The 55,923-nt window shown below is 74.2% G+C and carries 50 protein-coding genes and 3 tRNA genes (1 of these 53 only partly in view); 31 read left to right on the forward strand and 22 right to left on the reverse strand.

What is annotated here, in order from left to right:
• Positions 1 to 438: 438 nt before the first annotated feature.
• Entirely contained in the window at positions 439 to 1,722 is a 1,284-nt protein-coding gene (locus ACFZAU_RS09275; RefSeq protein WP_500551664.1) for a ferritin-like domain-containing protein, read from the reverse strand.
• A gap of 280 nt (positions 1,723 to 2,002) precedes the next feature.
• On the opposite strand from ACFZAU_RS09275, the gene ACFZAU_RS09280 reads away from it, so the two are divergent.
• Positions 2,003 to 2,557, forward strand: coding sequence for a cysteine hydrolase family protein (locus ACFZAU_RS09280; RefSeq protein WP_500551665.1), 555 nt, complete (start codon positions 2,003 to 2,005; stop codon positions 2,555 to 2,557).
• A 281-nt stretch (positions 2,558 to 2,838) separates the two neighbouring features.
• On the opposite strand, the gene ACFZAU_RS09285 is transcribed toward ACFZAU_RS09280, so the two are convergent.
• Positions 2,839 to 3,792 (reverse strand): SigB/SigF/SigG family RNA polymerase sigma factor, encoded by a 954-nt coding sequence (locus ACFZAU_RS09285; RefSeq protein ID WP_500551666.1) that lies wholly within the window; start codon positions 3,790 to 3,792, stop codon positions 2,839 to 2,841.
• 478 nt (positions 3,793 to 4,270) lie between these two features.
• On the opposite strand from ACFZAU_RS09285, the gene ACFZAU_RS09290 reads away from it, so the two are divergent.
• A complete protein-coding gene (locus ACFZAU_RS09290; protein WP_499604864.1) occupies positions 4,271 to 5,245 on the forward strand; it encodes a lysylphosphatidylglycerol synthase transmembrane domain-containing protein in 975 nt (324 codons plus the stop codon).
• Positions 5,246 to 5,415: 170 nt separating this feature from the next.
• Positions 5,416 to 6,747: an amidase gene (locus tag ACFZAU_RS09295; RefSeq protein WP_500551667.1), complete on the forward strand. Its 1,332-nt coding sequence runs from the start codon at positions 5,416 to 5,418 to the stop codon at positions 6,745 to 6,747.
• Positions 6,748 to 6,777: 30 nt separating this feature from the next.
• Here the strand turns inward: ACFZAU_RS09295 and ACFZAU_RS09300 are convergent, their stop codons facing one another.
• The gene (locus ACFZAU_RS09300) at positions 6,778 to 8,154 is read right to left on the reverse strand and encodes a serine hydrolase domain-containing protein (RefSeq protein ID WP_500551668.1); all 1,377 of its coding nucleotides are present in this window, start codon (positions 8,152 to 8,154) and stop codon (positions 6,778 to 6,780) included.
• A 196-nt stretch (positions 8,155 to 8,350) separates the two neighbouring features.
• Here ACFZAU_RS09300 and ACFZAU_RS09305 point away from each other — a divergent pair, with 196 nt between their 5' ends.
• The 3 genes from ACFZAU_RS09305 to ACFZAU_RS09315 are packed head-to-tail and all read left to right on the forward strand — an operon-like array spanning position 8,351 to position 12,311.
• Complete coding sequence (locus ACFZAU_RS09305; RefSeq protein ID WP_500551669.1) at positions 8,351 to 9,043, forward strand: FadR/GntR family transcriptional regulator; 693 nt, start codon at positions 8,351 to 8,353, stop codon at positions 9,041 to 9,043.
• The gene (locus ACFZAU_RS09310; RefSeq protein WP_500551670.1) at positions 9,040 to 10,452 is read left to right on the forward strand and encodes a tocopherol cyclase family protein; all 1,413 of its coding nucleotides are present in this window, start codon (positions 9,040 to 9,042) and stop codon (positions 10,450 to 10,452) included. The genes ACFZAU_RS09305 and ACFZAU_RS09310 overlap by 4 nt, the downstream gene beginning before the upstream one ends.
• A complete protein-coding gene (locus ACFZAU_RS09315; protein ID WP_500551671.1) occupies positions 10,449 to 12,311 on the forward strand; it encodes a GMC family oxidoreductase in 1,863 nt (620 codons plus the stop codon). The genes ACFZAU_RS09310 and ACFZAU_RS09315 overlap by 4 nt, the downstream gene beginning before the upstream one ends.
• 18 nt (positions 12,312 to 12,329) lie before the next feature.
• Here the strand turns inward: ACFZAU_RS09315 and ctaD are convergent, their stop codons facing one another.
• Positions 12,330 to 13,997, reverse strand: a complete 1,668-nt coding sequence (gene ctaD, locus ACFZAU_RS09320) for an aa3-type cytochrome oxidase subunit I (protein ID WP_500551672.1) — start codon at positions 13,995 to 13,997, stop codon at positions 12,330 to 12,332.
• Positions 13,998 to 14,092: 95 nt separating this feature from the next.
• Here ctaD and ACFZAU_RS09325 point away from each other — a divergent pair, with 95 nt between their 5' ends.
• Positions 14,093 to 14,635 carry a sigma-70 family RNA polymerase sigma factor gene (locus ACFZAU_RS09325; protein ID WP_500460676.1) on the forward strand — a complete coding sequence of 181 codons (543 nt, stop codon included), beginning with the start codon at positions 14,093 to 14,095 and terminating at the stop codon, positions 14,633 to 14,635.
• Positions 14,632 to 15,660 (forward strand): CU044_5270 family protein, encoded by a 1,029-nt coding sequence (locus tag ACFZAU_RS09330; protein ID WP_500551673.1) that lies wholly within the window; start codon positions 14,632 to 14,634, stop codon positions 15,658 to 15,660. Before ACFZAU_RS09325 ends, ACFZAU_RS09330 begins: the two co-directional genes overlap by 4 nt.
• Positions 15,661 to 15,736: 76 nt before the next feature.
• Here the strand turns inward: ACFZAU_RS09330 and ACFZAU_RS09335 are convergent, their stop codons facing one another.
• Positions 15,737 to 17,959: a family 2 encapsulin nanocompartment cargo protein terpene cyclase gene (locus ACFZAU_RS09335; RefSeq protein ID WP_500551674.1), complete on the reverse strand. Its 2,223-nt coding sequence runs from the start codon at positions 17,957 to 17,959 to the stop codon at positions 15,737 to 15,739.
• A 132-nt stretch (positions 17,960 to 18,091) separates the two neighbouring features.
• Entirely contained in the window at positions 18,092 to 18,535 is a 444-nt protein-coding gene (locus tag ACFZAU_RS09340) for a DUF7144 family membrane protein (protein ID WP_499604844.1), read from the reverse strand.
• A 150-nt stretch (positions 18,536 to 18,685) separates the two neighbouring features.
• On the opposite strand from ACFZAU_RS09340, the gene ACFZAU_RS09345 reads away from it, so the two are divergent.
• Positions 18,686 to 19,282, forward strand: a complete 597-nt coding sequence (locus tag ACFZAU_RS09345) for an HhH-GPD-type base excision DNA repair protein (RefSeq protein ID WP_500551675.1) — start codon at positions 18,686 to 18,688, stop codon at positions 19,280 to 19,282.
• A gap of 288 nt (positions 19,283 to 19,570) precedes the next feature.
• Here the strand turns inward: ACFZAU_RS09345 and ACFZAU_RS09350 are convergent, their stop codons facing one another.
• Positions 19,571 to 21,127: a helicase HerA-like domain-containing protein gene (locus ACFZAU_RS09350; RefSeq protein WP_500551676.1), complete on the reverse strand. Its 1,557-nt coding sequence runs from the start codon at positions 21,125 to 21,127 to the stop codon at positions 19,571 to 19,573.
• Between the two features lie 97 nt (positions 21,128 to 21,224).
• On the opposite strand from ACFZAU_RS09350, the gene ACFZAU_RS09355 reads away from it, so the two are divergent.
• Together ACFZAU_RS09355 and ACFZAU_RS09360 are read left to right on the forward strand one after the other, a co-directional pair.
• Entirely contained in the window at positions 21,225 to 21,521 is a 297-nt protein-coding gene (locus tag ACFZAU_RS09355) for a type II toxin-antitoxin system VapB family antitoxin (protein WP_499513003.1), read from the forward strand.
• Positions 21,522 to 21,653: 132 nt separating this feature from the next.
• On the forward strand, positions 21,654 to 22,331 hold the full coding sequence (locus ACFZAU_RS09360; protein ID WP_500460685.1) for a LytR C-terminal domain-containing protein: 678 nt from the start codon (positions 21,654 to 21,656) through the stop codon (positions 22,329 to 22,331).
• 93 nt (positions 22,332 to 22,424) lie between these two features.
• Here the strand turns inward: ACFZAU_RS09360 and upp are convergent, their stop codons facing one another.
• The gene (gene upp / locus ACFZAU_RS09365; RefSeq protein ID WP_499604837.1) at positions 22,425 to 23,060 is read right to left on the reverse strand and encodes a uracil phosphoribosyltransferase; all 636 of its coding nucleotides are present in this window, start codon (positions 23,058 to 23,060) and stop codon (positions 22,425 to 22,427) included.
• 144 nt (positions 23,061 to 23,204) lie between these two features.
• On the opposite strand from upp, the gene ACFZAU_RS09370 reads away from it, so the two are divergent.
• The 9 genes from ACFZAU_RS09370 (at position 23,205) to ACFZAU_RS09410 (ending at position 28,489) form a co-directional block, all read left to right on the forward strand.
• On the forward strand, positions 23,205 to 23,414 hold the full coding sequence (locus ACFZAU_RS09370; protein ID WP_500460686.1) for a hypothetical protein: 210 nt from the start codon (positions 23,205 to 23,207) through the stop codon (positions 23,412 to 23,414).
• Positions 23,415 to 23,635: 221 nt separating this feature from the next.
• Positions 23,636 to 24,178 (forward strand): tRNA adenosine deaminase-associated protein, encoded by a 543-nt coding sequence (locus tag ACFZAU_RS09375; RefSeq protein WP_500551677.1) that lies wholly within the window; start codon positions 23,636 to 23,638, stop codon positions 24,176 to 24,178.
• A gap of 38 nt (positions 24,179 to 24,216) precedes the next feature.
• Positions 24,217 to 24,672: a tRNA adenosine(34) deaminase TadA gene (tadA, locus tag ACFZAU_RS09380; RefSeq protein WP_500551678.1), complete on the forward strand. Its 456-nt coding sequence runs from the start codon at positions 24,217 to 24,219 to the stop codon at positions 24,670 to 24,672.
• 10 nt (positions 24,673 to 24,682) lie between these two features.
• Positions 24,683 to 24,769 (forward strand) — tRNA-Ser (locus ACFZAU_RS09385).
• Between the two features lie 178 nt (positions 24,770 to 24,947).
• Entirely contained in the window at positions 24,948 to 25,112 is a 165-nt protein-coding gene (locus ACFZAU_RS09390; RefSeq protein ID WP_018558266.1) for a hypothetical protein, read from the forward strand.
• 31 nt (positions 25,113 to 25,143) lie between these two features.
• Positions 25,144 to 25,440, forward strand: a complete 297-nt coding sequence (locus tag ACFZAU_RS09395; protein WP_500551679.1) for a Dabb family protein — start codon at positions 25,144 to 25,146, stop codon at positions 25,438 to 25,440.
• 161 nt (positions 25,441 to 25,601) lie between these two features.
• Positions 25,602 to 26,588, forward strand: a complete 987-nt coding sequence (locus ACFZAU_RS09400) for an RNA polymerase sigma factor SigF (protein ID WP_500551680.1) — start codon at positions 25,602 to 25,604, stop codon at positions 26,586 to 26,588.
• A gap of 169 nt (positions 26,589 to 26,757) precedes the next feature.
• The gene (locus ACFZAU_RS09405; protein ID WP_026250826.1) at positions 26,758 to 27,663 is read left to right on the forward strand and encodes an RNA polymerase sigma factor SigF; all 906 of its coding nucleotides are present in this window, start codon (positions 26,758 to 26,760) and stop codon (positions 27,661 to 27,663) included.
• Positions 27,664 to 27,730: 67 nt separating this feature from the next.
• Complete coding sequence (locus ACFZAU_RS09410; protein WP_500551681.1) at positions 27,731 to 28,489, forward strand: hypothetical protein; 759 nt, start codon at positions 27,731 to 27,733, stop codon at positions 28,487 to 28,489.
• Positions 28,490 to 28,574: 85 nt separating this feature from the next.
• On the opposite strand, the gene ACFZAU_RS09415 is transcribed toward ACFZAU_RS09410, so the two are convergent.
• Positions 28,575 to 29,249 carry an esterase/lipase family protein gene (locus ACFZAU_RS09415; RefSeq protein ID WP_500551682.1) on the reverse strand — a complete coding sequence of 225 codons (675 nt, stop codon included), beginning with the start codon at positions 29,247 to 29,249 and terminating at the stop codon, positions 28,575 to 28,577.
• A 146-nt stretch (positions 29,250 to 29,395) separates the two neighbouring features.
• Here ACFZAU_RS09415 and ACFZAU_RS09420 point away from each other — a divergent pair, with 146 nt between their 5' ends.
• Complete coding sequence (locus ACFZAU_RS09420; protein WP_500551683.1) at positions 29,396 to 32,164, forward strand: helix-turn-helix transcriptional regulator; 2,769 nt, start codon at positions 29,396 to 29,398, stop codon at positions 32,162 to 32,164.
• Positions 32,165 to 32,259: 95 nt separating this feature from the next.
• Here ACFZAU_RS09420 and ACFZAU_RS09425 read toward each other — a convergent pair whose 3' ends face one another.
• Positions 32,260 to 32,439 (reverse strand): hypothetical protein, encoded by a 180-nt coding sequence (locus ACFZAU_RS09425; RefSeq protein ID WP_499604821.1) that lies wholly within the window; start codon positions 32,437 to 32,439, stop codon positions 32,260 to 32,262.
• Positions 32,440 to 32,545: 106 nt separating this feature from the next.
• Between ACFZAU_RS09425 and ACFZAU_RS09430 the strand changes: the two genes are divergently transcribed.
• The 5 genes from ACFZAU_RS09430 to ACFZAU_RS09450 all read left to right on the forward strand — a co-directional run bounded on the left by ACFZAU_RS09430 (position 32,546) and on the right by ACFZAU_RS09450 (position 38,043).
• On the forward strand, positions 32,546 to 33,490 hold the full coding sequence (locus ACFZAU_RS09430) for an aldo/keto reductase (protein WP_500551684.1): 945 nt from the start codon (positions 32,546 to 32,548) through the stop codon (positions 33,488 to 33,490).
• Between the two features lie 146 nt (positions 33,491 to 33,636).
• On the forward strand, positions 33,637 to 34,092 hold the full coding sequence (locus tag ACFZAU_RS09435) for a MarR family winged helix-turn-helix transcriptional regulator (RefSeq protein WP_500460695.1): 456 nt from the start codon (positions 33,637 to 33,639) through the stop codon (positions 34,090 to 34,092).
• Between the two features lie 77 nt (positions 34,093 to 34,169).
• Positions 34,170 to 36,575: an MFS transporter gene (locus ACFZAU_RS09440; RefSeq protein WP_500551685.1), complete on the forward strand. Its 2,406-nt coding sequence runs from the start codon at positions 34,170 to 34,172 to the stop codon at positions 36,573 to 36,575.
• Between the two features lie 144 nt (positions 36,576 to 36,719).
• Positions 36,720 to 37,553: a YceI family protein gene (locus ACFZAU_RS09445; protein ID WP_500551686.1), complete on the forward strand. Its 834-nt coding sequence runs from the start codon at positions 36,720 to 36,722 to the stop codon at positions 37,551 to 37,553.
• 25 nt (positions 37,554 to 37,578) lie between these two features.
• The gene (locus tag ACFZAU_RS09450; protein ID WP_499604814.1) at positions 37,579 to 38,043 is read left to right on the forward strand and encodes a PPOX class F420-dependent oxidoreductase; all 465 of its coding nucleotides are present in this window, start codon (positions 37,579 to 37,581) and stop codon (positions 38,041 to 38,043) included.
• A gap of 759 nt (positions 38,044 to 38,802) precedes the next feature.
• Here the strand turns inward: ACFZAU_RS09450 and ACFZAU_RS09455 are convergent.
• Positions 38,803 to 39,543, reverse strand: coding sequence for a response regulator transcription factor (locus ACFZAU_RS09455; RefSeq protein ID WP_500551687.1), 741 nt, complete (start codon positions 39,541 to 39,543; stop codon positions 38,803 to 38,805).
• A gap of 205 nt (positions 39,544 to 39,748) precedes the next feature.
• Here ACFZAU_RS09455 and ACFZAU_RS09460 point away from each other — a divergent pair, with 205 nt between their 5' ends.
• Positions 39,749 to 40,630: an LLM class F420-dependent oxidoreductase gene (locus ACFZAU_RS09460; RefSeq protein ID WP_500551688.1), complete on the forward strand. Its 882-nt coding sequence runs from the start codon at positions 39,749 to 39,751 to the stop codon at positions 40,628 to 40,630.
• Between the two features lie 109 nt (positions 40,631 to 40,739).
• Positions 40,740 to 41,585 (forward strand): MEDS domain-containing protein, encoded by an 846-nt coding sequence (locus ACFZAU_RS09465; protein ID WP_500551689.1) that lies wholly within the window; start codon positions 40,740 to 40,742, stop codon positions 41,583 to 41,585.
• Between the two features lie 15 nt (positions 41,586 to 41,600).
• Here ACFZAU_RS09465 and ACFZAU_RS09470 read toward each other — a convergent pair whose 3' ends face one another.
• From ACFZAU_RS09470 to ACFZAU_RS09480, 3 genes are all read right to left on the reverse strand, one after another.
• Positions 41,601 to 41,813, reverse strand: a complete 213-nt coding sequence (locus tag ACFZAU_RS09470; protein WP_499604807.1) for an EF-hand domain-containing protein — start codon at positions 41,811 to 41,813, stop codon at positions 41,601 to 41,603.
• A 145-nt stretch (positions 41,814 to 41,958) separates the two neighbouring features.
• Positions 41,959 to 42,031, reverse strand: a tRNA-Arg gene (locus tag ACFZAU_RS09475).
• A 181-nt stretch (positions 42,032 to 42,212) separates the two neighbouring features.
• Positions 42,213 to 42,303 (reverse strand) — tRNA-Ser (locus ACFZAU_RS09480).
• 186 nt (positions 42,304 to 42,489) lie between these two features.
• Between ACFZAU_RS09480 and ACFZAU_RS09485 the strand changes: the two genes are divergently transcribed.
• Both ACFZAU_RS09485 and ACFZAU_RS09490 read left to right on the forward strand, forming a co-directional pair.
• Positions 42,490 to 42,945, forward strand: a complete 456-nt coding sequence (locus ACFZAU_RS09485; protein ID WP_500551690.1) for an SSI family serine proteinase inhibitor — start codon at positions 42,490 to 42,492, stop codon at positions 42,943 to 42,945.
• Positions 42,946 to 43,165: 220 nt separating this feature from the next.
• Entirely contained in the window at positions 43,166 to 46,531 is a 3,366-nt protein-coding gene (locus ACFZAU_RS09490) for a hybrid sensor histidine kinase/response regulator (RefSeq protein ID WP_500551691.1), read from the forward strand.
• 92 nt (positions 46,532 to 46,623) lie between these two features.
• On the opposite strand, the gene ACFZAU_RS09495 is transcribed toward ACFZAU_RS09490, so the two are convergent.
• From ACFZAU_RS09495 to ACFZAU_RS09525, 7 genes are all read right to left on the reverse strand, one after another.
• Positions 46,624 to 48,273 (reverse strand): long-chain fatty acid--CoA ligase, encoded by a 1,650-nt coding sequence (locus tag ACFZAU_RS09495; RefSeq protein ID WP_500551692.1) that lies wholly within the window; start codon positions 48,271 to 48,273, stop codon positions 46,624 to 46,626.
• A 78-nt stretch (positions 48,274 to 48,351) separates the two neighbouring features.
• Positions 48,352 to 48,876: a SigE family RNA polymerase sigma factor gene (locus ACFZAU_RS09500; RefSeq protein ID WP_499604777.1), complete on the reverse strand. Its 525-nt coding sequence runs from the start codon at positions 48,874 to 48,876 to the stop codon at positions 48,352 to 48,354.
• A 172-nt stretch (positions 48,877 to 49,048) separates the two neighbouring features.
• Positions 49,049 to 50,062: a DUF1906 domain-containing protein gene (locus tag ACFZAU_RS09505; protein WP_500551693.1), complete on the reverse strand. Its 1,014-nt coding sequence runs from the start codon at positions 50,060 to 50,062 to the stop codon at positions 49,049 to 49,051.
• Between the two features lie 129 nt (positions 50,063 to 50,191).
• Positions 50,192 to 51,382, reverse strand: a complete 1,191-nt coding sequence (locus ACFZAU_RS09510) for a lipid-transfer protein (RefSeq protein WP_500551694.1) — start codon at positions 51,380 to 51,382, stop codon at positions 50,192 to 50,194.
• Entirely contained in the window at positions 51,379 to 51,765 is a 387-nt protein-coding gene (locus ACFZAU_RS09515; RefSeq protein WP_499605035.1) for a MaoC/PaaZ C-terminal domain-containing protein, read from the reverse strand. Before ACFZAU_RS09515 ends, ACFZAU_RS09510 begins: the two co-directional genes overlap by 4 nt.
• Before the next feature lie 19 nt (positions 51,766 to 51,784).
• Complete coding sequence (locus ACFZAU_RS09520; protein WP_500551695.1) at positions 51,785 to 52,696, reverse strand: bifunctional MaoC family dehydratase N-terminal/OB-fold nucleic acid binding domain-containing protein; 912 nt, start codon at positions 52,694 to 52,696, stop codon at positions 51,785 to 51,787.
• A gap of 197 nt (positions 52,697 to 52,893) precedes the next feature.
• Entirely contained in the window at positions 52,894 to 53,199 is a 306-nt protein-coding gene (locus tag ACFZAU_RS09525) for a hypothetical protein (RefSeq protein ID WP_499604769.1), read from the reverse strand.
• A 495-nt stretch (positions 53,200 to 53,694) separates the two neighbouring features.
• On the opposite strand from ACFZAU_RS09525, the gene ACFZAU_RS09530 reads away from it, so the two are divergent.
• Positions 53,695 to 55,182 (forward strand): multicopper oxidase family protein, encoded by a 1,488-nt coding sequence (locus ACFZAU_RS09530; protein ID WP_500551696.1) that lies wholly within the window; start codon positions 53,695 to 53,697, stop codon positions 55,180 to 55,182.
• Between the two features lie 36 nt (positions 55,183 to 55,218).
• Here ACFZAU_RS09530 and pip read toward each other — a convergent pair whose 3' ends face one another.
• Positions 55,219 to 55,923, reverse strand: partial view of a prolyl aminopeptidase gene (gene pip / locus ACFZAU_RS09535; RefSeq protein ID WP_500552071.1) — the 3' portion only. 252 nt of this gene lie beyond the right edge of the window; 705 of the gene's 957 nt are visible here — the last part of the coding sequence; its start codon lies off the right edge, out of view; its stop codon occupies positions 55,219 to 55,221.

A 55,923-nucleotide genomic window follows, 5' to 3' on the forward strand; every position in this document is an offset into this window, starting at 1 on the left:
TGCCGCACCGCCGCCCACGGCGGTATGCCCGTCGCGGGAGCCGGCGACCCCGACTCCCGGCGACGGTGCGACGCGCTCCCCACGTCCGGCACCCGCGTCGCCCCTCCCGGCACACGGACGGCGGACACGGCCCATGCAACGCGATGCGATCAGGCACCGGGCCGGGGCGTCGCGGTGGGCGAACCCGACCAGGCCCGGGTCCGCATCGGCGAGGGCCCGCACGAGGGTGGTCGGCCGCGCCCACGCGGCCGAGGCGTCGATGCCGCACCGCCGCCCACGGCGGTATGCCCGTCGCGGGAGCCGGCGACCCCGACTCCCGGCGACGGTGCGACGCGCTCCCCACGTCCGGCACCCGCGGACGCGCGGCGGGCACTGCGATGCGGTCGGCTGCCGGGGCGTCGAGGTGGGTGCGGAACCGGCCGCATCGGCGAGGGTCCGCTACGCGCGGCCGCCGGGGGAGCCGGTCGTCGCGGGGGCGGGCGGGTGGTCGGCTCCCGGGGCGGGCGGGCGGAACTGGGGGCCGTACGTGTGGCGTCCGTCGCCGAGCGGGATCTCCATGAGGGCGAGGGCGGGCTCCTCCAGTTCCTCCATCGTCCGGATCGCGCGGTTGAGCGCGCCGTGGTCGGCCGACTGCCAGGCGGACTCCAGGCCGCGCAGCAGGTCCCCGTACGCGGTGTCGAAGCGGCGCAGCAGGGTCGCGGCCTCGCGGGGCGGGTGGGGCCAGCCGCCCCGGGGGACCACGCCCATGGGGTGGACGTCCGGGAACGGGATGGGCGGGCCGCTGAACTCCCACAGGCCGTCGGTCTCCTGCAGGGCCCGGCCGTGGTAGATCTCCGCGAAGGCGAAGTAGTGGGCCAGGTCGCGGTGGCCCCCGACGGCCTCGCCGGTCGGTGCCTCCGGGGAGTCCGAGCTGCCCTCGCCCTGCTCCTTGATGATCTCCACGGCGGCGACGACGTCGTCCAGGGTCCGCATCGGCCGCAGTTCGTCGGGGCCGATGCGCTGGCCGATCTGGCCGCGGACGCTGAGCTCGGGACGGTGGTCGAGGAAGGCGGTGACGACGCCGTTGTAGAAGTCGCCGATGGTCGGCGGCCCGGCGGACGGCTCGGGGAACGTGGACTCCGGGGTCTCGATGGCCATGAGGACGTCCCGTACGTACGCGCGGGTCAGCCCGGAGAGGGAGACCGTCAGCTCGCTGCGCACGCCGCCGGGCAGGCGGCAGGGGTAGTCCGGGGTGACGCCGGCGATCCGCGGCCGGCCGCCGACGGCGACCAGCATGTTGCAGGCCAGGCCCATGTGGAACATCTCGTCGGTGACGATGCCGCGGATCAGGCGGGCGACGGTGTCGGAGCGGTCCCGTACCGACCACCACGCGCACAGGTAGGGCGGGATGGTGGCGAGTTCCAGCTCCACGGCCACCTGCAGCGCCTGGTGCAGCCAGTCGGTACGGCGGGAGGCCGCGGGGACGGCGAGCAGCCGGGCGACCATGCCGTGAGCGGCGGCCGCGGCGACCGCGGGGGCGACCGCCGGTACCGCCGCCGCGGCGGTCTGGACCGCCACCGGCAACGTCGCCGCGAGCGGGGCCGCGTGGGCGGCGGTGCCGAGGACGGCGGGGCTGACGGCGGCCGCCGCGGCCGACTTGACGAAGCCCCGGCGGTCGAGGGCGGCCGGCGGGACCTCGTCGCCCCCGCGCCCGTTGTCCTGGTCGTCCACCGGTTCCGTCACCCACGTCTCCGTCCCCGAGAAGAATGGCGCGCGGGACACGGCACTGGGCGGACCCGCGAGGCTGGCGAAGCTACCAGCCGGGCCCCGGCCCCCCGGGCCGCGACGCCGCGCGCGCCGTGCCGTGCCGCCCGTGCGGCCCAACGGGCCCCGGACGCCGTCCGCGGGCGGCCCCCGCCGCCCGCCTGACCTCGGCTCCGCGCCCGGCGCGGGCTCCACGGTGCGACCCGGGCGCGGGCGTACGCTGCCCGGCGGCCCCTCCCCCACCTGAGGACGTCCCGACATGCCCGACACCGGCGGCGCCACCGCGCTCGTGGTCATCGACATGATCAACACCTACGAGCACGAGGACGCGGAGCTGCTGCTCCCCTCGGTGCGCGAGGCGCTGCCCGGGGTGCGCCGGCTGATCTCCCGGGCCCGGGAGGAGGACGTCGACGTCATCTACGTCAACGACAACTTCGGCCGCTGGCGCTCCCACCACGACGAGATCCTCGGCATCGCGCTCGACGGCCCGCACGCCGGCCTGGTGGAGCCGGTGCGTCCCGACGCGGACTCGCTGTTCGTCGTGAAGGCCCGGCACTCGGTCTTCTTCCAGACGCCGCTGGAGTACCTGCTGGGGGAGTTGGGGGTGGACCGCCTGGTGCTGTGCGGGCAGGTCACCGAGCAGTGCGTGCTCTACTCGGCGCTGGACGCGCACATCCGTCACGTGACCACCGTCGTCGCGCCGGACGCGGTGGCGCACATCCACCGGGACCTGGCGGACGCCGCGCTGCGGATGATGGAGCGCAACATGGGCACCCTCGTCGCGCCCTCCGCCCGGATCGCGCTGCGCGGCTGAACCCGGCCCGGCGACCCGTCACCTCCCACACCCGTATGGGAACGGGCATTCGGGGCATCCGAAACGTCAGGAGGTGCTGACGATGGTTCCCCTGCCGGCCGGCCCCGAGGACGACGCGGCGAGCGAGGTGGGACGGCTGCGCGCGGAGAACGAGCAGTTGCGCCGCGCGCTGGGCAGCCGGTCGGTCATCGACCAGGCCGTCGGCATGGTGATGGCGGCGACGCCCTGCCCCGGTGACGTGGCCTGGGCGGTCCTCGTGCGGGCCTCCCAGTACGGCAACGTCAAGCTCCGTGAGGTCGCGGCCGCGCTCGTGGCGAGCGCGGGCGGCCGGCCCCTGCCGGCGGACGTCCACCGCGCGCTCCTGCGGGCCCGGCGTCCCCGGCCCGTCCGGCAGCCTCGGCCACCTCGGCCACCTCGGCCACCTCGGACGCCTCGACCTCCTCGCGGAGGCGCCGGCAGGTGCGGCTGATCAGCCGGGAGACGTGCATCTGGGACAGGCCGAGCTGGTCGGCTATCTGGGTCTGCGTCATGTCGCGGAAGAACCGCAGGTAGAGGATCTGCCGCTCGCGCGAGGGGAGTTCGCGCAGCCGCGGTGCGACGGCCACGCGGTCCACGACGAAGTCGAGGCAGGGGTCCTCGGACCCCAGGGTGTCGAGGAAGGTGCGCCCCTCCGCGCCGGGGGTGGCGGAGTCGAGGGAGGCGGGGGCGAAGCTGTCGAGGGCCTCCATGGCGGTGGCCACGTCCTCCTCGCTCATCCGGGCGTGCGCGGCGATCTCGGCGACGGTGGGGGCGCCGCCCTTCGTCCCGGCGAGTTCGTGGCGGACGGCGCGGACCCGGCTGCGCAGTTCCTGGACCCTGCGGGGGACGTGGACGCCCCACAGGTGGTCGCGGAAGTGGCGTTTCACCTCGCCGACGATGGTGGGGACGGCGAAGCTCTCGAAGGCGCTGCCGCGGGCGGGGTCGTAGCGCAGCACGGCATTCACCAGGCCCAGCGCGGCGACCTGTGCGAGGTCCTCGGTGGACTCGCCGCGGTGCCGGAAGCGGCGCGCGAGCCGTTCCGACATGGGGATCCAGGCGACGACGACCTGCTCGCGCAGGGCGTCCTTCTCCGCGCCGTCGGGGAGGGCGGCGATCCGCCGCAGGACCTCGGCGGTGTCCGGGGCGTCGTCGTGCGGACGCGGACGGGCACCCGGGGACGGATGCGGATTCCTGGTACGGGGCTCTCGGGCGGCCATGGCGGACCTGTGCCTTCCTGCCGGGGACGGGAGCCGCGCCGCGCAGGGGCGTGCCGTGCGGAAGGGCACGCCCGCGCTCCGGGCGCCCTGCCGGGACGCCCCGCGCGTGCGTGCCTCCGTTCCGAAGCACGGGGATCGCCTGCCCCGGCGCGCAGCGCCCAAACCCCCCTCCGGACATCGACACTGAGTGCCCGTCAGAAGCCCGCGACCCGGTGGCCGGCCCCCTCAGGCGGGCACCGCCGTCCGTCCGTGCCTGCGGTCCGGCGCCCCTACGCGGCCCGCCGGCGGGGCGGGGCGCGAACGGCGGCCGGGGCGCGTACGGTGCCCCGCCCGGGGCGGCCCGCACCGGACCGACGCCGTTCCGCCATCCGGGGACGTGCCGGACGTCAGCCGCAGGACACCCGCAGGTCGCGCGGACAGGGCATGAAGGGGCGACAACACCTGCGGACAGGCGCACGACGCGCGGGGGCGACCGACCATGGGCATCACCACCACGACGACTCCACGTCTCCTGAGCGGCGCCACGCTGCGCCGGATCGCGTGCCTGGCCCCGATCGTGCTCGTCGGGTGGTGGGTGGCCCGGCACTGGCACCTGATCGCCGACGGGGGCCGCGGGTTGCTCGACGCCAACCGGGGCTGGCTGCTGGCCGCCGTGGCGGCGACCGGGCTGGCCTGGGTCGCCGTGTCCTTCATGCGGCAGGGCACGGTCCTGGAACGGCTCCCGGCGGGACGGCTGCTGGCCACGCAGTTCGCCGCGGGCGCCGCGAACCACCTGCTGCCCGCGGGCATCGGGGCGAGCGCGGTCAACCTGCGCTTCATGCGGGCGTGCGGGCTGCCGCCCGCCCGGTCGGCGGCGGCCATCGCGCTGTACTTCCTGGCCGAGTGCGTGGGCCGCGGGACCCTGCTGGTGGTGCTGCTCGCCGTGTTCCCGCACGCGCTGCGGCTCGACGGGCTGCTGCCCGACGGCATCTCCGTACCGGTCGGCCCCACGGCGGGGGTGGCGGCCGGGGTGTGCGTGGTCGTGACGGTCGTGCTGGTCGCGATGCCCCGGCTGCGGCAGGTGGTCCGTACGTTCCTGGCCACGGCGTTCACCGACGCGCGCACGCTGCACGCCCGGCCGTCGCGGGCCCTCGCGCTGTGGGGCGGCTCGCTCGCCTTCCCCGCGCTGCAGGCCGCCGGCCTCGTGGCCGTCACCATGGCCCTGGGTGTCCCGGTGCCGTTCACCCACGTCGCCGTCGCCTACCTGGTGGCCAGTGTCGCGGCGGCGGCGCTGCCGACCCCCGGCGGTGTCGGCTCGGTCGACGCGGCGCTCGTGGTGGCCCTCGTCGCCACCGGCGCCTCCCTCGCGGCGGCCACCTCGGCGGTCCTCGGCTACCGCATCGTGACGGTCTGGCTGCCCCTCGTCCCCGGCGCCCTGGTGCTGGGCGCGCTGGTGCGCCGCAAGGTCGTCTGACCCGCGCCCTCGCCGGCGAAAACCCCGTGGTGGCGGCCCGGCGGCGCGTGCCACGCTGACCGCGGGACAGGGCGCGGGAGGGCGGAACGCTGGAACTGCACGAGTACGCGGAGCGGGACGCGACCGGGCTGCGGGAGCTGATCCGCGCCGGCGAGGTGACGGCGGGCGAGGTGGAGGCCGTCGCGCGTACGGCCCTGGAGACGGCGGGTGCGGAGCTCAACGCGCTGACGCTGCCGCTGTTCGACCCCGCGCCCGCCCACCGGGCGGACGGGCCGCTGGGCGGGGTGCCCTTCGTCGTCAAGGACGGCGGGCCGTTCGTGCGGGGTGTGCCCTTCACCCTGGGCAGCCGCGCCCTGCGGGGCGCCGTGGCGGACGCCGACCACGATCTGATGGCCCGGTTCCGGGAGGCCGGGCTGGTGGCGCTCGGCCAGAGCACCGCGCCGGAGTTCGGCCTGAACTTCGCCACGGAGCCGGTGCGGTACGGGCCGACGCGCAACCCCTGGGACCCGGCGCGCGGGGTGGGCGGGTCGAGCGGCGGCTCGGCCGCGCTGGTCGCGGCGGGCGCGGTGCCCGTGGCGCACGCCAACGACGCGGGCGGTTCGATCCGCATCCCGGCGTCCTGCTGCGGGCTGGTCGGGCTCAAGCCGGGCCGGGGGCGCACCCCGTGCGGGCCGCTCACGGGCGAGGCGGCGTTCGGGCTGCAGGTGGAGTTCGCCGTGACCAGGACGGTACGGGACGCGGCGGCGCTGCTCGACGCCGTGTCCGGGCCCGGTGACGGCGCCAAGTACCCGCTCCCGGCGCCCCCGGCGCCGTACGCGCGGGCGGTGCGCTCCGACCCGGGGCGGCTGCGGGTCGCCGTGACCACCGCCGCGTGGACGGGGACGCCGGTGGACCCGCAGGTCGCCGCGGTCGCCGTCGACGCGGCCAAGGTGCTGGAGTGGATCGGGCACCGCGTCGGCGAGGACGCGCCGCGCCTCGACGGGGACGACCTCGTGGAGGCCGCCGCGCTGGGCGCGTTCGCCAGTGGCGGCGCGCTGCTGCGGGCGGCCCCGCGCATCGACCGCTCCCTGCTGGAGGCGGTGTCGCGGGCGGTGCTCGCCGAGACCGAGGCGTGCACGGCGCTGGAACTGATGGCGTCGATGGAGGCGCAGCACCGCGTGACCCGCGCGGTGGACCGCTTCTTCGCCGGTCACGACCTGCTCGTCACGCCGACGCTGGGCGCGCTCCCCGCGCCGCACGGCACCCTCGACCACGACGACCCCCGGCACACCGTGCGCTCCTGGCTGCGCGAGCTGTTCGCGTACGGGCCGTTCACGGCGGCCTTCAACGTCTCGGGGCACCCGGCGGTCAGCCTGCCGCTCGGCCAGAGCCGCGAGGGGCTGCCGGTCGGGGTGCAACTGGTCGCCGCCCACGGCCGGGAGGACCTGCTGCTCGCGGTCGCCGCGCAGTTGGAGCAGGCCGTCCCGTGGCGGGACCGCAGGCCGCCCTTCGCGGTGGGCTGAGCCCCTCCACGCCTCCGGGGCGGCCCGCGCTCAGCTGCTGCTCGGGCTGGTGCCGGTGCCGTTGGTGGGCGGGAACGCGTAGACGTGCTGCGGGGTGACGATCTTGGTGATGGCCTCGGCGAAGAGGCTGCTGGGCTCGTTGCCGCCCACGGGGGTGTCGGTGTTGAGCAGCACGACCAGGGTGGCCCCGGCCCCGGGCAGGTGGACGGCCGTGCTCTGGTAGCCGGGCAGGGAGCCGTTGTGGCCGATCCAGCCGTGGTTGTCGAAGAGGCCGAGGCCGTAGCCGATGCCCGGGTAGGGGGTGGGGAGGAAGGTCGTGCGCTGCGTCTGCGTCGCCCTGGCCAGCAGGGTGCCCTCGGCCACGATGCGGGCCCAGGCCCGCAGGTCCTGCTGGTCGGAGATCATCGCGCCGGCCGCCCAGGCCCAGGAGGGGTTCCAGTCGGTGGCGTCGGCCTCCTTGCCGTCCTTGGTCTGCCGGGTGTAGCCGCGGGCGTGCGGGCTCGGGAAGGCGCGCCCCGCCGGGAGGACGGTGTGCTTCAGCTTGGCCGGGGCCAGCACGTTGCGCTGCAGGTAGTCGCCGAACGACTGGCCGCTCGCCTTCTCGATCACCAGGCCCAGCAGGACGGTGTTGGTGTTGCAGTACTGGAAGCGGGCGCCGGGACCGGACGGCGAGGGGTGCTGGAAGGCGTAGGCGAGCAGTTCGGCGGGGACGAACTCCCGGTGCGGGTCGGCCTTGAGGGTCTTCTGGAAGGCCGGGTCGTCCGTGTAGTTGTAGAGCCCGCTGCGCATCTCGGCGAGGTGCCGCAGCGTGATGCGGTCGCCGCCGGGCACGCCGTCCACGTAGCGGGCGACGGGGTCGTCGAGCGCGACCTTCCCCTGGTCGACCAGCTTCAGCAGCGCCGTCACGGTGAAGGTCTTGGTCTCGCTGCCGATCCGCACGTAGAGGTCGGGCGACATGCGCGCCTTCGACCTCTTGTCGGCCACGCCGAGGGCGCGGACCCAGGAGCCCTTGCCCGCGGCCCACAACCCGACGCTCACGCCGGGCACCGCGGTCCTCTTCAGTGTGGCCTTCAGCGCGTCGTCGAGCTTCTTGACGACCTCGCCGGTGAGCGCCGGGAAGTCGTCGCCCGCTCCCGGCGAACCGCTCGGCGAACTGGTCGGCGAACCGCCGGGGGAGGCCTGCGCGGGGGAGGCGGAGGCCGGGGCCGCCGTCCGGTCCTCCTCGGCCCGCGCGAGCGGCGAGGCCGGCGCGGACGTCGCCGTCCTGGTGCCCCCGGGGGAGCGGGTGCTCTCCGCGGGCCCGCCGCACGCCAGGGCCGTGGGGAGCGCGGCGGCGGCGAGGGCCGTCGCGACGGCCCTCCGCACGGTCCTGCGGAGCCCGGACGGACGGGCGCACGGCTGCGTCATGTCGGTGCCTTTCGGCCGTGGGGACGGGCGGGGCGAGGGCATGCCATCGCGAACGTAAGCCGACCGTCGCGGTGCGGCGACCGGACGGCGGGTGACGCGCCGCCGGTCGGGTGAGCGACGGCCGCCGCGGGGGCAGGTCTTGACGGTGTGTCGGCTCATTGGTTGAGTGGCTCATCCACTGAACCATGGAGGTGTGATGGAAGCGCTGCCGCGCACGTCGATCGTGGACGTCCTGGAGGACCGCATCCGCGAGGAGATCCTCACCGGCCGCCACCCCGCGGGGAGTCTGCTGCCGCCCGAACGCACGCTGGCCGAGGGGTACGGCGTCACCCGGACCACCCTCAAGCACGCCTTCGGCCGGCTGGTGCAGGCCGGATTGCTGGAGACGCGGCACGGTGTCGGCACCCGGGTCCGGGACTACGAACGCCTGGGCGGCGCCGACCTGCTGCCCATGCTCGTCCAGCACGACGCCCGCTGGCTCGGCGAGATCTTCGAGGCACGGCGCGGGGTGGGCGCCCTGATCGCCGGGGCGGCCGCGGCCCGCGCGAGCGGCGCCGCGCGGACCCGGCTGCGGGAGCTGGTGGAGGCCGTGCGCACGGCCGGCGACCCGGACGCGGTGCAGCTGGCGGACGCCGAGGTGCACCGGGCACTGGCCCGCGCCACCGGCAACCGCGTCTACGTGCTCCTCACCAACACCCTCTTCAACGCCTACCTGCCGATGCGCCGGCACCTCGCGGGCCCCTTCCAGGACCCCCAGGAGGCGTACGCGCGGCTGGCGCCCGTGGTCGCCGCCGTGGAGGAGGGCGACGGCGCGGCCGCCCGCGCGGCGGCGGAGGCCTATCTGACGGCGACCGAGGAGATCATGCGCGAGGGGCTGAAGTCCCGGTGAGCGCGGCACGGGGGACGGTCTTCGCCGAGCGCATGTCGGGCACCGTACGGCTGCGCGGCGAGGACCGGGAACGGCCGGTGCGGCTGGAACTGACGGCGCGCAGCGACGGCCTGCTGCTGCCGCACCGCACGACCGCGGCCCGCGTCGGCGGACGGCTGCGCGTCGCGGGCCGCGCCGACACCGCCGTCACCGGCACGCTGGAGGTCTCGCCGCTGGCCCGGCGGCGCGTCCACTACCGGCTGGAGTACGAACTCGACGGCGAGCGCTGCCTCCTGGAGGGCTGGAAGTCCGTCACCCCGCGGCGGCCGCTGGCCTCGATGACCACGCTGCCCTTCACCCTCACCGCCGGGGACGACCCGGAACCGGCCGGCACCGGCACCCTGCGCTTCCGTACGGCGACCTCGCTCGTGCCGTTCCTGGCGAGCTTCCGCTTCCCGCGCCGGGACGACCCCCGGGCGCAGTGGGCACCGCGCTGGCACGGCGCCGCGGGCCGCACCGAGGTCTGGTACACCACGGCCACCGACCCGGCGACCGGCACCGGACTGTGGCTCCACCACGAACTCGTCGCCCCCGCCGACGGCTCCCCCATCTTCGCCCACGGCTGGGCCGCCGTCTTCCCCCCGGACGGCGGGGGCCCCGTGGAGCACGCCCGGTTCGGGCCGCTGCCCTGGGAGCCCGCGACGGGCGCCGAGGGCTTCACGGCGGACGGCGTCGAGGCGGTGCCCGGCCGGCTGCGCGGCACGGCGGGCGAGCTGACCTGGGACCTCACCGAGGACCCCGGCACCGAGCCGCCGCTGTACACCTTCCCGCGCTGGTCGTGGCGGCACCCTCTGCTGCCCGCCGCGCAGATCGTCCCGTCGCCCCGCGCCCGGTACACGGGCACCGTCCGCCACGGGACGTCCGAACTCGCCCTGCGCGGCGCCCCCGGGGCCTCGGCCCGCATCTACGGCCACGGCAACGCCCGCCGCTGGGCCTGGCTGCACGCCGACCTCGGCGACGGGGACGTGCTGGAGGTCGTCGCGGCGGTCTCCACCCGCCCGGGTCTGGACCGGCTGCCGCCGCTGGTCTTCCTGCGGCTGCGCAAGGACGGCCGCGACTGGCCGCGCGGCGGCCTGCGTCCGGCACTCGGGCGGGCCGGCCTCGGCCGCTTCACCGCCGACCTCGGCCTGCCGCGGTGGACGGTCACCGGGCGCGCGGGCGGGCGGCGGATCACCGTACGGGTCGAGCAGCCGCCGGAGCGCACCCTCGCCCTCGACTACGCCGACCCCGACGGCTCCCCCGCCGTGTGCCGCAACAGCGAGACCGCCGACGCCCACGTCGTGCTGGAGCGCCGGGGCCGCGGCGGCTGGCGCACCGAGGCGCGGTGGACACTCGCCGGCACCGCCCATGCCGAAGTGGGCGGCCGGTGAGCGCCGCCGTCCGCGGCCTGGTCGCCGCGCTGCTCGCCGACGCGGGCGACGGCGGCTGGCCCGCGGGCGTACCGCGCCGGCTGGACGGCCTGCTGGCGGCGATGCCCGCGCGGACCCGGCACGGCTTCCGTGCCGCGGCGGCCGCGGTCGACGCCTACGCGGCGGCGCGCACCGGGCGGCGGCTGGAGCGGCTGGGCCCGGCGGAGCGGGAACGGGTGCTGGCGGGGCTCGCCGCGCGGCCCGCGCTGCTGCCCCTGCTCGACGTGGTCAAGGTGCCGGTGCTGCTGGCGGCGGGCACCGAACGGCTGCTGGCGGGAGCGCCCCGCGGCGCGGTGCCCGCGGCCCCGCAGGACCCGCCGCTGGACTGCGTGCCCGCCGGCGAGTGGCCGGACCGCTCGCGCGCGGACGCCGTCGTCGTCGGCTCGGGCGCCGGCGGGGCGATGGCGGCGCGCACCCTGGCCCGGGCCGGCCTGCGGGTGGTCGTCCTGGAGGAGGGCCGGCGGCACACCACGGCGGAGTTCGGACGGCGGGCCCCGCTCGACCGGTTCGCCGAGCTGTACCGGGACGGCGGCGCCACCGTGGCCCTCGGGAACCCCCCGCTGATCGTGCCGACCGGGCGCGCCGTCGGCGGTACGACGGTCGTCAACTCCGGCACCTGCTACCGCACTCCGGACCGTGTGCTGGCCCGGTGGCGGGAGGAGCACGGGCTCGGGGACCTCGCGGACCCGGTGGCCTTCGGCGCGTACTTGGACGAGGTGGAGCGCACCCTGCGGGTGGCGCCCCAGCCGCACGACGTACTGGGCCGCAACGGCGACCTTGCGCTGCTCGGCGCGGGCGCGCTCGGCTGGCGGGCCGCGCCCCTGCGGCGCAACGCGTCCGGCTGCCGGGGCTCGTGCCAGTGCGTGGTGGGCTGCCCGTCCGGGGCGAAGCAGAGCGTCCAGCTGTCGGTGCTGCCGCAGGCATGCGCCGCCGGGGCCCGGATCGTCACCGGGGCCGAGGTGCGGCGGGTGCTGACCGAGCCCGACCGTCCCGGCGGCCCGCGCGCCTGCGGTGTGGCGGTACGGCGGCCCGACGGCAGCGAACTGGAGATCCTCAGCCCCCTGGTCGTGGTGGCCGCGGGCGCGCTGCGCACTCCCCCGCTGCTGCGCCGCTCCGGCCTCGGCGGGCACCCGCGGACCGGCCGCAACCTGGCCGTGCACCCCGCCACCAGCGTCGCCGGGCGGTTCGCCGAGCCGGTCGCGGACGGCGGACCGGCGGTGCTGCAGAGCGTCGGCGTGGAGGAGCTGCACGGGGACGGCATCCTCGTCGAGGCCACCGCCCCGCCGCCCGGCATGAGCTCGTTCGTGCTGCCGGGCGTCGGCCGCGAACTGCGCGCGGAACTGGAGGACTCCGGACGGCTGGCCACCTTCGGCGCGATGATCGCGGACCGGCCCGGCGGACGCGTCCTCGGCCGCGAGGGCGCCCTGCTCCGCTACGACCTCGACCCCCGCGACGGCCGCCGTCTGCTGCGCGCCGTCCGTGCGATGGGCGGCCTGCTCTTCGCCGCCGGGGCGGAGGAGGTGCTCACCGGTGTCCCCACCGCCCCGCGGGCGCGTACGCCGCGGGAGTTCTCGGCGGCCCTGGAGGGCGTGACGGCGCGGCGGTTGCACCTGTCGGCCTTCCACCCCACGGGGACGGTGGCGCTGGGCGCGGACCCGCGGGTGGCGCCCGCCGACCCCACGGGACGGCTGCGCGGCGTCCACGGGGTGCTGATCGCCGACGCCTCGGCGCTGCCCAGCTGCCCCGAGGTGAACCCCCAGCTCAGCATCATGGCGCTGGCCCTGGCCGTCGCCGAGGGCGCGGTACGGGCGGCCGGCTGAGGGGTCGGCGTGCCCGCGTCAGGCGTCGGAACGGGCCGCCGGGAGCGGCGTGTCCGGCCGGGTGGGCACCCCTCCCGGCACCATGGCTGCGGCGTGGCGCAGGTCGAAGGCGGGCGACTCGGAACGGATGCGCGGCAGGGAGCGGAAGTTGTGGCGCGGCGGCGGGCAGCTCGTCGCCCACTCCAGGGAACGGCCCCAGCCCCAGGGGTCGTCGGTGCCGACCGGCTCGCCGTACTTGGCCGTCCGCCACACGTTGTAGAGGAACGGCAGGATCGACAGCCCCAGCAGGAAGGAGCTGACCGTCGAGACGGTGTTCAGCGTGGTGAAGCCGTCCGCCGCCAGGTAGTCCGGGACGCGCCGCAGCATGCCCTGCGTGCCCAGCCAGTGCTGGACGAGGAAGGTGCCGTGGAAGCCGGCGAAGAGCGTCCAGAAGGTGATCTTGCCGAGGCGTTCGTCGAGCATCTTGCCGGTGAACTTCGGCCACCAGAAGTGCAGCCCGGAGAACATGGCGAAGACGACGGTGCCGAAGACGACGTAGTGGAAGTGCGCCACGACGAAGTAGGAGTCGGAGACCGCGAAGTCCAGCGGCGCCGACGCCAGGATCACGCCGGTGAGCCCGCCGAAGACGAAGGTCACGAGGAAACCGGTCGCCCAGAGCATCGGCGTCTCGAAGCTCATTGAGCCCTTCCACATCGTGCCGATCCAGTTGAAGACCTTCACCCCGGTCGGCACGGCGATGAGCAGCGTCATGAAGGAGAAGAAGGGCAGCAGCACCCCGCCGGTGACGTACATGTGGTGCGCCCAGACCGTCGCCGACAGCCCGGCGATGGAGATCGTCGCCGCGATGAGGCCGGTGTACCCGAACATCGGCTTGCGCGAGAAGACCGGTATGACCTCGCTCACGATCCCGAAGAAGGGCAGCGCGATGATGTAGACCTCGGGGTGGCCGAAGAACCAGAACAGGTGCTGCCACAGCAGCGCCCCGCCGTTCGCCGGGTCGAAGACGTGCGCCCCGAACTTCCGGTCCGCCTCCAGCGCGAGCAGGGCCGCGGCCAGCACCGGGAAGGCCATCACCACCAGCACACCGGTGAGCAGCACGTTCCAGGTGAAGATCGGCATCCGGAACATCGTCATGCCGGGGGCGCGCATGCAGATGATCGTGGTGATCAGGTTGACCGCGCCCAGGATGGTCCCGAAGCCGGACAGCGCCAGCCCCGTGATCCACAGGTCGCCGCCCACCCCGGGCGAGTGCACCGCGCTCGACAGCGGCGCGTAGGCGAACCAGCCGAAGTCCGCCGCGCCCTGCGGGGTGAGGAAGCCGCCCACCGCGATCAGCGAGCCGAAGAGGTAGAGCCAGTACGCGAGCATGTTGAGCCGGGGGAACGCGACGTCCGGGGCGCCGATCTGCAGCGGCATGATCCAGTTCGCGAAGCCGGAGAACAACGGGGTCGCGAACATCAGCAGCATCACGGTGCCGTGCATCGTGAACAGCTGGTTGAACTGCTCGTTCGACATGACCTGCAGCCCGGGCCGGGCGAGTTCGGCACGCATCAGCAGGGCCATCACCCCGCCCCCGCAGAAGAAGGCGAACGCCGTGCCGAGGTAGAGCGTGCCGATGGCCTTGTGGTCGGTCGTGGTCAGCCAGGCCACGGCGGACGCCGCGCGTCGCGGGAACGTGAGACTCATGCCCGGTAGGTGTCCGGGCCGGACCCCGGCGTCACGCGGAGAACGTCACAGCGGCGGGGTGTGATGATCGGACCCATGGCGGACACCAAGCGGTCATGAGCACGGACGAGACGCATTCCCAGGCGTTCGCCGCTGCCTACCGCGAGCACTACTGGGCGGTCAGCCGCTACGTCGCCCGGCGGACGGCCGGGCGGCAGGCGTACGACGAGGTGGAGGAAGTGGTGGCGGAGGTGTTCGCCGTCGCCTGGCGGCGCCGCGCCGAGCACCCCTCGTACTCGCTGCCCTGGCTGTACGGCGTCGCCCGCAACTGCATGGCGAACAGCGTGCGCGGGCAGGGGCGGCGGCGCAGGCTGCTGGACCGGATCGGGAACCACGAGACGGCGCACGGCGCGCACCTCGTGCCGAGCCCCGGCACCGAGGCACCCGGCTCCTGGGTGCACGAGGCGCTGGGCCGGCTGGCGGCGCCCGACCAGGAGGTGCTGCGGCTGACCGCCTGGGAGGAGCTGGACGTCGGGGAACTGGCGGTGGCGCTCGGCTGCGGGCGTTCCGCCGCCGCCATGCGCCTGCACCGGGCGCGCCGCAGGCTGCGCGAGCAGATCGACCGCATGGGGATGACCGTGACCCAGGAGGGGCCATGACCGACGAGCCGGAACTGGAGCTGCTGCGCCGGGCCGACCCCGTGCCGGCCGGGGATCCGCGCTGGCGCGACCGCCCGCTGGACGCGCGGGCCGAGCACACGCTGCTGCGGCTGCTGGCCGCCGGAGCGGCGTCCGGAGGGGCCGCCGCGTCCGCGCCCCGCCGGACCGGCCGCCGGGTGGGCGGCCTCGCCACGGGCCTGGCCGCGGTGGCGGCGGCCGTGGTGGCCGCCCTGGTCGTCGTGCTCTCCGGGGCCGGCGTCACCCCGGCGGTCGCCGCCCCCGTCGCGCTGCGTCCGCTGGCCGGCTCACGGGAGGTCCCGCTGGCCGACGTGGCCGGCGCGGCCCGCGAGGCGGCGGCACGGGGCGGCGGCACGGGCACCCGGCGGGGGAGCCACGTGATGACGTGGAGCATGGCCATGGAGTCGGGCCCGGGCGCCCGGCCGCCCGTCACCCTGCCCGAGGAGCACCTCACCCGCTGGAACGCCGACGGCAGCGGCACCGAACTGGTCGTCGCCACCGACCCCCGGCACCCCGGCGAACCGGTGATCAGCGACTCCGGCGGCGCCCCGCACACCGTCGCCGACGGCGAGGTCCTGCACCGCGCCGCGTTCCCCCCGGGCACCCTGCCCCCGTACGGCCGGTCCGGGACCGAGCCCCCGGACTCGGCCGAGGAACTGCGGGGCTACCTGTCGCAGGTGTACGGCTGCGCCTGCGCCGATACCCCGGAACTGGTGGACGCGCTGGCCTCGCTGCTGCAGGACTGGACGCCGGGGCCCGCCGGCACCGCCGCCGTCGACGAGCTCCTCGCCGCCGCCCCGGGCCTCCGCCCGGCCGGCGCCGTCACCGACCGCCTGGGCAGGCGCGGCCAGGCCTACGTCCACGACACCGCCGGCCTGCGCCGCATGCTCGTCCTCGACCCGGCCGACGGGCGCGTCCTCGGCGTCGAGGAGACCTTCACCAAGGACCAGCCCGAGTACCGGGTGAAGGCCGGCGACGTCATGTCCTACCAGGCCTGGATGGACTGACCGGCGGCCCGCCGCCCGCCCCCGAACCACCCCGCGGTGGGGGGCGGGCGCGGCGCCCCCGCCCCCACCGCGCGGGTCAGCGTGCGGCCAGGACGACCAGGCGGGCCGCGGACGTGCCGAGGCCGGTCGGGCCGGTGGGGGGCCGGAACCCGCCGACCGGGCGGCGCAGTTCGGCCTCGTCGTAGCGGTGGCAGCCGCGGTGCCAGGCGAGGATGCCCGAGAGCCAGTCCTGCAGCTCGCGCACATAGCCGTCCAGCACTGCCCGGGCCTCCTGGTCGAGGGCGAAGTCGTCGTACAGGATCGGGAGTTCGTGCTCGGCCACGTGCTGGAACTGCCGCATCCGCCCGGTCATCAGGTCGTGGACGACGGCGAGCGAGGCCTTTTCGTCGCAGTCGAAGAAGTTCCGCACGACCAGCAGCGCGTTGTGGATCTCGCCCTCGAACTCGATCTCCTTCTGGTACGAGAAGACGTCGTTCATCAGGCAGGCGTAGTCGGCGGCGGCGTTCTCCAGCGAGCGCATCGGACCGCTGCGGTAGACCTCCTCGGGCACCCGCCGGCCGTGCCCCAGCCGGCACAGGCTCATCGTCAGGTCGGAGCCGAAGGTGTGACGGCGCATCTCCAGGTAGTCGACGGGGTCGGGGACGCGGTTCTGCGCCTGGTTGGCCAGTTCCCACAGCCAGCTGTCCGTCATGTTCTCGACGGCCGTGCGGAAGCGGCGTAGCGCCTGCGGTTCCATGGTCGCGGCCGTCCGCGTCCACAGGTCGGCCAGGCTCCGTTCCAGGGCGGTGGCCGGGGCCGGGGCGGCGGAGCCGTCCACCGGCATGAGGGCCGACAGGCGCTCGTTGGCCGCGCGGGCGCCGGCCAGGTCGCGGGTGCGGCCGTAGACGGCGGGGAAGTAGTCGTCGGCGTAGGTGCCCCAGGTGAGCCAGCCCGAGGTGAGGTCCAGCGCCTCGGGTGACGCGTCGGGGTGGATGCCGGCGGCGCACAGCGGGAAGTCGAAGGCGGCCAGCTTGTGCTCGTCCCAGACGTGGGAGTGCGGGACGCCGGGCTGCGGCAGCAGCAGTCCCGTCCGGTGCGCCCAGTCGACGACGTGGCGCCGCGCGGCGTCCAGGTGCGGGCTGAGCCGGGCCGGGAACGGCATGAGGAAGTCGGGCAGCGGGGTCGGCCCGGTGTGCCGCGGCCCATGGGTGAACGACCGGACGCGGGCCGTCTCGGCGCGGCCGGTGGTCCGTACGGTGCCCGCCGACACCCCGAGCCCGCCGGGCAGTGCGAACGCCGACCACCGGGGGCCCGCGGCGGCGCCCGCCCCGCCGCCGTTCATGTAGCGGCTGGAGCGCATGTGCCACTCGTGGCCGCCGGACTGCCAGTCCTGCAGGCCCTTGACGTACGCCAGCACCCGCGCGCACTGCTCCGGGTCGAGAGCGTGCTCGGCGAAGAGCGGGGGCAGTTCGGTGAGCGCGGTGTTCTCGAACTGGTGCAGCCGGGAGGTCAGCAGGTCGTTGACCGACTCAGCGGCCTCTTGCGTCGAGCAGCCGAGGAAGGTCTCCAGGACCAGCACCCCGTTGCTGAACTCGCCCTCCTCCTCCGTCTCGCGCTGGTACGAGAAGAGGTCGTTGCGCAGGTGCACCGCGTCGGAGAAGGCGTCCCGCAGCACGAGCAGCGGCCGCGCCCCGGCGACGGCGGCCGGCACCTCGGCCGCGGCGGCGTACTCCACCAGCCCCGCCGACCAGGGCGCGCCGCCGACCTTGCGCCGCATCTCGATGTACTCCACCGGGTTGGGCACCCGGCCCGCGTTGATGTTGGACAGCTCCCACAGGGACTCGTTGAGCAGGTGCTCGGTGCTCTCGGCGAAGCGCCCGCGCCAGTCCATGGACATCGCCGGCACCGTGCGCGCCCACAGGTCGGCGAGGCCCGCCTCCACCGGGTTCCGCGGCTCGGGCGTGCCCTGCGCGAGGTCCATCGGCATGAAGGCGGGCAGCCGGTCCAGGTACGCCTTGCCGCCCTCGCGGTCCTGCGTGCGCTTGAACGCCTCCAGGAAGTGGTCGTCGAAGAAGAAGACCCACACGTACCAGTCCGTCACCAGGGACAGGGCCGGCCCGGAGCAGTCCGGGTGCGTGTACGCGCACAGCAGCGCGTAGTCGTGCGCGTCGAGGTCGTCGGTGTCCCAGATGCCCGAGCCCTCGAGCATCCCCATCTCCCGCGCCCAGCCACGGGAGTGCTCCCTGGCCTCCTCCACGTGGGGGTTGAGCCGCGCGGGGTACGGGAGGTAGAAGTCGGGCAGTTCAAATGGCTGCGTCACTCGTTCAGCGCTACCCGGGGCCACGTCCCCTATCCGGCATCACGGGCAAGCCATACGAACGGGTGAAAACACCGCGGGAACGCCCGGGGCCGGCCCGTGCTCCGGACCGGCCCCGGGCGTCGGCGACGACGGTCAGACCCGCTTCGGGTGCGCCCGGTGCTCCCGGTGCTCCCCCCAGCTCCTGCACAGCGCCCAGATGACGAAGACGTCCACGGCGATGACGATGATCGCCCACACCGGCGTGTACGGCATCCACGCGAAGTTCACGACGATGTTGAACGCCGCCAGGGCGACACCGGCGACCCGGGCCCAGTCGGGGGCGTTCTGCAGCAGGGCGGCGCCCACCACGATGACCAGCACGCCGAGCACGAGGTGGATCCAGCCCCACGCCGTCAGGTTGAACTTGAAGACGTAGTCGCCGAGCCGGACCCAGATGTCGTCCTGGGCGATGGCCGAGATGCCCTCGAGGATCATCACGACACCGGAGACGATGAGCAGCACCCCGGCGAAGGTGGTACCGCCCGTCGCCCACCCCGAGTGCGTGCGCTCCGTGACCGGCTGTGTCTGCTGGCTCATGTGACGGCTCCCGTCCACTCGCTGCCCGGGCTCGCTGCCCGGACACTCCACACGGTCCGCCCGGCCGGTGGGTACGGCCATCCGCGCTGCGCCGTCCGGGTGACCCGCGGGCGGCGTGCCTCTGATCCCGGGTCGCGGGATCATCGGTGCATGGCAACCACACTCCGCCTCGCCCAGCAGCCCGAGGCCGACGCCCTGCTCTCCCGCAGTCCGCTGGCGGCCCTGGTCGGCATGCTGCTCGACCAGCAGATCCCGATGGAATGGGCGTTCTCCGGCCCGTGGACCATCGCGCAGCGCATGGGCCGCGAGGACCTCGACGCCGGTGAGATCGCGGCCTGCGACCCGGAGGCCTTCTCCGAGCTGCTCTCGCAGAAGCCCGCCGTCCACCGCTACCCGGGGTCGATGGCCAAGCGGGTCCAGCAACTGTGCCAGTACCTGGTGGAGCACTACGACGGCGACGCCGGAGCCGTCTGGCGCGACGTCCCCACCGGCCGCGAACTGCTGACCCGGCTCAACGAGCTGCCCGGCTTCGGGAAGCAGAAGGCGCAGATCTTCCTGGCGCTGCTCGGCAAGCAGCTCGGCGTGGCACCCGAGGGCTGGCGCGAGGCGGCGGGCGCGTACGGGGACCGGGGCTCCCACCGGTCGGTCGCCGACATCACCGGCCCGGAGTCCCTGGACAAGGTGCGGGCCTTCAAGCAGGAGCAGAAGCGGGCCGCGAAGGAAGCAAAGGCCGCGAAGGAGTCCTGAGGGCCCTGCCCCTAGGTCGTGTCGTCAAACGAGCTCCCCCAGCTACCGCTGGGAGGTGCCCCCACCGCCCGGAGGGCGGGCCCCACGGCGTCTGGTGCGGTGCATCGCAAGGCGGAGAGTCGTCCTCGTAGTGGGCTACTCGGACGATTCGACAACGCAGCGTGGGGGCACCTCCCAGCGGAGCTGGGGGAGCGCCGTGCCTGGGGGCACCTCCCAGCGCAGCTGGGGGAGCCGTGGGGTGGGGGCACCCCCGACCGAAGGTTGGGGGAGGGCATGTGACGACACGGCCTAGCGACGGCGGCGCTTGGACGTGCCGAAGAGCGACCGGGTGATCTCCCGCCCGATCTGGGTGCCGACGGAGCGGGCCAGCGACTGGAAGACGCCGCTGCCCATCACCTGTTCGACCACCCCCGTCTCCTCCCGCGGCCGCTCGCCGCGCCCGCGCCCGCTGCCGGCGGGGCCCGGCGGGGAGGGCCGTACGGGGGCCGGCTCCGGCCGTCCGGCGAGCCGCTCGTACGCCGACTCCCGGTCCACCGCCTGCGCGTAGCGCCCGTACAGCGCCGAGCCTGCGATCGCGGCGTCCATCGCCGCGGGGTCGGCGGGGCCCATCAGCGACCGCGGTGCCCGCAGCCGTACCGCGGCGACCGGGGTGGGGGCGCCGTCCTCGTCGAGGACGGTGACCACGGCCTCGCCGGTGCCGAGCCCGGTGAGCAGTTCCTCCAGGTCGTACGGCGAGGTGGGGAAGGTGCGCACGGTCGCCTTGAGCGCCTTGGCGTCCTCCGGGGTGAAGGCGCGCAGCGCGTGCTGCACCCGGTTGCCGAGCTGGCCGAGCACCTCGGAGGGCACGTCCTTGGGGGTCTGCGTCACGAAGAAGATGCCGACGCCCTTGGACCGGATCAGCCGCACGGTCTGCGTGATGGCCTCCAGGAACGCCTTGCTCGCCCCGGTGAAGAGCAGGTGTGCCTCGTCGAAGAAGAAGACCAGCTTGGGCCGGTCCAGGTCGCCGACCTCCGGCAGGTCCTCGAAGAGGTCGGCCAGCAGCCACATCAGGAAGGTGGAGAACAGCTGCGGCCGGTCCTGCACGGCGGGCAGTTCCAGCACGGAGACGACGCCCCGCCCGTCGCCGTCCGTCCGCAGCAGTTCGGCGGTGTCGAACTCCGGCTCCCCGAAGAAGGCCCCCGCCCCCTGGGCCTCGAAGGTCGTCAGCGACCGCAGGATGACTCCCGCCGTCGCGGTGGAGACCCCGCCGATCCCCTTCAGCTCCGGCTTGCCCTCGTCGGAGGTGAGGAAGGTGACCACGGCCCGCAGGTCCTTCAGGTCCAGCAGTTCCAGGCCCTTGGTGTCGGCGTAGTGGAAGATCAGGCCGAGCGACTGCTCCTGCGTGGTGTTGAGCCCCAGCACCTTGGAGAGCAGCACGGGCCCGAAGCTCGTCACCGTGGCGCGCAGCGGGATGCCGCGACCCGTGCCGCCGAGGGCGTAGAACTCGGCGGGGCAGCCGGCCGGGGTCCAGTCCTGCCCGACCTCGGCGGCCCGCCGGGCGACGCGGTCGCCGGGCGCGCCCGGGGCCGAGATGCCGCAGACGTCGCCCTTGACGTCGGCCAGGAAGACCGGCACGCCCTGCGCGGACAGCTGTTCCGCGACGAGTTGCAGCGTCTTGGTCTTGCCGGTGCCGGTGGCGCCCGCGACGAGGCCGTGCCGGTTGAGGACCGCCAGCGGGATGCGGACGGGTGCCCCGGGCAGGGCCCGGTCCTCCCAGAGCAGGGCGCCGAGTTCGAGGGCCGGACCGGTGAAGGCGTACCCCTCGGCGATGGCCCGGGCGGCGCCGGGCAGGCTCGGCGTGGTCATCGGCTGCTCCGCTGCTCCCGCTATCACCGTATTTGCCCACCATCGCACTCCTGCGCCGTTGCTGCGCCCGTACGCCCTTGCCCGGTAGGCTTTCCGTGTGATCTTCAAGCGCATCGGAAGCGGGCGGCCGTACCCCGACCACGGCCGGAAAAGCACCCGTGAATGGGCGGACGTCGCCCCACGTCCGGTCCGCCTCGACCAGTTGGTCACCACCAAGGGCAACCTCGACCTGGAGACCCTCCTCGCCGAGGACTCGACCTTCTACGGGGACCTGTTCGCGCACGTCGTGAAGTGGCAGGGCGACCTCTACCTGGAGGACGGGCTCCACCGGGCCGTGCGCGCGGCGCTGCAGCAGCGCCAGGTGCTGCACGCCCGGGTGCTGGAGATGGACTGACCTCCGGACCGCTCCGCGGGCCCGTCCGGGCGGGCGGAGCGCTTCGCCCTTTCGGGTTCAAGTCCCCCTGAATGGCCCCGATTGGTTGATCGTTTAGTACGCCCGGACGCCCGATCGCACTACGCTGCGCACATGAGCATGCTGACGCCCCCTGGCATGGGCGGGAAGTACCGGGTGACCGGGAACCAGTACCCGCGGATGCGCCGCCCCCGGAGCCGGGTACGCATCGTGGCGGTCGTCGTGACGACCGTCGCCGTGGTCGGCCTCGCCGGCTGGGGCACGCTCCAACTGGTCGACGTCTTCGGCGGCAAGTCCACGCCGGCGAAGGCCGCCGCCGTCAAGGCCGGGACCACCGCCGGGGAGCGCGCCTGCAAGACCGCGGCCCCCAAGGGGTCCGCCGGGGCCGCCCCCACCGCCTTCCCGGATCCCGGGGAACTCACGGTCAACATCTACAACGCCACCGCCAAGGGCGGTCTGGCCAAGGACACCGCGGACGAGTTCGCCGCACGCGGGTTCAAGGTGGGCACCTTCGGCAACGCCGACCCCCAGTACGACCGCAAGGTGAAGGAGGCCGCGCTCCTGATCGGCGGCCACGGGCCCAAGGCCGAGGCCGCGATGAAGCTGGTCAGCGCCCAGATCAAGGGCACCAGCACACTCAAGCCCGCGGCCGCCGGCTCCAAGCGCGCCACCGGCACGGTGGACGTGATGCTCGGCAAGGGCTTCACCAAGCTCTCCGGTGACAAGGCCGTCGAGAAGGCCCTCGCCGCCCTGGCCCGCCCGAGCGCGGCGCCGAGCGCCGGCACCTGCTGACACCGCGGTACCGGCGGTACGACGGAACGACGGAACGGCCGCCGGGGCGTGGCGCCCCGGCGGCCGGTTCCGTGCGTCGTGGGACGCCGGGCGTCAGCCGGCCGTGCCGTAGAGGCGGTCGCCCGCGTCACCCAGGCCCGGGACGATGTAGCCGCTCTCGTTGAGGTGGTCGTCGACCGCCGCGGTGACCACGGTGACCGGCTTGCCGGCGAGCGCGCGCTCCATCGCCTCGACGCCCTCCGGGGAGGCCAGCAGCACCACGGCCGTCACGTCGTCGGCGCCCCGCTCGATCAGCAGGTCGATGGCGGCGATCAGCGTGCCGCCGGTGGCCAGCATCGGGTCCAGGACGTACACCTGCCGGCCGGACAGGTCCTCCGGCATGCGGGTGGCGTAGGTCTTGGCCTCCAGGGTCTCCTCGTCGCGGATCATGCCGAGGAAGCCGACCTCAGCGGTCGGCAGGAGGCGCACCAGGCCCTCCAGCATCCCGAGTCCGGCCCGCAGGATCGGCACGACCAGCGGACGCGGGTGGGACAGCCGCACACCCGTGGTGTCCGCGACGGGGGTGCTGATGTCCACCTGTTCGGTGCGCACGTCACGGGTCGCCTCGTAGGCGAGCAGGGTGACCAGCTCGTCGGCCAGCCGACGGAAGGTCGGCGAGTCGGTGCGCTCGTCGCGCAGGGTGGTCAGTTTGTGCGCCACCAGGGGGTGGTCGACGACGTGGATCCGCATGTCCACGACTCTAACGTTCGGCCGCGCCCCGGCCTGCCCGGTCCGTACGGCCGCTCAGGCTTTGAACCACCCGGTAGGGGGAATGCGTGCACTTACGCCTGGACTGTCCCGGCCGGGCACGTGGATCTCTAGGGGTGGTGCCCCATGGCGGAGCGCGGCAGCGACGGCGCCGGCGCGGACGACGCGGGCGACGCCCGCACGCAGCAGGAGCGCGACGCCGAACGCCGTCGGCGACGTGCCATGTTCCTGCGCGAGCTGAACGAGGCGAAGGAACTCCGTGACCGCGTCCAGCCACGCCGGGCGCGCGCGGCACGCGCGCGCCAGCAGATGCGGATGCGGACGTTCCGCTGGTAGTGCCCAGGTCGGCACAATGCCCCCACCTGGCGGGCACCGTCGGGGTCGGCGCGGCCCGCCGCGCGGAAAAAAGCCGCAAGGCCTGGCACGCGGCACGCGCGGAAGACCCTTCGCAAAGCCGAGGTTTCTGCCACGATGCCGAGTGTGGGCGGGGACCTGCGCCGGAACATTCGGCCCCCGCCCGTAAGTCCGGACGGCCTGAGACCTGTGGGAGAGTCACGGTGTACTTCGCCGCACTGCTCGCGCGCACCGAGGACGGTTGGGAAGCGCGCGAGACCGATCTCGACGATGTGGAAACCCTCGCCGACCTGACCGACTTGGCCCGGGCTGCTTCAGCCGGGGAGGATACGGTCCTGGTCTTCATCGAACAGGAGGACGCCTGGTTCGGCGTCGTCCGCGTCGACGGTGAGGAGGACCCGCGGATCTACGTGTCCGACGCCGCCACCGCGGCGCGCAGCTCGTACGGGGAGATCCTGCTCACCGACGAACTGCTGGGACGGGACCCGGAGGACCTGGACGACATCGTCGACCTCGACGGCACCGAGGAAGGTGACGCCGACGAGCTCGACGACGACGTGGTGCCCGGCCCGACGGAGGAGCACGTCCCGATGGGCCCGCTCGGGGACGCCGAGCTCCTCGCGGACTTCGGGATGAGCGACAAGGAGCTGCTGGCCCTTAGCGGCGACGGCGCGCTGACCGGGGAGGCGCTCGGGGAGATCGCCGACTCGCTGGGCTGCGCCGACGTCCTGGAGGCGGTCCGCTGAACGATCCCGACCCGCTGCGCGACCCCTGGGTCCCCGCGATGCGCCTCGCCCTGGCGGAGGCCCGCCTCGCCCCGCGCACCGGTGACGTACCGGTGGGCGCGGTCGTGCTGTCCCCGCAGGGCACGGTCATCGGCCGCGGCCGCAACGAACGCGAGGCGGTCGGCGACCCGACCGCCCACGCGGAGGTGCTCGCCGTCCGCGAGGCCGCGAAGGCGCTCGGGGAGTGGCGGCTGACCGGCTGCACGCTGGTGGTGACCCTGGAGCCCTGCACGATGTGCGCGGGGGCGGTCGTCGCCTCGCGCCTGGAGCGCGTCGTCTACGGCGCGCTCGACGAGAAGGCCGGTGCGGCGGGCTCCCTGTGGGACCTCGTCCGCGACCGCCGGCTCAACCACCGTCCGGAAGTGATCCAGGGCGTGCTGGCCGGGGAGTGCGGTGAGCTGCTCACCGCTTTCTTCCGCTCAAAGGATTTCGGAGCACCCCCGGACGTCCGCTAAGCTCTCTCTCGGTAGCGTGTCCGAGCGGCCTAAGGAGCACGCCTCGAAAGCGTGTGAGGGGGCAACTCCTCCGTGGGTTCAAATCCCACCGCTACCGCTGCGAGTGACGAAACCGAATCGCCCGGTCCCCACGGACCGGGCGATTCGGCGTTTTCCGGCCTTCCGGACGCGCTGTGCCGAAGGTCACACGGCGAGCGGGGCGGGCCGTGGATCACCCGCGAGGAGGCCCTCCGTCACCCGGTCTGATACGGCCATCCGGTGGATACACTCCAGCCATGGCGCAGGCGAAGAAAATCACCATGTACGTCATCGTGGCTTTCGTGCTGTATACGATCGTGACGTCGCCGGCCCGCGCAGCCGATCTCGTGCAGATAGGCTTCCAGGGCATATCGGACGCCGCAAAGGGCGTCGGGGAGTTCATGACCGCGCTGGTCAACTGACCGGCCGGGAGCCGGCGAGGAGCACAGCACCGTGATACGCCACCTGGTCCTTTTCAAGCTCAACGCCGGCGTCGAGCGCGACGACCCGCGGGTCGTGGCGGGTGTCGACGCCTTCGAGCGGCTCGGCGGGCAGATCGCCGAGCTGGCCTCCTGGGAACTGGGCTGGAACATCTCGGACCGCCCGATCGCCCACGACTTCGCCATCAACTCCTCCGTGGCGGACGCCGACGCGCTCAAGACGTACCTGGAGCACCCCGCGCACCAGGCCGGGGTGGCGCTGTGGCGCGAGTTCGCCACCTGGGTGGTCGCCGACTACGTGTTCGAGTGACACCCCGCGGCGGCCCCTCGGGCCCCGCTCCAGAGGCTCAGCCCTCCGCCCGCCGGGCGGAGGGCTTTTTCATTGAGGGCCGCGCCTCACTTGCACACAGTCCACATGAATTGTGATGCTATGACCGCTTTTGCCGGATGAGTGGACCGATGAGGAGTGGCATGTCCGTGTCGGCCCGACCCGCGTCACCATCGACCTCCGGAGACGGCAGCGGGACCGGCACGACCTCCGGAGACGGCAGCGGGACCGGCACGACCACCGGCGGCAGCAGCGGGACCGGCACGACCACCGGCGGCAGCAGCGGGACCGGCACGACGACCGGCGGCAGCAGCGGGACCGGCACGACGACCGGCGGCGGCACGCGCGAGAGGAGCACCAACAGCAACGCGGTGGAGGCGCGGGCGCTGACGCAGGTGCTGTTCGAGCAGTTGTCGGGGCTGGAACCGGGCACTCCGGAGCACGGCCGGGTCAGGGCCGCGCTCATCGAGGTGAACCTGCCGCTGGTGCGCTACGCGGCGGCCCGCTTCCGCAGCCGCAACGAGCCGATGGAGGACGTCGTCCAGGTCGGCACGATCGGGCTGATCAACGCCATCGACCGGTTCGACCCGGAACGCGGGGTGCAGTTCCCGACCTTCGCGATGCCGACGGTCGTGGGGGAGATCAAACGTTACTTCAGGGACAACGTGCGCACCGTCCACGTCCCGCGCCGGCTGCACGAGCTGTGGGTCCAGGTCAGCGGCGCCATCGAGGACCTGACGGTGGCCCACGGACGCACCCCCACCACCGCGGAGATCGCCGAGCGGCTGAAGCTCTCCGAGGACGAGGTGCTGGCCTGCCTGGAGGCCGGCCGGGCGTACCACGCCACGTCCCTGGAGGCGGCCCAGGAGGGCGGCGACGGGGCCCCCGGGCTGCTGGACCGGCTCGGCTACGAGGACCCGGCCCTGACCGGCGTGGAGCACCGGGACCTGGTGCGGCACCTCCTCGTACAGCTGCCCGAACGGGAACGGCGGATCCTGCTGCTGCGCTACTTCGGCAATCTGACGCAATCCCAGATCAGTGCCGAACTCGGGGTTTCGCAGATGCACGTGTCCCGGCTGCTGTCGCGTAGCTTCGCCCGGCTCCGATCCGCAAACCAGCTCGAATCGTAACCCTTGAGGACTACCCACCCCCTGAGAAATAAGTCGACATGGCGCTACAGCGCGTTGCCGACATGTGACATTCTGCGGGAACCGCGTTTGTCGCGGTCCGGCCTCCGGTATTCCAGTGGAGGAACGAACCGTCGCCCGCGACACCCGTCCGCGACCTCAAGGGGGTGGCATGTCCGTAGAAGTGGGCAGTCCGAAGGTGCTGAACACCGACGCGCCGCACGATGCTCCTGACGGCAAGGCCATCGACACCGCCGGCACCGCCGTCGCCGACACCACCGCCGTCGACAGCACGATCGAGGCCATCGACACCAGCGTCGACACCCGCACGCTGTCCCGCTCGCTGTTCCTGCGGCTCGCCGAGCTGCCGGACGACAGCCCGGAGCGGGCGTACGTGCGGGACACGCTCATCGAGCTGAACCTGCCGCTCGTGCGCTACGCGGCGGCCCGCTTCCGCAGCCGCAACGAGCCGATGGAGGACATCGTCCAGGTCGGCACGATCGGGCTGATCAAGGCGATCGACCGCTTCGACTGCAACCGCGGCGTGGAGTTCCCCACCTTCGCGATGCCCACGATCGTCGGCGAGGTGAAGCGCTTCTTCCGCGACACCTCGTGGTCGGTGCGGGTGCCGCGACGCCTGCAGGAACTGCGGCTGGCGCTGACCAAGACCAGCGACGAGCTCGCCCAGCGGCTGGACCGCTCGCCCACCGTCTCCGAACTCGCGGCGGCGCTCGGCGTCTCCGAGGAGGACGTGGTCGACGGCCTGGCGGTCGGCAACGCGTACACCGCCAGCTCGCTGGACTCCCCGCCCCCGGAGGACGACGGCGGCGAGGGCTCGCTGGCCGACCGGCTGGGCTACGAGGACACCGCGCTGGAGGGCGTGGAGTACCGCGAGTCGCTCAAGCCGCTGCTCGCCCAGCTGCCCGCGCGGGAGCGGCGGATCATCATGCTCCGCTTCTTCGCCAACATGACGCAGTCGCAGATCGGCGAGGAGGTCGGCATCTCCCAGATGCACGTCTCCCGGCTGCTGACCCGGACCCTGGCGCAGCTGCGCGAGGGCCTGACCGCCGAGCAGTAGGGGCGGGGCGGGGCGGCCGGCGGGACCGGCCGGTTACTCTCTGACGGTTCGTCAGTACACTGGCGTGATGGTGCACATACCACGGGGCCGCCGGGGCGCGCTCGCCGCAGCCTCGGCGGCCGTCGTCTGCCTGGGTGCCTTCGCCGCGCTGGGCCCGGACTGCGAGAGCAACGGCGCGGGGTACGTGGCGGCCGGTGCACCCGGCCCGCCCGGCGGCCCCGCGGTCAACGCCGCGCCCTCGGGTGACGTGGACCTCGTGCCGCTGGACGGCCGTACGGCCGCGCCCTCCGGTCCCGGCCGCACCTCGCCCGCCGCACCGGGTGCCCCGGGCGGGGGCGGCACCGGCTCCCCGCCCCCGGCGGACACCCCGGCGGGGCCCGGCGCCACGAGCGGCCCGCCACGGCAGGACGGCACCGCACCGCCCGCCACCGCGACCTCCTCCGGGGACCCCACGGGGCGCCCGGCTCCCGGCGGTTCCGCTCCCGCAGATCCGACGCCCGGGACGTCCGCGCCCGGCGCGCCGGCCCGCCTGGTGGTGAGCGCGGTCGAGCGCGCGGCGGCCGCCGACCGCTGGTGCGAGAAGGTCACCGTCACCCTCACCAACACCGGCGGCCGTGCCGCGACGGCGGGCACCGTCACCTTCGGCACGCACGTCATCGGCCTGCTGGGCGTCGACTGGGCCACGGTGCGCAGCAGCCGTGCCGCGCCGGTGCCGGTGCCCGGCGGCGGCAGCGTGAAGGAGGGCTGGGAGGTCTGCGTCGAGGCCTGGCGGGTGCCGCCGGGCATGCACGTCGAGACCTGGGACGTGTCCGTCGCGGACTCCTGACCCGGCCCGTCCCGCGCACGCGGAGGCGGGGACCGGCCCGTCCCCGGACCGGTCCCCGCCTCCCCGGGAAGGCGTGGCGGTGCGCTCAGCCGGCCAGGTAGGAGCGGATCTGGCCGAGGGTGCCGGTGTCGCTGAGGAACCCGATGTGGGTCGTGCACGCCACCAGGTGGTTGTTCGCGCCGCTCAGCGGGGTGCTGGTGTAGGGGATGATGATCCCGTCGCACGGCGAGTACCAGGTCGCGTAGACCGTGCTGCCCGGCGTCTCGTCACCGCTGCTGATAGTGCGGACGAAGGACGAGCCCGGGAGCATCTCGACGCAGGACGCGTAGATCACGCAGGCCGAGGCGTAGGTGGTGCCGTGGTTCGCGCCCGCGACCGAGGCGACCCGGCGGACGGACGAGGTGCCGCCGAGCTGCGTGAGGTACCACTGGGTGACCAGGCCGCCCATCGAGTGGTTGACGACGTCGACCTTGGTCGCGCCGGTGCGGGCCAGCACCTGGCGCACGTAGCTCGCCAGTCCCGCGGCGCTGGTCTTGTTCGACTGGGCCCAGTTGTACTCGTACGCGAAGAGCTCGCTGCGGCTGTAGCCGCCGGCCACGAAGACCGACTCCGCGTAGTCCCAGTTGCTCGCGCTGCCGGTGTAGCCGTGCACGAAGACCACCGGGGTGTGGGTGGCGGCGTTCGCGGTGCCCGGCGCCACGAAGGTGCCGAGGCCGACCGCGGCCGCCACGGTGAGCAGGATCGCCCATATTCGTCGCATCTGAACTCCTTGTCGTGGGGGTCGACAGGAGTCTGCGAGCGGTACGCGGGTGACGGACCGGTGGAATCACCAGTGTCGTTCCTGTCATGAACGGAACATGACGCACGGCCCTTCCCTCCCGATGGGCGCCAGCAGACACTGGCGTCATGGAGGCCGGACGGAGCGAACCCGCCGCGTGGCCGCCGGCGCTGCACGGCCGGGACCGCGAACGCGCCCTCCTGGACGCCCTGTCGGCCCGGGCCCGGCAGGGCGGGGGACGGGCGCTGCTGCTGCTCGGCGCACCGGGCACCGGACGCACCTCGCTGCTCGCGGCCGCGGCGCACGACGCGGCGGCGGCCGGCGCGACCGTGCTGCGCACCGACGGCGTACGGGCCGAGGCGCGGGTCCCGCTCGCGGGACTGCACCGCACCCTCCTGCCGCTCGCCCCGCGCGTACGGGCCCTGCCCGGACCGCACGGCGCGGCCCTGGCCGAGGTCCTCGCCGGACGGCGGCCCGCCGGGGGCGAACTCGCCCTGGGCGCCGCGCTGTCCGGCCTCGTCGCCGAACTCGCCCGCCCGGCCCCGCTGTTGTGGTGCGTGGACGACGCGCACCGGCTGGACCCCGCGACGCTGCGCGCGCTCGGCATGGCGGCGCGCCGCCTCGACGGCCTCCCGGCCGCCGTGCTGTTCGCCGCCGACGACGGCTGCCCCGCCACCTCCGTGCTGGAGGGCCTGGACGTGCTGCGCCTGGGGCCGCTGCCGCCGGACGCCGCGCGCCGCACGCTCGCCGAGCGCTTCCCCGGGATGCCGACGCACGGCGCGGACGCGGTCGCGGTGCTCGACCTGGCCGCGGGCAACCCGCTGGCCCTGCTCGAACTCGCCGCGGCGGCCCTGGAGGAGCGGCTGCCGGAACCGCCCGCGCTGCCCGAGGGGAGCAGGCTGCGCGAACGGCACCGGGAACGCTTCCGGGCGCTCACCCCCGGCGCCCGGGCCGTGGTGGCGCTGCTGCTCTGCGGCGGGCCGCTGGCCGTACCGGTGCTGGAGTCCGCGGCCCGCCGCGGCGGGCCGGGCGGCGGCGTCGAGGAGGCCCTTGCCTGCGGGCTGGTCGACGTGCGCGACGGGACGGCGACCGTGCCGGGGCGGCTGCTGCGCGCCTCGCTGGCCGGACTGCTCTCCCCCGCCGACCGGCTGGCCGCGCACGGGACGCTCGCCTCGGTGCTGGACCCCCCGGCCGCCCTGCTGTTCCGGGCGCTCCACCGGCTCGGCCGCTCGGCGGACCCGGCGCCGGGGACGGAACGGGAACTGGAGGACGCCGCCGGCGCCACCCGCCGCTCCGCCGGCCACGCCGCGGCCGCCGCCGCGTGGGAGCGGGGCGCCGAGGCGGCCGCCCACCCGCACACCCGGGTCCGCTGGCTGGTCGCGGCCGCCGCCGACGCACAGGCCGCCGGGGACACCCGGCGGGCGCGCGGCCTGCTGCGCCGGGCCGGGGCACAGGGCGGCCCGGCACCCGGCGGGGCGCCGGGCGCACTGGTCCGGGGCGAGATCGAACTGCGCGACGGGGTGCCCGCCGTGGCCTGCCGCGATCTGGCCGCCGCGGCGGCACGTTTCCCCGCCGGCCTGCGCGCACCGGCCGTACGGGCTCTGATACTGGCCGGCGAAGCGGGCTGCGTGGCGGGCGACTTCGCCGCCTTCTTCGCCCTCGCCGACCGCGCCGACGCGCTGCGCCGCAGCGACGACCCGCCGGAACAGCGCCTGGTCTTCGACCACTTCGCGGGCCTCGCGGCGACCTTCCGGGGCCGGCACGACCGCGCGCAGTGGGCGCTGCGCCGGGTGGTCCGGCTCGCCGAGACGCTGACGGACCCCGAGTCCGCGATCTGGGCCGCCCAGGCCGCGTACACCCTGGGGGACGCACCGAGGGCGCACGCCCTGGCGACCTCGGCCGTGCACCGGGCGCGGCGGCAGGGGGCGGGGGCGCTGGTACCGGCGGCGCTGGTCTACGAGGCGCTGTGCGCGCTGGCGCTCGACCGGTACCCCGCGGCCGGGGCCGCCGCCGAGGAGGGACTGCGGCTCGCGGCGGCGACCGGACAGCGCAACCTCGCCGTCGACCACCTCGCGGTGCTGGCGCTGCTCGCGGCGCTGCAGGGCGACAGCGCCACCGCCGGGCTGCGGATGGCGGCCGCCGAACGCGCCGTCGCCGTACGGGGACTGGGCCGTCCCGGGGCGTTCAACTGCTGGGTGTCCGCCTGCGCGGACCTCGCCGCGGACCGGCCCGCCGACGCGCTCTCCCGCTTCGCCCGGATGCGCGGCGGCGCGGGCCAGGTGAACCTGGCGGTCCGGGGGATGGCCGCGCCCCACTTCGTCGAGGCGGCGGTGCGCTGCGGTCAGCGGGCGAAGGCGGCGGGGGCGCTGCGCGCGTACGAGAAGTGGGCGGCGGCGAGCCGCAGCAGCGTACGGCTGGCGCTGGCGCACCGCTGCCACGGGCTGCTGGCGGAGGACGACGCGAGCGCCGTGGACCACTTCCGGGAGGCGGTGCGGCTGCACCAGGACGACGGCACCGTCCTGGAACTGGCCAAGACGGAACTGTTCTACGCCTCCCGGCTGCGGCGCACCCGCCGGCCCGGCGAGGCCCGCGGCCTGCTGCGGGAGGCGGTGGCGGTGTTCCGGCAGTTCGACGCCCGTCCCTGGGCGGAACGGGCCGCGGCCGAACTGCGCGCCGCCGGGGACCGGGTGGGCCCGGTGGACCGGGAGCCCGGTGGCCGCCGGGAGCTGACGGCGCAGCAGACGAGGATCTCCGAGCTGGTGGCGCAGGGCGCCACGAACCGCGAGATCGCCGACCTGCTGCTGCTCAGCACGCGGACGGTCGAGTACCACCTGCGGAACATCTTCAGCCGGCTCGGGGTGCGCTCACGCGTCGAACTGGCGTCGCTGTTCCGCTGAGCGGGACGGAGGCGCCGGACACGGGCGCGCGACGGCCGCCGGACGGCCGGCGACCGCCGGCGTCCTGTGCCGGTGGGGGTGGTGGGGCGCGCCGGTCAGGCGACCGCGAACCACACCACGGCGGCGATCACGACGACGGCCGCGATGACGCCGACGATCAGCCCGGTCTTGTTGCCGCCCGAGGCCTGGACCTGGGCGGGCTCCTCGTCGACGAAGGCGCGGAACATCTGGGTGTTGCCGGCCGGGTCGTAGTTGTTGTTGTCAGGGGTAGTCATGGGGCAGGACCCTAGCGAAGTCCCACGGCGAGGGTCACCCCCGGTCCGCCGTTGACGAGGGGAACAGCCGGGGAATACCGCTCGTCCCCGCCGCGTCCAAGACCACATGGCACTCATCGGCAACTCCGATCTGGACGTCTTCCCTCTCTGCCTCGGCGGCAACGTCTTCGGCTGGACCGCGGACGAGGCGACCTCGTTCGAGGTCCTGGACGCCTACGCGGAGGCGGGCGGAAACTTCGTCGACACCGCGGACGTCTACTCGGCGTGGGTCCCCGGCCACACCGGAGGGGAGTCCGAGACCGTGATCGGCTCCTGGCTCGCCAAGCGCGGCCGCCGCGACGACGTCGTCGTCGCGACCAAGGTCGGCTCCCACCCCGACTTCAAGGGCCTGAAGGCCGGCACGGTCAAGGCCGCCGCGGAGGAGTCGCTGCGCCGGCTGGGCACCGACCGGATCGACCTCTACTACACGCACTACGACGACCCTGAGACCCCGGTCGAGGAGATCGTCACCGCCCTGGACGCGCTGGTCCGCGAGGGCAAGGTCCGCCACGTCGCGGCCTCCAACATCAGTCCCGAGCGGCTGGCGGCCTCGCTGGAGTTCGCCGAGCGCGAGGGCCTGACGAAGTACGTGGCACTGCAGCAGCACTACAACCTGGTGGAGCGGGAGCAGTACGAGGGCGGCGCGGTCCCGCTGCGCGAGGTCGTCGAGGCGCACGGCCTCGCCTCCGTGCCCTACTTCGGTCTGGCGCGGGGCTTCCTCACCGGCAAGTACCGGCCCGGCGTCACGGTGGACAGCGCCCGGGCGGCAGGTGCGGGCGCCTATCTGGACTCCGAGCGCGGACCGCGGGTACTTGCGGCGCTGGACGAGGTCGCGGCGGCGCACGGCGCGGAGCCGGCGAGCGTCGCGCTGGCCTGGCTGCGCTCCCGGCCGACCGTCGTGGCGCCGATCGCCAGCGCCCGTACGCCGCAGCAGCTGACCGCGCTGCTCGCCTCCGTGCCCCTGGAGCTGACCCCGGCGGAGCTGCAGCGGCTCACGGACGCATCCGCCTGACCTGCGACTCCCGTCCCACGGCCCGTCTCCTTGACCGGAGGCGGGCCGTTCCTTTTGGAGGTTTTTACCCGAAAGAATTTGCCTGCAGCAACCAACGTTTCCTAAGGTTGCTTGAGGCAACCAACAAGAGTCGGAGGCGAGGCGCCATGGCGACGCAGGAGCAGTTCGCGGAACTCGCGAGCCAACTGCGCGCGATCCCGGTGGTCGCCCGCGAACTCAGCCGGGCCTGTCCCCCGGAGTGCCCGCCGTCGTCACTCGGCGTGCTCTCGGTGATCAGCCGCCACGGCGAGACGCGGATGAGCCGGCTGGCCGAGCTGCTGGAGGTCGACATGTCCGTCACCAGCAGACACGTGGCCCACCTCGCCGAGCGCGGCTGGATCGACCGGCTGCCCGACCCCCACGACAAGCGGTCACGGTTGCTGCGCCTGACCCCCGGCGGCGCGGACATGCTGCGCGCCGCCCAGGACCGGGTCGCCGAGGCGCTGGCCCACCACATGCGGGACTGGCCGGACGAGGACGTCAGCGAGTTCTCCCGGCTGCTGGACCGGCTGCGCAGGGACTTCGCGGCCGACTGCCGCCCCCGTACGCATTCCACGACGTGAAGAGGATGACGATGGCAACAACCGCATCACCGGCCGGTGTGCGGGGGACCGACGCCCACGCAGGACACGCGGCCCCCATGTCGCACCGGCAGATCATGGAGGCCCTGACCGGCCTGATACTCGGCTTGTTCGTGGCGATCCTGTCGTCCACGATCGTCTCCAACGCCCTGCCGAAGATCATCTCCGATCTGCACGGCGGGCAGAGCGCCTACACCTGGGTCGTCACCGCCGCACTGCTCTCCACCACCGCCACGACCCCGCTGTGGGGCAAGCTCTCGGACCTGTTCAGCAAGAAGCTGCTGGTCCAGCTGGCGCTGGTGATCTACGTGGTGGGCTCGCTGGTCGCGGGCCTGTCGCAGAACGCCGGGATGCTCATCGCCTGCCGCGTCGTCCAGGGCATCGGCGCCGGCGGCCTGACCGCGCTGACCCAGGTCATCATGGCCGCGATGATCTCCCCGCGCGAGCGCGGCCGCTACAGCGGCTACCTCGGCGCGGCCTTCGCCCTCGGCACCGTCGGCGGCCCGCTGCTCGGCGGCGTCATCGTCGACACCGACTGGCTCGGCTGGCGCTGGTGCTTCTACGTCGGCGTGCCCTTCGCGGTCCTCGCGCTGATCGTGCTGCAGAAGACCCTGCACCTGCCGGTCGTCAAGCGCCGGGTCAAGGTCGACTGGGCGGGTGCCTTCTTCGTCACCGCCGCCGTCAGCCTGCTGCTGGTCTGGGTCACCTTCGCCGGCGACAAGTACGACTGGATCTCCTGGCAGACCTACGCGATGGTCGCGGGCGCGCTGCTGCTGGTCCTGGTCTTCGTCCTGGTCGAGTCCCGGGCGAGCGAGCCGATCATGCCGCTGCGGCTGTTCCGCAACAAGACCATCAGCCTGACCTCGGTCGCCTCGCTCTTCGTCGGTACCGCGATGTTCGGCGCCACGGTCTTCCTCAGCCAGTACTTCCAGCTGGCCCGCGGCGAGTCGCCGACCATGTCCGGCGTCATGACCATCCCGCTGATCGCCGGTCTGTTCGTCTCCTCCACCGCCTCCGGGCTCATCATCACCCGCACCGGGCGCTGGAAGGCGTTCCTGGTCTCCGGCGGCGTGCTGCTCACCGGCGGCCTCGCCCTGCTGGGCTCGCTGCGCGCCGACACCACGTACTGGCACCTGGCGCTCTTCATGGCGCTGCTGGGCCTCGGCGTCGGCATGATGATGCAGAACCTGGTCCTCGCCGTGCAGAACCAGGTGGGCGCGGCCGACCTCGGTGCCGCCAGTTCCGTCGTCACCTTCTTCCGCACGCTCGGCGGCGCGATCGGCGTCTCCGCGCTGGGCGCGGTGCTCGGCAACCGCGTGACCCACTACGTCAAGGACGGCCTGACCGCGCTGGGCGTGAAGTCCACCGGCCAGTCCGACGGCGCCATCCCGGACCTGGCCACGCTGCCCGCACCGATCCGCCACGTCGTGGAGGGCGCGTACGGGCACGGCGCCGGGGACGTCTTCCTGGTCGCGGCACCGGTGGCGTTCCTCGCACTGCTGCTGGTGCTCTTCATCAAGGAGGTGCCGCTGAAGACCGCGAGCGGTCTGCAGCAGGCCGCCGGTGTCACCGGCGACGCCGAGCAGACCCCGGTCGTACCGGCCCAGGCCTCCGCCGTCCAGGCCGTCGCCGCGACGGCCGCCGAGGTGGCCGCCGTGACCGCGCCCGGGACACCCCCGCCGGCCGAGGGCACCACGATCCACGGCCAGGTGCGCAACTCCGACGGCACGGGCGTCGAGCGGGCGACCCTCACCCTGATCTCGCTCACCGGCCGGCAGCTCGGCCGCGCCTCGACCCGCGCGGACGGCGGCTACGAACTGACGGCGCCCGGCGCCGGCTCGTACGTGCTCATCGCCGCCGCCGACGGCCACCAGCCGCAGGCGTCGACCGTGGTGGCCGGCGAGGAGCCCCTCCCGTACGACGTGGTCCTGGCCGGCACCAGCGGGCTCACCGGCACGGTCGTCGCCGAGACGACCGGCATCCCCGTCGCGGGCGCCATGGTCGTGGTGACCGACGTCCGCGGCGAGGTGCTGGCCAGCGGCGGCACGGGAGCCGACGGCGCCTTCGACTTCGAGGACCTGCCCGCCGGCGACTTCACCCTGGCCGTCAACGCCGCCGGCTACCGGCCGGCCGCGCTGCCGGTCGAGGTGGCGGGCAACGGGCCCACCCACGTCGAGGTCCCGCTCCGCCCCGGAGCGCGCCTGCAGGGCTCCGTGCTCGGCGGCAGCGCGCGGACGCCGCTCCCGGAGGCCCGCGTCACGCTGATCGACGCGGCCGGGAACGTGGTGGCGACCGCCACCACCGGCACCGACGGGGCGTACGCCTTCGGCGACCTGGACGCCGGCGAGTACTCGCTGGTCGCGAGCGGCTACCCGCCGGTCGCCACCCAGGTCACCGTCGGCAACGGCGCCGCGGCCGGCCACGAGGACGGCTTCGACGTCCAGCTCAACCACCCCGAGGGGTGAACCACGGCCGGTCCGTGCGCCGCGGAGACGCACGGACCGGCGGACGGGGGAAAGCGGGTCCGGTCCTGACGGCCGGGCAGGGGACGGCCGTGGCCGTCAGGACCGGACCCGGCCGGGGGAACACACCGAAGGCGAGCGAGGGACATGGACACGACGGCAGGAGCCGGACTGCGCGGGCGGATCCGGACGAAGGACGGTTGGGCGGTACCGCACGCGGTCGTCACCGTCACCGACATGACCGGGCAGCAGATCGCGCGGGAGGCCGCGGACGCCGAGGGCGCCGTGCGCACCGCGGCGCTGGCCCCCGGGGCGTACACCGTGATCGTGACCGCCGTGGGCTACCGCCCGGCCGCCGCGACGGCACTGGTGACCGCCTCCGGCTCGGCCGACCTGGGGAACCTGCTGCTGGCCCGTGCGGGCGGCCTCGAACTGCCGCCGCCCGGGCCGTGGACGATCGACCCGGCGCACTCCGAGGTGGGCGCGGTCGCCCAGCACCTGGGCCTGTCCAGCGTGCACGGCCGCTTCACGGCGTTCGCCGGCCGGATCGACGTCGCGGAGCAGCCGCTCGCGTCGTCCGTCGAGGCGGTGATCGACGCCGCGTCGATCGACACGGGCAACGGCACCCGTGACGAGCACCTGCGCTCCGCCGACTTCCTCCACGTCGCCGAGCACCCGACCGTCACCTACCGCAGCACCTCGCTGGAGCCGGCCGCCGGCGACCGGTGGACCGTCCACGGCGAGCTGACGATGCGCGGGATCACCCGTCCCGTCGGCCTGGACCTCGCCTACCTGGGCACCGGACCGGACCCCTGGGGCGGCGTGCGCGCCGCCTTCCGCGCGACGGCCGAACTGCGCCGCGAGGACTTCGCGATGAACTGGAACCAGGTCGTCCGGGCCGGCATCGCCACGATGGGGACGACGCTGAGGATCACCCTCGACATGCAGGCGGTCCAGGGGACGGCCCTCCCCGCCGGGTGACCGCGGGCCGCATAGGCTGCCGTCCATGGCTGCCAACATCGCGACCAACACCGACGTCGAGCTCGACCAGTTGCTGGAGTTCGTACGACCGCGCCACCGCGCCCTGCTGCTGACCACCCGCGCCGACGGCCGCCCCCAGGGCTCCCCCGTCACCTGCGGGGTCGACGACGCGGGGCGCCTGGTCGTCTCCACCTACCCCGAGCGGGCCAAGGCCCGCAACGCCCGCCGGGACACGCGGGTCTCGGTGATCGTCCTGTCGGACGACTGGGACGGCCCCTGGGTGCAGGTCGACGGCACCGCCGAGGTCATCGACACCCCCGACTCGGTCGAGCCGCTCGTGGAGTACTACCGCAACATCGCGGGCGAGCACCCGAACTGGGACGAGTACCGCGCCGCCATGGTCCGGCAGGGCAAGTCCCTGGTGCGCGTGACCCCCGAGCGCTGGGGCCCGATCGCCACGGGCGGCTTCCCGGCACGGCTGGCGCCGTAACCGTAGGGGGGCGTGCGGGCGCCGTGGTGCCGGTGGGTCCTTCGCCTGTCGCACCGTCTCGCGCCCTGCGGGCGCACAGCGCTGGCTGCGGATGGGAGGGTGGGGGGCCCGCCCGCTCTGCAGTGTGCGGGTCGGTGCGTGGCTGGGGTTCAGGCGCCTGAGCGGGATGCCGTTCCGGTGGCGGAGGTCTCGTTGCCGTCCGCGGGTATGGATGGCCGGTTGCCACGCCTACTCCCGGTGCTGGGCGCGCCCGCCGTAACCCGCGACTGCGGGTGCTTCGAGGTTCTGTCGGGCGGTCGGCGGGGGATCGGGCTCGCTTTCGACGGTATGGACGTCGGAACAGAGCCCGATCTTCGGGCTGATGGGGATCGGGCTCTCTTTCAGCGGTATAGCCGTCGGAAGAGGGCCCGATCTGCGGATCGGCCGAGATCGGGCCCGCTTTCATCGGTATAGCCGTCGGAACAGAGCCCGATGTCGGATCGGGGAAGCACCCGCAGACGCCGGTCACGGCGGGCGCGCCACCCACGAACAGTGGGCGTGGTCACCGGCCATCTATACCCGCGGACGGCAACGAGACCCGAGCCGGACGAACAACCGACCCCGCTCCTGCGCCTGAACCCCAGCCGCCCACCGGGCCGCTCACTGCACTCAAGGCAGGCCCCCCACCCTCCCCTCCGCAGCCAGCCGCTGTGCGCCCGCAGGGCGCGAGACGCCGGGAAAGCCGACCGATCAGCCCACCAACCCACCCACCCACCGGGCCTACGCCGCCTCGCCCGGTTTGATCAGGTAGCCGGCGCCGCGGCGGGTGTGGATCATCGGTGTGCGGCCCGCGTCGATCTTCTTGCGCAGGTAGGAGATGTACAGCTCGACGACGTTGGCCTGGCCGCCGAAGTCGTAGGACCAGACGCGGTCGAGGATCTGCGCCTTGCTCAGCACCCGGCGCGGATTGCGCATCAGGTACCGCAGCAGTTCGAACTCGGTGGCCGTGAGGTGGATGCCCTGGCCGTCGCGGCTGACCTCGTGGCTGTCCTCGTTGAGCACCAGGTCGCCCACGACCAGCAGCGAGTCCTGGCGCACGGCGGCCGCCCCGGCCCTACGCAGCAGCCCGCGCAGCCGGGCCACGACCTCCTCCAGGCTGAACGGCTTGGTGACGTAGTCGTCGCCGCCCGCGGTGAGTCCCGCGATGCGGTCCTCGACGGCGTCCTTGGCGGTGAGGAACAGCACCGGCACGTCGGGCAGTTCGCGGCGCAGCCGGGCCAGCACCTCCAGCCCGTCCATGTCGGGGAGCATCACGTCGAGGACCACGGCGTCCGGGCGCTGCTCGCGCGCGGTGCGCAGCGCGTCGGAGCCGGTGCCCTCGGTGCGGACGACCCAGCCCTCGTAGCGCAGGGCCATGGAGAGCAGGTCGGCGAGGGCGTTCTCGTCGTCCACGACGAGTACCCGGACGGGTGAGCCGTCGGGGCGCGTGAAACCGACGGCGGGTGAAGGAGACGCGGTCATGGCCGCATCCTGTGAGCCGCCCCTGAGAAGACCCTTTCCGCTGTCTGTGATTTCCCTGAGAATCGCCGGCCGCGGCCCCACCGCGCGGGCGGCCCCGCGCCCGGACGCGCCGCCGGGCGGGGAATGCCCGGGCCGAGGACCCCGTTTTGGTACGAAGGACGGCATTCCATCGGCTTCACACGGACTTGGTGGCGGGAGAAGACCCATGAGCGACAGCCGGACGCCGGCGATCGGACGCTACGGCCTGTGGAACGGCGGCCTGCGCGACCCCCACCCGGCCCGCGCGGCCGAACTCGCCGAGACCGCGGCCGAACTGGAGGAACTGGGGTACGGGGCGCTGTGGCTCGGCGGCAGCAGCGGCGTCGAGCACGCGGCCCCCCTGATCGCGGCCACCTCCTCGATCACCGTGGCGACCGGCATCCTCAGCATCTGGCAGTACGGCGCCGAGGACACCGCCGCCCGCCAGGCCACGCTGGAGGCCGCCCACCCCGGGCGGTTCCTGCTGGGCCTGGGCGTCAGCCACGCCCGCCTCGCCGCACAGTACAGGCGCCCCTACGCGGCGATGACCCGCTACCTCGACGAACTGGACGCCGCCGGCGCACCGGCCGCGAACCGGGTGCTCGCCGCGCTGGGCCCGAGGATGCTGGAGCTCGCCCGCGACCGCTCGGCGGGCGCCCACCCGTACCTGGGCACCGTCGAGCACACCGCGCAGGCGCGCGCCACGCTGGGCGAAGGGCCGCTGCTGGCCCCGGAGTTCACCGTCGTCCTGGAGACCGACCCGGCCCGGGCCCGGGAGACCGCCCGGGAGATGCTGGCGTTCTACCTGACGCTCCCCAACTACACGGGCAACTGGCTGCGCCTGGGCTTCGGCGAGGAGGACCTCGCCGGCGGGGGCAGCGACCGCCTGGTCGACGCGCTCTTCGGCTGGGGCGACGAGGAACGGGTGCGGCGGCGGATCGACGCCCACCTCGACGCGGGCGCCGACCACGTCGCCGTCCAGGTGCTGGTCCCGGGCGGGGGCGGGTCCGGGCTGCCGCGCGAGCAGTGGCGCCGGCTGGCCGCCGTACTCCGGCCCGGCGATCACTGAAGGTCGGCTGGGGATCAGTCGGGGCAATCCGCCGAACAGGAACGGAACCCTCCGCTCAAAGGCGTTCAGCGCCCGGCCTCGCCGCGGGGCCGGGCGTATGTTCGGCCCCATGGACAGCGGCACCGTCCCCCGCACCGTCCCGGTCGACCGCATGGCGTCCGGCGACCACGCCTGCCTCGGCTTCCAGGACGAGGACGACCGCTGGGAGATCCGCGCCGCCTTCACCGCGATCGGCCTGGCCCGCGGCGAACGCGTCCTGCTCTCCACCGGCCCGGGGACGTCTCCGGCCGAAGCACTCGGCCGCCTCACCGCCCACGGGGTAGGCGCCGCCGAGGCGGTGTGCCACAGCGCGCTCGTCATCACCCCCGAGGTCCCCGGCTACGACGCCGCCGGGGCCTGGGCCGCGCTGACGAACACCGCACACCGGCAGGGCTTCTCCGGGCTCCGCGTCGCCGGCGACATGTCCTGGGCGCTGGGTCCCGGCCTCGACCGCGACCGCCTGCTCGGCCACGAGACCGCCATGACCGCGATCCTCGCGGGCCTCGGTCTCACCGCCATCTGCGAGTACGACCAGCGGCGCTTCGCCGCCCCGCTCCTCGACCGGCTCCGGGCCGCCCACCCGGTCTGCGTACGCCCGCGCCAGGACCCCCTGCGCGCGGAGCGCTCCGGGGGCACCCTCGCCCTGCGCGGCGACGCCGACCTCGCCACCCGCAACGACTTCGAACTGGCCGTCCGTCACGCCTTCGCGGCGCCCGGCGGACCGCCGTCCCGGGTCGACCTCACCCGGATCTCCTTCATCGACGCCCGCTGCGCGGTCGTCCTGATCCGCCACGTGGCGTCCCTCGGCCCCGCCGACCGCGTCACCATCCGCTGCCCGCGACTGCACGCGCGCACCCTGCGGCTGTGCGGCGCGACCGAGGTCCCCCAGCTCCTCCTCGAGGAGACCCGGGCCTGAGCCCCCGGCCCGGCGTCAGGCCTGCTGGGCCGCCCAGAACTCGTCCCACGAGATCTTGCCGTCGCCGTTGGCGTCGACGGCCCTGATCACGCTCTGCGCCACCGTCTCGGTCACGTTGAAGTCCCCGAGCTGCGCCATCACGCTCTTGTACTCGTTCGCCGTGATGAGCCCGTCCCCGTCGACATCGAATCGCGTGAACGCCTTCTTGGCCGCCTCGATGTCCGCCATCGCGACCACCCCTCCTTGTGTGAACCCGGTCCTGACTGCGCACACCCTAGCCGCCGCGGCACCCCTCATAACGGGCGGGCGGACCCATCTACGCCATCACAACGCCAGAGGCCCCCGGGTGATCCCGGGGGCCTCTGGTGTGCTGTGCACTCGGCAGGATTCGAACCTGCAACCTTCTGATCCGTAGTCAGATGCTCTATCCGTTGAGCTACGAGTGCTTGTGCTTCCCGGCGTTTTCTTGCCGGTCGGCGTTGCGGGAACAACATTACATGACCCGCGCCGTGAGGTGAAATCCATTAGCCACACCCGTTCTGACCTGCGGAAACAACTCAACGGCGGCCCAGCAGGGGTCCCGGGAACGGCAGAAGCCCCGGCCGGTTGGCCGGGGCTTCCGTGGAGCGGAGGCGGAGGGATTTGAACCCTCGATGGACGGTAAAGCCCAAACCGCATTAGCAGTGCGGCGCCATAGACCGGACTAGGCGACGCCTCCTGGTGCGCCCGCGCGAGCGGGTGTGTGCAGATGATGGCACAGCCCACCGGGCTGGGACCAATCGCTGACCAGATTACTAGGCCGCGTGCGGCCAGGGCAAAGGCGTTGCGGCGGGCGCCGGGGCGACGCGCCCACGATCGGGTGGATTGGCGGGCGCGGGCGGCGGCGGGGAGGTAGGGACGGAGCATGCGATTGGCTCGTGTGCCCATGACCGCCGCGCTCGCGCTCGGCCTGCCACTGACGGTGGCCGCACCGGCCCTGGCCTGCCCTCCGGGGCTGCCGGGTGGGCCGCCGGGTGGGCCGCCCGACGTGCTGCGGGTGACCGTGGACGACGGGGGCGGCCACGTGACGGAGTACGACCTGCGCTGCGGCCCCGCCGGCGGGACCCACCCCGAGGCGTCGGAGGCGTGCGCCCACCTGGAGCGGCTGGGCGGTCCCGTGGGGCCCTCGCCCGCGGGCACGATGTGCACGATGATCTACAGCGGCCCGCAGCGCGCGACCGTACGCGGCAGCTGGCGCGGCCGGCCCGTGGACGCCCGCTACGACCGCAGCAACGGCTGCGAGACGGCCCGCTGGCGGCGGATGGCCCCCGTGCTGCCCGCACCCCCGGCCCACGACGGGCCCGCCGGCCGGGGTGCGTGACCTGCGAGGGTGACCGACACCACATCCGCACGGCCCGGCCACGAACGCTACTCACGCGTACGGGACATGGGCATCCAGAGCCTCGCCGCCAACCTCTGCCCGTACACTCGCTCTAGTGACATGCCCCCCGGTCGGCGGCAAGATGGGCCACCACCGGTGGAAGCCCCCTTCGCGGGTGGTGGCGCGGCAGCAAGTGCGGTTTTCAGGGAGGACGCGTCTCGTGAGCAGCAGGCCATCCCGAGGCGCTGCTCGCCTCGCGGCAATACTCGACGCGCTGCCCGACGCCCTGCTGCTGGTGAACGCCAACGGGACCGTCGTCAACGCCAATTCCATCGCCCTGGAGACCTTCGAGTCGCCGGGCACCGCCCTCGTGGGCCGCGGGCTGCTCGACCTCCTGCCGTCGTTCGACGCGCGTCGCATCCCCGGTTCGATGCGCCGCCCCGACGACGACGAGGGCCGTACCAAACCGACCCGGATGGTCGCCCGGCGGACCGACGGCAGTGAAATTCCGGTGGAGGTCACGAGCGCGAACCTCGACGACGCCCGCACACCCTTCGCCGAGACCTACAGCTACACCGGCGACGAGCTGCTGATGCTGGTCGTCCGGGACCTGACCGGGACGCTGGACACCGAGGCCGAACTCGCCCGCCAGCAGCGCCAGACCGAGATGATCCTGCGCGCCGCCAGCGAGGGCGTGATCGGCGTCGACACCGACGGCAAGATCGTCCTGGTCAACCCTTCGGCCGCGCAGATCCTGGGCTTCCGGGCCACCGACCTCGGCGGTCAGGAGCTGCACCCGCTGGTGCACCACTCCCGTCCGGACGGCACCCCGCTGCCCGTCGAGGAGACGCCGCTGTCCGAGACGCTGCGCTCCGGGCTGAAGCACCGGGTCCGCGGCCAGGTGCTGTGGCGCAAGGACGGGCGTTCGGTGCCGGTCGACCTGATCACGGCGCCGGTGCGGGAGGGCGACCAGCTGGTCGGCGCGGTGATGACCTTCACCGACCGCACGCGCTTCGACGCGCTCGCGGCGCGCAACGCGCAACTGCAGTCGCTGCTCGGCGACGCCCTGCGCGGGCCGCTGGACGAACTGCGGGCCGAGCTCGCCGGGCTGGCCAACGACCCGGCCGGGCAGCTGTGGCCGGAGGCCAACCAGATCCTGCACCACCTCACCGCGGGCTACGCGCGGATCACCACGCTCATCGACAGCGTGCTCTCCTTCCAGCGGCTCGACCGGGGCGAGGAGAAGCTGCAGCGCGAGACGACCTCGATGGACAAGGTCGTGGCGTCCGGTGTCGAGGCGGCCGTCGAGCTGATCGGTCCCGGGCGGGCCCAGTACGCGGTGCACGCCCCGCCGATAGAGGCGACCGTGGACCCGGAGCGGATGTCGCAGGCGCTGTCCCACCTGATCGCGGACGTGGCGGGCGTCGACGCGGCCGGCAACGTGCCGGTCGTGGTCGGCGGCGTCGACTCCACGATCGTGGTGGCGGCGGCGCAGCGCGGCGACTCCGTCCGCATCGAGGTGCGCGGCCCGCACGCGGGCGACAACCCGGTGCACGTGCCGCTCGCGCGCGGCATCGTCGAGAAGCACGGCGGTGTGCTCCAGACGCACGAGGTGCCCGGGCAGGGCAGCGCCTACGTGATGGAGGTGCCGGTCGGCAAGGGCGGGGCGAAGACGGCGGTCAAGGAGGCCCGGCGGGAGTCGGAGACGACCGTGATGCCGGTGCCGGCCGAGCCGGTGCGCGGTACGGCCCCCGCGGCCCTGCCGCCGGCGCCGTCCCCGGCGCCCCTGGCCGTCCCGGTCCCGCAGCCGGCCCGGCCGGCCACGCCGGTGGCGACTCCGGCGCCGGCGCCCGGTGCCGCGCTCGCGCTGCCCGCCGCGCCCACCACCGACGCCCCGACCCCCACCGGACGGCGCCGTGCCCTGCGCCGCCCCGGGGAACCGCAGTCCCAGGCGCAACCCCAGGCACAGCCCGCGCTCCCGCCGGCTCCGGCCGATGCGGAGGAGCAGCCCACCGGCCGCCGGGCCCGCCGTGCCACCCCACAGGAGCCGCAGCCCGGGTTGCTGCCCGCGCTGCCGGAGGCACCCGCGCCGGAGCAGAGCGCACCGGGCAACGGCCGCCGCGCGCGCCGGGCCGCCGTCGCGGAGGCACCGGCCCAGCCGGAGCTGCCCGCGCTGCCGCCCGCCCCGTCGGCCCCCTCCGTCCCCGCCACGCCGGCGACAGAGTGGCCGGAGGCCCAGGGGTCGGCCCGCCGTCCGCGCGGCATCGTCGAGAACACCCCGCGCCCGTCGGCGATCGTCGACCCGCGGCGGCTCCCGCCGCCCACCCCCGCGGCACGGCCGGAACCCCTGGCCCTCGAGCCGCCGATGATCCCCGAGCAGACGCAGCGCAGCCCGGAACCGCAGCCCGTGGCGCAGCCTCAACCCGTCGCCCCGCCGCAGCCGCCGGCACAGCCGCAGCCCATGGTCCCGCCCCAGGCACTGGCCCCCGCCCCCGCGCCCGCGCAGCCGCAGGCACAACCCGAGGCGCAGGCCGCGCAGAACGGCGGCGGTACGCACGGCCGGGCCATCAGCGTGCGGACCCTCGGCCAGGGCGTCGCCTTCGCCCAGCAGATCAACGAGCAGATCGCGCAGCCGTCCAGCGGCTCAGGGCGGCGCCGCAAGCTGGCCACCCCCGCGGAGCCCGAGCCGGCGCAGACCGCGCCCCCCGCGACGCCCATCGCACCCGCCGCGCCCGCCGTCGTCAACGGCACGGAGACCCCCGGCCGGGCGTACGCCATAGGCGCCCCCACGGAGGACACCGAGGGCCCCGAGCCGCTCGACGGCCCCAACGGCGCCGTCGACGTCACGGAGGAGAACGCCCAGGAGCCCGGGGCCGTCCTGGACGAGCCGCGCAGACTGCTGGTCTGGCCCGAGCCGGACGTCGCCACCCGTCAGGCACTCACCGACCGCGGCTACCGCCCGGTCATCGTCCGCTCCCGCGAGGAGGTCGACGCGCAGGTCGCCGATCCGCCCGCCGCGCTCTTCGTGGACCCGCTCACCGGGCCCATCACCCGGACCGCCCTGCAGTCGCTCCGTCAGGCGGCGGCGCAGGCCGAGGTGCCGGTGCTCGTCACGGCCGGCCTCGGTCAGGCGACGCGGGAGGCCGCGTACGGGGCCGACCCCGCCGTGCTCCTCAAGGCCCTGGCGCCGCGGGACAGCGAGCAGCACCCGCCGCGGGTGCTGCTGATCGAGGCCCACGCGCCGATCGCCCAGGCCTTCGCCGCGACGCTGGAGCGGCGCGGGATGCACGTCGCGCACGCCCAGTCCGAGGCGGACGCGATGACGCTGGCCGCGCAGGTGCACCCGAACCTCGTGGTGATGGACCTGATGCTCATCCGCCGCAGGCGGCAGGGGATCGTCGACTGGCTGCGGTCGAACGGCCGGCTGGAGCGCACGCCGATGGTCGTCTACACCGCGGTCGACATCGACCCGGCGGAGCTGCCGCGGCTGGCGTCCGGCGAGACGGTGCTCTTCCTCGCGGAGCGCTCGACCAGCGCGGACGTCCAGGGCCGCATCGTCGACATGCTCGGCAAGATCGGCTCCTGAGGGCCCTCCGCACGACGTGCGCCGGGCCCCGGGGGCACGTCCCCCGGAGCCCGGCGCACGCGTGCCGTGCCGTGCCGTGCCGTGCCGTGCCGTCAGACGAGCTTGGTGACCTCCAGCTCCCCCTCCGCGTACTGGCGCCGGATCACCTTCTTGTCGAACTTGCCGACCGAGGTCTTCGGCACCGCCGGAATGACCGCCCAGCGCTCGGGCAGCTGCCAGCGCGCGATGCTCTCGCCGAGGAAGGTCCGCAGCTCCTCGTAGCCGACCGTGCTGCCGTCCTTGAGGACGACCGTGGCGAGCGGCCGTTCGCCCCAGCGGTCGTCGGGCACGGCCACGACCGCGGCCTCGGCGACGGCCGGGTGGGCCATGATGGCGTTCTCCAGCTCCACGGAGGAGATCCACTCGCCGCCGGACTTGATGACGTCCTTGGCGCGGTCGGTCAGCGTCAGGTAGCCGTCGCGGGTGATGGTGCCGACGTCCCCGGTGCGCAGCCAGCCGTCGGGGCTGAACTTGTCCTCGGGGCGCAGCGGTTCGGCGTCGGCTCCGCCGTAGTAGGCCGCGGCGATCCACGCGCCGCGGACCTCCAGTTCGCCCGCGGACTCACCGTCCCAGGGCAGCACCTCGCCGGCGGGGCCGACCAGGCGGGCCTCCACGGAGGCGGGGAAGCGGCCCTGGGTGATCCGGTACGGCCACTCCTCCTCCTCGGTGAGGCCGGCCGGCGGGTGGGCCATGGTGCCCAGCGGGGAGGTCTCGGTCATGCCCCACGCGTGCAGGAGGCGGACGCCGAGCTTGTCGTACGCCTCCATCAGGGAGGGCGGGCAGGCGGAGCCGCCGATGGTGACGTGGCGCATGCTGCCGATGTCCCGCGGATTGGCGGCGAGTTCGGCGAGCAGGCCCTGCCAGATGGTGGGGACGGCCGCGGCGTGCGTGGGGCGCTCGGCCTCGATCATCGCGGCGAGCGGGCCGGGCTGCAGGAAGCGGTCCGGCATCAGCATGTTGATGCCGGTCATGAAGGTGGCGTGCGGCAGGCCCCAGGCGTTGACGTGGAACTGGGGCACGACGACCAGGGTGGTGTCGGAGTCGGTCAGGCCCATCGACTCGGCCATGTTGACCTGCAGGGAGTGCAGGTAGATGGAACGGTGCGAGAACAGCACGCCCTTGGGGTCGCCGGTGGTGCCCGAGGTGTAGCACATGGCGGCCGCCGAACGCTCGTCCAACTCGGGCCAGTCGTAGCTCTCGGGGCGGCCCTCGATCAGGGACTCGTAGGCGTGCAGCGTGGGGCGGCAGCCCTCCAGCGGCGAGGTGTCGCCGGGGCCGACGACGACCACGTGCTCGACCGACTCCATGGCGGGCAGCAGCGGTGCGAGCAGCGGGATCAGGGTGCCGTTGACAAGGACCACGCGGTCGGCGGCGTGGTTGGCGATGAAGACCAACTGCTCGGCGGGGAGCCGGAGGTTGAGCGTGTGGAGGACGGCCCCCATGGAGGGGATCGCGAAGTACGCCTCGACGTGCTCCGCGTTGTTCCACATCAGCGTGGCGACGCGGTCGTCGCGCTCGACGCCGAGTCCGTCGCGCAGCGCGTGCGCGAGGCGGGCGGCGCGGGCCCCGATCTCGGCGAACGACCGGCGGTGCGGCTCGCCTTCGCCGGTCCAGGTCGTGACCTGCGACCGGCCGTGCACCGTCGAGCCGTGGGTCAGGATCCGGGACACCAGCAGGGGAACGTCCTGCATTGTGCTCAGCACCGGTCGCCTCCTCGTTGAAGCGGCTACGCGTGGGTAGGTGGGTGCTGAGATTCTGCTGGCATACCGAGCGGTATGTCACTACCCCAGGCGCAATTCGGGGTCCTCGCGGAGTTTGCCGAGGGCGCGCGACACCGCGCTCTTGACCGTGCCCACGGACACCCCGAGCACCTCGGCGGTCTGCACCTCGCTCATGTCCTCGTAGTACCTGAGGACGACCATCGCCCGCTGGCGGGCGGGGAGCCGGGAAATCGCGCGCAGCAGCGCGTCGCGCTGGGCCTGCTGCTCGGCCGCGTCGGGGCCGGTCACGGCGTGGCCGTGCGGCTCGGGGATCTCTTCGGTGGCGTACTCCTCGACGCGGCGCCTGCGCCACTGCGAGGTACGGGTGTTGACCAGCGTGCGGCGCACGTAGCCGTCCAGCGCCCGGTGGTCGTCTATCCGGTCCCACGCCAGGTAGGTCTTGGTGAGGGCGGTCTGCAGCAGGTCCTCGGCGTCGCAGGGGTTGGCGGTGAGCGAGCGCGCGGTCCGCAGCAGCGCCGGGCCCTTGGCCCGGACGTAGCGGGTGAACTGGGCCTGCGCGGCGCTTGTGCACACGGGCGTGGTCATGGCTCCACGCTAGGAGCCGGTCCGGCCGCCGGGGATCCGCCGCAGGTGCCGAAGCGGGGTCACCCTGAAGTCGTAGGGCGGGGGCCCGCCCCACCTCCGGAGGGCTGAGGCCGGACCCGCCGCCCCTACGGGTCACCCCGCAGGGGCCGCGTCCCGGCGGTCGCCCGCCGCGTCATCCGACGACGGCCACCGGCCCGTCCAGCCGGTTGCGGTCGATCGCCAGCCGCCGTCCGCCGTGCTTCTCGCGCACGCTGCCCGAGTACTGGTGGATGCGGCCGTGCGGATGCCAGGCGTCCCTTTCGAGGACCGGTTCGCTGCCCACCGCGGGCTTCCCCTGCCAGCGGGCGAACCAGACGGCGCGCGGCAGGTCGTCGTAGCCCTCACGGCGGGCCCGTTCGATGTGCCGGATGCCGGACTCCGAACTGCTGTAGAGGCCCGGCAGGTAGCCGGCGTCGTCGACCTCGCGGTCCCAGCCCCGGATGAAGTCGAGCGTCTGGTCGGCGCAGCGGGACCGTTTGACGTTGTACGCCTCCATGTCGAGGTAGAGCGCGCTGCCGGGCTCGAAGCCGAGGGCGGCGGCCCTGCGCACGGCGTCCCAGCCCTCGCTCGCGCCCTGGCCCCAGGGGTCGTCGGTGCTCATCCGGTGGCCGCGCAGGTGCCTGCCGCGTACGCAGGGCGACTGCGAGCCCACGTAGATCGGCAGGATGCGCCAGCCCATCCGGTGCACCGAGCGCACCCAGTTGCGGTTCAGGTGGCGCTGCGTGGTGCAGGCGCGGGCGCGGCCGCCGTAGTAGACGCCGATGGCGCGGTACTTGGAGCGCAGCCAGGCGCGCATCGTGGACAGCGGCGGTGTGCGGCAGGTGTCGAAGCCGTAGCCGCGGTAGACCCGCGCCGGGGCGCTCTCGGGGGCGCCCCCGCCGCCGAGGCCGTAGGGGAGGTCCAGGCCGTCGAGGAGGCCGGTGTCGGCGAAGCCGAACGGGCCGTCGTCACCGCCGTCACCGGGTGTTCGGGCCGGTCCTCCGGCGGGGGCCGTGTCCGGCGCGGAAGCCGCCGCCTGGGCCCGCTCGGCGACCGACGCGGCGGGACGCGGCGCGACGGCCTCGGCCGCGGTGGGCCCGGCCAGGAGGCAGGCAAGCACCATCGCCACGACCGCCCCGTGTCGGATGATCGGCTTGTGTTCGCGCATGCGTCGAGTGAACGCAGGCGCCTTCCCGCTGACGGCGGAGCCACGCCCCCTTGTCAGCCGTACGCAGCAACACCCGGCCCCGTATGGGCCGCCGGGCGGCGAGCGGCAGGCGGCGAGCGGCGGGAACACTCAGTCCGCCGCGCCCAGCAGCAGTCCCGAGGTGGGGACTCCCGTACCGGCCGTGACGAGGACGTGGGCCGCGCCCGGGACCTGGTTGACGCTGGTGCCGCGCAACTGCCGTACCCCCTCGGCGATGCCGTTCATGCCGTGCAGGTACGCCTCGCCGAGCTGGCCGCCGTGGGTGTTGACGGGCAGCCTCCCGCCCCGTTCCAGGCCGCCGTCGGCGGCGAAGGCGGCCGCCTCTCCGCGTGCGCAGAACCCGTACTCCTCCAGCTGCATCAGGACGAAGGGGGTGAAATGGTCGTAGAGGACGGCGGTGTCGACGTCCGCCGGCCCGAGGCCGGAGGTGCGCCACAGCTGGCGGGCCACGACGGCCGACTCGGGCAGCCCGCACAGGTCCCGGTCCGGCCGGTAGTAGCCGGTCATCTGCTCCTGGCCGCGCCCCGCGCCCTGCGCCGCGGCCCTGACCACCGCCGGCGGATGCCGCAGGTCGCGGGCGCGTTCGGCGGAGGTGACGACCAGCGCCTGGCCGCCGTCGGTCTCCTGGCAGCAGTCGAGCAGCCGCAGCGGCTCGACGATCCACCGCGAGGCGGCGTGGTCGGCCAGGGTGATGGGCCGGCCGTGGAACCAGGCGGCCGGGTTGGTCGCGGCGTGCCGGCGCCCGGCGACGGCGACATGGCCGAAAACCTCCGGTTCGAGCCCGTACGTGTGGAGATAGCGCTCTGCCGACATGGCGACCCATGATGCGGGGGTGAGCAGCCCGGACGGAAGGTTGACGCCGAGCGCCGCACCCTCCGCCGAGGGTTCGCGCCGCCGGACGCCGGAGCCGAAGCGGCGGCCCGAGCGCTCGTTGAACGCCCGGTAGCAGACGACGACGTCCGCGACGCCGGTCGCGACGGCCATCGCGGCCTGCTGCACGGTGGCGCAGGCGGCACCGCCCCCGTAGTGGATCCGGGAGAAGAAGCCGAGTTCGCCGATGCCTGCGGCCTGGGCGACGGTGATCTCCGGGCTGGTGTCCATCGTGAAGGTGACCATGCCGTCGACGTCGGACGGCGTCAGCCCGGCGTCCTCGACCGCCGCCCGCACGGCCTCCACGGCCAGTTGCAGTTCGCTGCGGCCGGAGTCCTTGGAGAACTCCGTGGCGCCGATCCCCACGATCGCGGCCCGGCCGCCCAGTCCGTCGCGCCGCCGTACGCTCATCCGCCGCCCACCTCCACCACCGCGGTGCCCGTGACGTGGTTCCCCCGCCCGACCGCGCCGACGACCTCCACGGTCGCCGCCGTGCCGCGCACCGTCGTGACGCTGCCGGTGAACACCAGCTCGTCGCCGGGGTGGGCCGGCGTGCCCAGGCGCACGCGCAGCGAGCGGAGCACCGCCGAGGGGCCGAAGTGCCCGGCGAGGTAACGGCCGACGAGCCCGCCCGTGGTCAGGATGTTCAGGAAGACGTCCGGCGAGCCCTTGGCCCGGGCCGCGTCGGGGTCGTGGTGGACGTCCTGGAAGTCGCGGGTGGCGATCGCCCCGGCGACGACCAGCGTCCGTGTGACGGGGATCCGCAGCTCCGGCAGGACGTCGCCGGCCCGCACCTGCGTCGGTCCGGTCACCTCACACCTCCGCGCGGAAGACGGGCACGGCCGGCTCCCCGTCGGCGTGCCGGAACGCGAGCGTCACCGGCATGCCGATGCGCACCTTCTCGTACGGCACACCGACGACGCCGCCCAGCAGGCGGACGCCTTCGGCCAGTTCGACCAGGGCGACCGCGTACGGCGGGTCGAAGGCGGGGAACGGCGGGTGGTGCACGACGACGCGGCTGTAGACCGTGCCACGCCCGCAGGCCGGTAGCGTGTCCCAGGCGCCGGAGCCGCAGCTGTTGCAGCCGGGGAGCCACGGCAACCTCAGGGTGCCGCAGGAGGAGCAGCGTTGGATGAGCAACTCGTGCCGCTCGACGCCCTCCCAGTAACCGGCGTTGTCGCGGTTGACGACGGGGCGGGGCCGCCGCGGCCGTTCGCCCGGCGCCCGCGCGGGGGCGTACTTGAGGATGCGGAAGCGGTGGCGGCCGGCGGGTTCGCCGTCCGCCCGTACGTCCGTGCGCGTGGTGACGAAGTGGCCGCTGCCGAGCCGGGTGGTCTTGCGCGGGGAGACGGACTCGATCACCGCGTCGAAGGTGATCCGGTCGCCCGGGCGCAGCGGCCGCAGGTACTCCTGCTCGCAGTCGGTGGCGACGACCGCGGTGCAGCCGGCGCCGTCGAGCAGCGCGAGGAGTTCGTCGTAGGCGCCGGCGCGGGAGCCGCCCCCGGCGGCGGCCGGGTCGCCGGGGAGCGCGGGCAGGCCGCGCATGGTCCATACCTGGAGCATGGGGGCGGGTGCCGTTCCGTCCGGCGGGAGGGGATGGCCCATCGCCTCGCACCAGTGCCTGATCATCGGCGTGTTGACGGGGTCCCTGCCCTCGCCCGCAATGGCGGCGGGGCGCCCCTCGTACGTCCGCAGCCGCTCGTACAGGTCGTCGTCGGTCGTCATGGTCGCCGTCACCGCCCCTGTTTTCTGACTGATCGTCAGGTTGGCCAGGGGATGGCGCCGCTGTCAAGACGCCCGGACGGAAGACGCTGTCCACAGGCTGTGGACAGCTCCGGACGTGACTGCGCGACGGCAGTGAGTTGCCGTCGCGCAGTCGACCCTTCAGCCCCCCGGCCCGCCCCGGCGGCGGGCCGGTCCGCTCACCACATGGGACCGAAGTGGATGTTCAGCGTGGGCTGGTTGATGGTGGTGAAGGCCGAACCGACCACGCTGGCGGTGCTGTTCTGGTTGGAGGCCCCCGCCCCGGTCGCCGCCTGCTGCGTGGTCGTCACCGTCCCGAAGTTGTCGCGGCCCACGTTGCCACCGCTGTTGCTCACCACGGTCGCGTTGGAGGTGCCACCCGCCACGGCGCCGTTGTCGGCCACCGCCGTGCCGGCGAACAGGGCCGCCGCCAGCGGCAGTGCGGCCAGGGTGGCCATGACTCGGGCGGTACGGATGCTTGCCATGTGTTTCCCTCCGAGGAGTGGATACGAGGTGCGCGGCGCGGCCGGCCGACCGCTCCGCCGGCTCTGCGACGTCGCCGCAACCAGAGTTGCCCAGCACCGCGGCGGACAAGCCGGACCTTGATCCCTTTCGCTCGCAAGCGTGACGATCTGTCGACAAACCTGCACAACCGCCGCGACTGACCCGGCCGCCCCCGCCCCGGGCGCCACGACCCGGGCCCCACGGGCGGGGAATCGTTACGGCACGACTTTCGGCCAATCCCGGTGACCCGCCTTCCCGGGTGCCCGCCCTCCGGGGCGCGCCCTCTCCCCGGACCGGGCACCACCTGCGACTGCCACCGTGCTGCCGTTCGAGCGGATGCCGCCCCCCGGTGGTGCGTGGCGCAGCGGAAGGCAGCCGTCCGCTTCCTACGCTCCGGCTGACGGACCCCGCCGCCCGTCGCGCCCCCGCACCCGGACGCCCACCGCCCGGCCGTGCCGCTTCCCCTGGGGAGAGATGTGACCCGGTCCCGTACCCGAACCGCGCCGGCGCGGCTGGTCGCCCTGCTGCTCCTGGCCGCGGCCTGGCTCGCCGGCTGCGGGGGTCACGCCCCGTCCGGGCACCCTCACGGCGCCGACCGGCCCGCCCCGCAGGACCGCCGGGCACCCCCGGTGGAACCCGCCGGCCCGCGGCTGCAGGAGCCCCCGGAACTGGTCAGCCGCGACGGCGTCCTCAAGGCCCGCGTCGTCGTCGAACGCCGCAAGGTGCGGGTCGGCGACCACCGGCTGTACGCCCTCACCTACAACGGGAGGTACATGCCGCCGACGTTGCGCGTGCGGCCCGGCGACCGCATCGACCTCGCCATGACCAACCGGGTGCGCCAGGACACCAACGTCCACGTGCACGGACTCCACGTCTCACCGCGCGGCCCCGCCGACGACATCTTCGTCGCCATCAAGTACGGCAGGAGCCACCACTACACCTACCGGCTGCCGCGCACCGTCACGCCCGGCACGTACTGGTACCACTCGCACGCCGACATGATGTCCGCCGCCCAGGTCGCGGGCGGGGAGTCGACCGTCATCGTCGTCGACGGCCTGCGGCGGTACCTGCCCGCGGCGCTGCGCGGCATCACCGAACACGTCGTCGCGCTCAAGGACTTCCAGGTCCACGGGGACGCGATCAGGACCCACGGGCTGAAGATCGGCGCACGCACCAACCGCACGGTCAACGGCCGGCAGAACCCGGTGATCTCCCTGCGGCCCGGCGAGACCCAGCTGTGGCGGCCGGCCAACATCGGCGCCAACATCTACTACCGGCTGCACCTGAAGGGCGGCCGCTTCCACGTGATCGCCCAGGACGGCTACCCGGTCCGGCGGGTCTACGCGGCGCAGACCCTGGTCATCGCCGCCGGCGCGCGCTTCGACGTCCTGGTGCAGGGCGCCCCCCGGCCCGGCACCACCACGTTGGAGACCCTCGCCTACGACACCGGCAAGGCCGGCAACCGCTTCCCGCGCACCGACCTGGCGACCGTCGTGACCGCCGGCGCCCCGGTGACCCCCGCGCGGATCCCGACGGACTTCGCGCCCAACCAGGACCTGGCACACGTCACGGTCGCGCACCGCAAGACGGTGGTGTTCACCGAGAACGCGGCGGGCGACGTGTTCTACGTCAACGGCCGCACGTACGCACCGGGCCGGGTGGACTTCACCTCCGTGCTCGACACCGTCGAGGAGTGGACGGTCCGCAACGACTCCGACGAGGAGCACTCCTTCCACGTCCACACCAACCAGTTCCAGCTGATGAGCACCGACGGGAAGGCCACCGACCCGGATCACCGGTGGTTCGACACGGTCAACGTGCCCGCCCGCGGCAACGTCGTCATCCGCGTCCCCTTCACGGACTTCACCGGCCGGACCGTGCTGCACTGCCACATCCTCAACCACGAGGACATGGGCATGATGGCGATCCTGGACATCGTCCCGCCCCGCCCCCGCGGCAAGTGACCGTGCCGGGGCACGCCCCCGGCACGGCTTGCCGCGTCAGCGCGTTCCGAAGCGCCGCGCCGCGGCCACGACCGCCTTCCCCATGGTGGGGCTGCCCGTGTGGCCGGAGTCGTCGATCACCTGGAGCTCCGCCCCCGGCCACGCCTTGGCCAGCTCCCACGCCGTGGTCAGCGGGCCGCCCAGGTCCAGCCGCCCGTGGATCAGCACGCCCGGGATGCCGGCGAGGCGGTGCGCGTCCCGCAGCAACTGCCCCTCCTCCAGCCAGGCGCCGTTGGCGAAGTAGTGCGCGCAGATCCGCACGAAGGCGACCAGGTCGGCGTCCGGCCGGTCGCCGTACGCCCCCGGCTTGCCGTTGGTCTCGTGGGCGATGACCGCGTCCTCCCAGGTGACCCAGTCGCGTACGGCCTTCTCCCGCACGGCGGCGTCCGGGCTGTTCAGCAGCCGGTCGTAGGCGGCGGGGAGGTTCCCGTCCCGTTCCGCGGGCGGCACCCCGTCCCGGAACGCCTCCCATGGCCCGGGCACCAGCCGGGCCACACCGCGGTAGAGCCAGTCGATCTCCTCCCGCCGGGTCGTGGTCACCCCGACGATCACGATCTCCGACACCCGCTCCGGGTACCGCTGCGCGTACGCCAGGATCAGCGTCGAGCCCCACGAGCCGCCGTACAGCATCCACCGCTCGACGCCCAGGTGTTCGCGCAGCCGCTCCATGTCGGCGATCAGGTGCCCGGTGGTGTTGTGCTC

Source organism: Streptomyces sp. NPDC008238, assembly GCF_042956445.1.
Classification (GTDB): domain Bacteria; phylum Actinomycetota; class Actinomycetes; order Streptomycetales; family Streptomycetaceae; genus Actinacidiphila.

Bases quoted from the DNA above. Each gene is read 5' to 3' on its own strand.
- ACFZAU_RS09280 (WP_500551665.1), top strand. From the start codon at position 2,003: ATGCCCGACACCGGCGGCGCCACCGCGCTCGTGGTCATCGACATGATC.
- ACFZAU_RS09285 (WP_500551666.1), bottom strand. From the start codon at position 3,792: ATGGCCGCCCGAGAGCCCCGTACCAGGAATCCGCATCCGTCCCCGGGT.
- ACFZAU_RS09290 (WP_499604864.1), top strand. From the start codon at position 4,271: ATGGGCATCACCACCACGACGACTCCACGTCTCCTGAGCGGCGCCACG.
- ACFZAU_RS09300 (WP_500551668.1), bottom strand. From the start codon at position 8,154: ATGACGCAGCCGTGCGCCCGTCCGTCCGGGCTCCGCAGGACCGTGCGG.
- ACFZAU_RS09305 (WP_500551669.1), top strand. From the start codon at position 8,351: ATGGAAGCGCTGCCGCGCACGTCGATCGTGGACGTCCTGGAGGACCGC.
- ctaD (WP_500551672.1), bottom strand. From the start codon at position 13,997: ATGAGTCTCACGTTCCCGCGACGCGCGGCGTCCGCCGTGGCCTGGCTG.
- ACFZAU_RS09325 (WP_500460676.1), top strand. From the start codon at position 14,093: ATGAGCACGGACGAGACGCATTCCCAGGCGTTCGCCGCTGCCTACCGC.
- ACFZAU_RS09330 (WP_500551673.1), top strand. From the start codon at position 14,632: ATGACCGACGAGCCGGAACTGGAGCTGCTGCGCCGGGCCGACCCCGTG.
- ACFZAU_RS09340 (WP_499604844.1), bottom strand. From the start codon at position 18,535: ATGAGCCAGCAGACACAGCCGGTCACGGAGCGCACGCACTCGGGGTGG.
- ACFZAU_RS09345 (WP_500551675.1), top strand. From the start codon at position 18,686: ATGGCAACCACACTCCGCCTCGCCCAGCAGCCCGAGGCCGACGCCCTG.
- ACFZAU_RS09350 (WP_500551676.1), bottom strand. From the start codon at position 21,127: ATGACCACGCCGAGCCTGCCCGGCGCCGCCCGGGCCATCGCCGAGGGG.
- ACFZAU_RS09360 (WP_500460685.1), top strand. From the start codon at position 21,654: ATGAGCATGCTGACGCCCCCTGGCATGGGCGGGAAGTACCGGGTGACC.
- upp (WP_499604837.1), bottom strand. From the start codon at position 23,060: ATGCGGATCCACGTCGTCGACCACCCCCTGGTGGCGCACAAACTGACC.
- ACFZAU_RS09370 (WP_500460686.1), top strand. From the start codon at position 23,205: ATGGCGGAGCGCGGCAGCGACGGCGCCGGCGCGGACGACGCGGGCGAC.
- tadA (WP_500551678.1), top strand. From the start codon at position 24,217: ATGCGCCTCGCCCTGGCGGAGGCCCGCCTCGCCCCGCGCACCGGTGAC.
- ACFZAU_RS09390 (WP_018558266.1), top strand. From the start codon at position 24,948: ATGGCGCAGGCGAAGAAAATCACCATGTACGTCATCGTGGCTTTCGTG.
- ACFZAU_RS09400 (WP_500551680.1), top strand. From the start codon at position 25,602: ATGTCCGTGTCGGCCCGACCCGCGTCACCATCGACCTCCGGAGACGGC.
- ACFZAU_RS09405 (WP_026250826.1), top strand. From the start codon at position 26,758: ATGTCCGTAGAAGTGGGCAGTCCGAAGGTGCTGAACACCGACGCGCCG.
- ACFZAU_RS09410 (WP_500551681.1), top strand. From the start codon at position 27,731: ATGGTGCACATACCACGGGGCCGCCGGGGCGCGCTCGCCGCAGCCTCG.
- ACFZAU_RS09415 (WP_500551682.1), bottom strand. From the start codon at position 29,249: ATGCGACGAATATGGGCGATCCTGCTCACCGTGGCGGCCGCGGTCGGC.
- ACFZAU_RS09420 (WP_500551683.1), top strand. From the start codon at position 29,396: ATGGAGGCCGGACGGAGCGAACCCGCCGCGTGGCCGCCGGCGCTGCAC.
- ACFZAU_RS09425 (WP_499604821.1), bottom strand. From the start codon at position 32,439: ATGACTACCCCTGACAACAACAACTACGACCCGGCCGGCAACACCCAG.
- ACFZAU_RS09430 (WP_500551684.1), top strand. From the start codon at position 32,546: ATGGCACTCATCGGCAACTCCGATCTGGACGTCTTCCCTCTCTGCCTC.
- ACFZAU_RS09435 (WP_500460695.1), top strand. From the start codon at position 33,637: ATGGCGACGCAGGAGCAGTTCGCGGAACTCGCGAGCCAACTGCGCGCG.
- ACFZAU_RS09440 (WP_500551685.1), top strand. From the start codon at position 34,170: ATGTCGCACCGGCAGATCATGGAGGCCCTGACCGGCCTGATACTCGGC.
- ACFZAU_RS09445 (WP_500551686.1), top strand. From the start codon at position 36,720: ATGGACACGACGGCAGGAGCCGGACTGCGCGGGCGGATCCGGACGAAG.
- ACFZAU_RS09450 (WP_499604814.1), top strand. From the start codon at position 37,579: ATGGCTGCCAACATCGCGACCAACACCGACGTCGAGCTCGACCAGTTG.
- ACFZAU_RS09455 (WP_500551687.1), bottom strand. From the start codon at position 39,543: ATGACCGCGTCTCCTTCACCCGCCGTCGGTTTCACGCGCCCCGACGGC.
- ACFZAU_RS09460 (WP_500551688.1), top strand. From the start codon at position 39,749: ATGAGCGACAGCCGGACGCCGGCGATCGGACGCTACGGCCTGTGGAAC.
- ACFZAU_RS09465 (WP_500551689.1), top strand. From the start codon at position 40,740: ATGGACAGCGGCACCGTCCCCCGCACCGTCCCGGTCGACCGCATGGCG.
- ACFZAU_RS09470 (WP_499604807.1), bottom strand. From the start codon at position 41,813: ATGGCGGACATCGAGGCGGCCAAGAAGGCGTTCACGCGATTCGATGTC.
- ACFZAU_RS09485 (WP_500551690.1), top strand. From the start codon at position 42,490: ATGCGATTGGCTCGTGTGCCCATGACCGCCGCGCTCGCGCTCGGCCTG.
- ACFZAU_RS09500 (WP_499604777.1), bottom strand. From the start codon at position 48,876: ATGACCACGCCCGTGTGCACAAGCGCCGCGCAGGCCCAGTTCACCCGC.
- ACFZAU_RS09505 (WP_500551693.1), bottom strand. From the start codon at position 50,062: ATGCGCGAACACAAGCCGATCATCCGACACGGGGCGGTCGTGGCGATG.
- ACFZAU_RS09510 (WP_500551694.1), bottom strand. From the start codon at position 51,382: ATGAGCGTACGGCGGCGCGACGGACTGGGCGGCCGGGCCGCGATCGTG.
- ACFZAU_RS09520 (WP_500551695.1), bottom strand. From the start codon at position 52,696: ATGACGACCGACGACGACCTGTACGAGCGGCTGCGGACGTACGAGGGG.
- ACFZAU_RS09525 (WP_499604769.1), bottom strand. From the start codon at position 53,199: ATGGCAAGCATCCGTACCGCCCGAGTCATGGCCACCCTGGCCGCACTG.